This window comes from Kitasatospora sp. GP82 (assembly GCF_029892105.1).
GTDB lineage: Bacteria > Actinomycetota > Actinomycetes > Streptomycetales > Streptomycetaceae > Kitasatospora.
The window spans coordinates 225,212-282,882 of sequence record NZ_JARZAJ010000002.1; the positions used below are offsets into that span (position 1 = coordinate 225,212).

44 protein-coding genes, 1 tRNA gene and 4 pseudogenes (1 of these 49 cut by a window edge) are annotated in these 57,671 nt (G+C 67.5%); 21 read left to right on the plus strand and 28 right to left on the minus strand.

Features of this window, described 5'->3' with window-relative positions; genetic code table 11:
* The first annotated feature begins 145 nt into the window (after positions 1-145).
* The 5 genes from P3T39_RS02735 (at position 146) to P3T39_RS02755 (ending at position 5,156) form a co-directional block, all read left to right on the plus strand.
* A complete protein-coding gene (locus P3T39_RS02735; RefSeq protein ID WP_280695633.1) occupies positions 146-988 on the plus strand; it encodes a PP2C family protein-serine/threonine phosphatase in 843 nt (280 codons plus the stop codon).
* Between the two features lie 147 nt (positions 989-1,135).
* Entirely contained in the window at positions 1,136-2,146 is a 1,011-nt protein-coding gene (locus tag P3T39_RS02740) for an MASE1 domain-containing protein (RefSeq protein WP_280695634.1), read from the plus strand.
* Positions 2,147-2,331: 185 nt separating this feature from the next.
* Entirely contained in the window at positions 2,332-3,075 is a 744-nt protein-coding gene (locus P3T39_RS02745) for a hypothetical protein (protein ID WP_280695635.1), read from the plus strand.
* Positions 3,076-3,450: 375 nt separating this feature from the next.
* Positions 3,451-4,329, plus strand: a complete 879-nt coding sequence (locus tag P3T39_RS02750; protein ID WP_280695739.1) for an ABC transporter ATP-binding protein — start codon at positions 3,451-3,453, stop codon at positions 4,327-4,329.
* Complete coding sequence (locus P3T39_RS02755; RefSeq protein ID WP_280695636.1) at positions 4,326-5,156, plus strand: ABC transporter permease; 831 nt, start codon at positions 4,326-4,328, stop codon at positions 5,154-5,156. The genes P3T39_RS02750 and P3T39_RS02755 overlap by 4 nt, the downstream gene beginning before the upstream one ends.
* 333 nt (positions 5,157-5,489) lie before the next feature.
* Here P3T39_RS02755 and P3T39_RS02760 read toward each other — a convergent pair.
* Positions 5,490-6,386: pseudogene (locus P3T39_RS02760) on the minus strand (LysR substrate-binding domain-containing protein); the annotation flags it as partial.
* A 101-nt stretch (positions 6,387-6,487) separates the two neighbouring features.
* On the opposite strand from P3T39_RS02760, the gene P3T39_RS02765 reads away from it, so the two are divergent.
* Positions 6,488-7,105 (plus strand): maleylpyruvate isomerase family mycothiol-dependent enzyme, encoded by a 618-nt coding sequence (locus P3T39_RS02765; protein WP_280695637.1) that lies wholly within the window; start codon positions 6,488-6,490, stop codon positions 7,103-7,105.
* A 324-nt stretch (positions 7,106-7,429) separates the two neighbouring features.
* Here P3T39_RS02765 and P3T39_RS02770 read toward each other — a convergent pair whose 3' ends face one another.
* From P3T39_RS02770 to P3T39_RS02780, 3 genes are all read right to left on the minus strand, one after another.
* A complete protein-coding gene (locus P3T39_RS02770) occupies positions 7,430-7,621 on the minus strand; it encodes a hypothetical protein (RefSeq protein ID WP_280695638.1) in 192 nt (63 codons plus the stop codon).
* A gap of 416 nt (positions 7,622-8,037) precedes the next feature.
* Entirely contained in the window at positions 8,038-9,708 is a 1,671-nt protein-coding gene (locus P3T39_RS02775) for an alpha/beta hydrolase (RefSeq protein ID WP_280695741.1), read from the minus strand.
* 14 nt (positions 9,709-9,722) lie between these two features.
* Positions 9,723-10,070 carry a type VII secretion target gene (locus P3T39_RS02780; RefSeq protein WP_280695639.1) on the minus strand — a complete coding sequence of 116 codons (348 nt, stop codon included), beginning with the start codon at positions 10,068-10,070 and terminating at the stop codon, positions 9,723-9,725.
* A gap of 81 nt (positions 10,071-10,151) precedes the next feature.
* On the opposite strand from P3T39_RS02780, the gene P3T39_RS02785 reads away from it, so the two are divergent.
* Positions 10,152-10,427, plus strand: a complete 276-nt coding sequence (locus tag P3T39_RS02785; protein ID WP_280695640.1) for a hypothetical protein — start codon at positions 10,152-10,154, stop codon at positions 10,425-10,427.
* A 240-nt stretch (positions 10,428-10,667) separates the two neighbouring features.
* Here the strand turns inward: P3T39_RS02785 and P3T39_RS02790 are convergent, their stop codons facing one another.
* Positions 10,668-11,549, minus strand: coding sequence for an alpha/beta hydrolase (locus P3T39_RS02790; RefSeq protein ID WP_280695742.1), 882 nt, complete (start codon positions 11,547-11,549; stop codon positions 10,668-10,670).
* Between the two features lie 323 nt (positions 11,550-11,872).
* On the opposite strand from P3T39_RS02790, the gene istA reads away from it, so the two are divergent.
* Both istA and istB read left to right on the plus strand, forming a co-directional pair.
* On the plus strand, positions 11,873-13,141 hold the full coding sequence (gene istA / locus P3T39_RS02795; RefSeq protein ID WP_280695641.1) for an IS21 family transposase: 1,269 nt from the start codon (positions 11,873-11,875) through the stop codon (positions 13,139-13,141).
* Entirely contained in the window at positions 13,141-13,983 is an 843-nt protein-coding gene (gene istB / locus P3T39_RS02800; protein WP_280695642.1) for an IS21-like element helper ATPase IstB, read from the plus strand. The genes istA and istB overlap by 1 nt, the downstream gene beginning before the upstream one ends.
* 631 nt (positions 13,984-14,614) lie before the next feature.
* On the opposite strand, the gene P3T39_RS02805 is transcribed toward istB, so the two are convergent.
* The 6 genes from P3T39_RS02805 to P3T39_RS02830 form a co-directional block, all read right to left on the minus strand.
* Positions 14,615-16,624, minus strand: a complete 2,010-nt coding sequence (locus P3T39_RS02805; protein ID WP_280695643.1) for an AIPR family protein — start codon at positions 16,622-16,624, stop codon at positions 14,615-14,617.
* A 2-nt stretch (positions 16,625-16,626) separates the two neighbouring features.
* Positions 16,627-17,628: a PD-(D/E)XK motif protein gene (locus tag P3T39_RS02810; protein ID WP_280695644.1), complete on the minus strand. Its 1,002-nt coding sequence runs from the start codon at positions 17,626-17,628 to the stop codon at positions 16,627-16,629.
* Entirely contained in the window at positions 17,625-20,390 is a 2,766-nt protein-coding gene (locus tag P3T39_RS02815; protein WP_280695645.1) for a Z1 domain-containing protein, read from the minus strand. The genes P3T39_RS02810 and P3T39_RS02815 overlap by 4 nt, the downstream gene beginning before the upstream one ends.
* Before the next feature lie 64 nt (positions 20,391-20,454).
* A complete protein-coding gene (locus P3T39_RS02820; protein ID WP_280695646.1) occupies positions 20,455-21,933 on the minus strand; it encodes an ATP-binding protein in 1,479 nt (492 codons plus the stop codon).
* Positions 21,934-22,149: 216 nt separating this feature from the next.
* Positions 22,150-23,313 carry a hypothetical protein gene (locus P3T39_RS02825; RefSeq protein ID WP_280695647.1) on the minus strand — a complete coding sequence of 388 codons (1,164 nt, stop codon included), beginning with the start codon at positions 23,311-23,313 and terminating at the stop codon, positions 22,150-22,152.
* On the minus strand, positions 23,310-25,523 hold the full coding sequence (locus P3T39_RS02830; protein WP_280695648.1) for an ATP-binding protein: 2,214 nt from the start codon (positions 25,521-25,523) through the stop codon (positions 23,310-23,312). The genes P3T39_RS02825 and P3T39_RS02830 overlap by 4 nt, the downstream gene beginning before the upstream one ends.
* A gap of 1,027 nt (positions 25,524-26,550) precedes the next feature.
* Here P3T39_RS02830 and P3T39_RS02835 point away from each other — a divergent pair.
* The gene (locus P3T39_RS02835; RefSeq protein WP_280695649.1) at positions 26,551-27,183 is read left to right on the plus strand and encodes a hypothetical protein; all 633 of its coding nucleotides are present in this window, start codon (positions 26,551-26,553) and stop codon (positions 27,181-27,183) included.
* A gap of 230 nt (positions 27,184-27,413) precedes the next feature.
* Here P3T39_RS02835 and P3T39_RS02840 read toward each other — a convergent pair whose 3' ends face one another.
* The 3 genes from P3T39_RS02840 to P3T39_RS02850 form a co-directional block, all read right to left on the minus strand.
* The gene (locus P3T39_RS02840) at positions 27,414-29,312 is read right to left on the minus strand and encodes a DNA cytosine methyltransferase (protein WP_280695650.1); all 1,899 of its coding nucleotides are present in this window, start codon (positions 29,310-29,312) and stop codon (positions 27,414-27,416) included.
* A 590-nt stretch (positions 29,313-29,902) separates the two neighbouring features.
* The gene (locus P3T39_RS02845) at positions 29,903-30,331 is read right to left on the minus strand and encodes a very short patch repair endonuclease (RefSeq protein ID WP_280695651.1); all 429 of its coding nucleotides are present in this window, start codon (positions 30,329-30,331) and stop codon (positions 29,903-29,905) included.
* A 111-nt stretch (positions 30,332-30,442) separates the two neighbouring features.
* Positions 30,443-31,132: a GIY-YIG nuclease family protein gene (locus tag P3T39_RS02850; protein WP_280695652.1), complete on the minus strand. Its 690-nt coding sequence runs from the start codon at positions 31,130-31,132 to the stop codon at positions 30,443-30,445.
* 172 nt (positions 31,133-31,304) lie between these two features.
* Between P3T39_RS02850 and P3T39_RS02855 the strand changes: the two genes are divergently transcribed.
* On the plus strand, positions 31,305-31,961 hold the full coding sequence (locus P3T39_RS02855) for a GNAT family N-acetyltransferase (protein WP_280695653.1): 657 nt from the start codon (positions 31,305-31,307) through the stop codon (positions 31,959-31,961).
* 81 nt (positions 31,962-32,042) lie between these two features.
* Here P3T39_RS02855 and alaS read toward each other — a convergent pair whose 3' ends face one another.
* The 3 genes and pseudogenes from alaS to P3T39_RS37500 form a co-directional block, all read right to left on the minus strand.
* Positions 32,043-34,682 carry an alanine--tRNA ligase gene (gene alaS, locus P3T39_RS02860; RefSeq protein ID WP_280695654.1) on the minus strand — a complete coding sequence of 880 codons (2,640 nt, stop codon included), beginning with the start codon at positions 34,680-34,682 and terminating at the stop codon, positions 32,043-32,045.
* A 486-nt stretch (positions 34,683-35,168) separates the two neighbouring features.
* On the minus strand, positions 35,169-36,101 hold the full coding sequence (locus tag P3T39_RS02865; protein ID WP_280695655.1) for a phosphorothioated DNA-binding restriction endonuclease: 933 nt from the start codon (positions 36,099-36,101) through the stop codon (positions 35,169-35,171).
* Between the two features lie 55 nt (positions 36,102-36,156).
* Positions 36,157-36,541: pseudogene (locus tag P3T39_RS37500) on the minus strand (NUDIX domain-containing protein).
* Positions 36,542-36,597: 56 nt separating this feature from the next.
* Between P3T39_RS37500 and P3T39_RS02880 the strand changes: the two are divergent.
* The gene (locus tag P3T39_RS02880; protein WP_348534300.1) at positions 36,598-37,152 is read left to right on the plus strand and encodes an NUDIX hydrolase; all 555 of its coding nucleotides are present in this window, start codon (positions 36,598-36,600) and stop codon (positions 37,150-37,152) included.
* 30 nt (positions 37,153-37,182) lie between these two features.
* On the opposite strand, the pseudogene P3T39_RS37505 reads toward P3T39_RS02880, so the two are convergent.
* Positions 37,183-37,405, minus strand: a pseudogene (locus tag P3T39_RS37505) (NUDIX hydrolase); the annotation flags it as partial.
* A 236-nt stretch (positions 37,406-37,641) separates the two neighbouring features.
* Here P3T39_RS37505 and P3T39_RS02890 point away from each other — a divergent pair.
* Complete coding sequence (locus tag P3T39_RS02890) at positions 37,642-38,175, plus strand: NUDIX hydrolase (protein ID WP_280695657.1); 534 nt, start codon at positions 37,642-37,644, stop codon at positions 38,173-38,175.
* Here the strand turns inward: P3T39_RS02890 and P3T39_RS02895 are convergent, their stop codons facing one another.
* Complete coding sequence (locus tag P3T39_RS02895) at positions 38,176-39,486, minus strand: hypothetical protein (protein WP_280695658.1); 1,311 nt, start codon at positions 39,484-39,486, stop codon at positions 38,176-38,178.
* Between the two features lie 178 nt (positions 39,487-39,664).
* Between P3T39_RS02895 and P3T39_RS02900 the strand changes: the two genes are divergently transcribed.
* The 5 genes from P3T39_RS02900 (at position 39,665) to P3T39_RS02920 (ending at position 43,372) form a co-directional block, all read left to right on the plus strand.
* Entirely contained in the window at positions 39,665-40,153 is a 489-nt protein-coding gene (locus P3T39_RS02900; protein WP_280695659.1) for an ATP-binding protein, read from the plus strand.
* Positions 40,154-40,298: 145 nt separating this feature from the next.
* Positions 40,299-40,433 carry a hypothetical protein gene (locus P3T39_RS02905; protein WP_280695660.1) on the plus strand — a complete coding sequence of 45 codons (135 nt, stop codon included), beginning with the start codon at positions 40,299-40,301 and terminating at the stop codon, positions 40,431-40,433.
* A 14-nt stretch (positions 40,434-40,447) separates the two neighbouring features.
* Positions 40,448-41,638: a cupin domain-containing protein gene (locus tag P3T39_RS02910; RefSeq protein WP_280695661.1), complete on the plus strand. Its 1,191-nt coding sequence runs from the start codon at positions 40,448-40,450 to the stop codon at positions 41,636-41,638.
* Positions 41,635-42,540 carry an aldo/keto reductase gene (locus P3T39_RS02915; protein ID WP_280695663.1) on the plus strand — a complete coding sequence of 302 codons (906 nt, stop codon included), beginning with the start codon at positions 41,635-41,637 and terminating at the stop codon, positions 42,538-42,540. Before P3T39_RS02910 ends, P3T39_RS02915 begins: the two co-directional genes overlap by 4 nt.
* On the plus strand, positions 42,521-43,372 hold the full coding sequence (locus tag P3T39_RS02920) for a hypothetical protein (RefSeq protein ID WP_280695665.1): 852 nt from the start codon (positions 42,521-42,523) through the stop codon (positions 43,370-43,372). The genes P3T39_RS02915 and P3T39_RS02920 overlap by 20 nt, the downstream gene beginning before the upstream one ends.
* A 1,082-nt stretch (positions 43,373-44,454) precedes the next feature.
* Here the strand turns inward: P3T39_RS02920 and P3T39_RS02925 are convergent.
* On the minus strand, positions 44,455-44,982 hold the full coding sequence (locus tag P3T39_RS02925) for a relaxase (RefSeq protein WP_280695666.1): 528 nt from the start codon (positions 44,980-44,982) through the stop codon (positions 44,455-44,457).
* 13 nt (positions 44,983-44,995) lie between these two features.
* Between P3T39_RS02925 and P3T39_RS02930 the strand changes: the two genes are divergently transcribed.
* Complete coding sequence (locus P3T39_RS02930) at positions 44,996-45,481, plus strand: tyrosine-type recombinase/integrase (protein ID WP_280695667.1); 486 nt, start codon at positions 44,996-44,998, stop codon at positions 45,479-45,481.
* Between the two features lie 168 nt (positions 45,482-45,649).
* Here P3T39_RS02930 and P3T39_RS02935 read toward each other — a convergent pair whose 3' ends face one another.
* From P3T39_RS02935 to P3T39_RS02950, 4 genes are all read right to left on the minus strand, one after another.
* Positions 45,650-46,129: a hypothetical protein gene (locus P3T39_RS02935; protein WP_280695668.1), complete on the minus strand. Its 480-nt coding sequence runs from the start codon at positions 46,127-46,129 to the stop codon at positions 45,650-45,652.
* Positions 46,119-49,955: a DUF6531 domain-containing protein gene (locus tag P3T39_RS02940; RefSeq protein ID WP_280695669.1), complete on the minus strand. Its 3,837-nt coding sequence runs from the start codon at positions 49,953-49,955 to the stop codon at positions 46,119-46,121. The genes P3T39_RS02935 and P3T39_RS02940 overlap by 11 nt, the downstream gene beginning before the upstream one ends.
* Positions 49,952-50,650 (minus strand): WXG100 family type VII secretion target, encoded by a 699-nt coding sequence (locus tag P3T39_RS02945; protein WP_280695670.1) that lies wholly within the window; start codon positions 50,648-50,650, stop codon positions 49,952-49,954. Before P3T39_RS02945 ends, P3T39_RS02940 begins: the two co-directional genes overlap by 4 nt.
* Positions 50,651-51,185: 535 nt before the next feature.
* Positions 51,186-51,259: transfer RNA gene (locus P3T39_RS02950), tRNA-Gly, on the minus strand.
* Positions 51,260-51,561: 302 nt separating this feature from the next.
* On the opposite strand from P3T39_RS02950, the gene P3T39_RS02955 reads away from it, so the two are divergent.
* The gene (locus P3T39_RS02955) at positions 51,562-51,783 is read left to right on the plus strand and encodes a hypothetical protein (protein WP_280695671.1); all 222 of its coding nucleotides are present in this window, start codon (positions 51,562-51,564) and stop codon (positions 51,781-51,783) included.
* A gap of 126 nt (positions 51,784-51,909) precedes the next feature.
* A complete protein-coding gene (dcd, locus tag P3T39_RS02960) occupies positions 51,910-52,485 on the plus strand; it encodes a dCTP deaminase (RefSeq protein WP_280695672.1) in 576 nt (191 codons plus the stop codon).
* Between the two features lie 100 nt (positions 52,486-52,585).
* On the opposite strand, the gene P3T39_RS02965 is transcribed toward dcd, so the two are convergent.
* The 4 genes and pseudogenes from P3T39_RS02965 to P3T39_RS02980 all read right to left on the minus strand — a co-directional run.
* On the minus strand, positions 52,586-53,482 hold the full coding sequence (locus tag P3T39_RS02965) for a metal-dependent hydrolase (RefSeq protein ID WP_280695673.1): 897 nt from the start codon (positions 53,480-53,482) through the stop codon (positions 52,586-52,588).
* Positions 53,483-53,675: 193 nt separating this feature from the next.
* The gene (locus tag P3T39_RS02970; protein WP_280695674.1) at positions 53,676-54,662 is read right to left on the minus strand and encodes a Yip1 family protein; all 987 of its coding nucleotides are present in this window, start codon (positions 54,660-54,662) and stop codon (positions 53,676-53,678) included.
* 224 nt (positions 54,663-54,886) lie between these two features.
* Positions 54,887-55,960: pseudogene (locus P3T39_RS02975) on the minus strand (NDP-sugar synthase); the annotation flags it as partial.
* A gap of 354 nt (positions 55,961-56,314) precedes the next feature.
* Positions 56,315-57,671 carry the 3' portion of a (Fe-S)-binding protein gene (locus P3T39_RS02980; protein WP_280695675.1) on the minus strand. It continues 854 nt past the right edge of the window, so the window shows 1,357 of its 2,211 coding nt (coding positions 855-2,211); the start codon falls outside the window, past its right edge; it ends in the stop codon at positions 56,315-56,317.

Below are 57,671 nucleotides of genomic sequence, written 5' to 3' on the forward strand. Positions count from 1 at the left end.
GCTACGCCTCCAGCTTCGATTGGGTCCGCCGGTGAGGCACAGACGATGAGGCACCGACGGTGGCCGGGTCACGAAGCCCCGAGGCATCGCCGTTACGAGGTGCCTTGCAACGGCCGCCCATGACCCGACGCACCTCGGAGGGTCAATGCCCCGACACCGCGCCCCCCGGCCGACCAGTGCCGACGACCTGCTGAACGAGCTCGGACGGCTGACCGCCCAGGCGCTGGAGCGCGCCGAACTCCAGAAGGCCCGGGTGGAGCTGGCCGAGGCCCTTCAGCGCGAGCTGCTCCCCGGCGCGCTGCCGGAGCTGCCCGGGCTGCGGACCGCCGCCCGGTACGCCCCCGCCCGCAACGGCCTGGCCATCGGCGGCGACTGGTACGACGGCTTCTGGCTGCCCGACGGGGCGCTCGGGTTCTCCATCGGCGACGTCCAGGGCCACGATGTCGAGGCCGCCGCGTACATGGGACAGGTCCGGGTCGGGCTCCGCGCCGTGGCCGCGGCCTCCGCCGACCCGGGCGAGGTCCTGAGCCGGGCCAACGACCTGCTGCTGTCGATGGACACCCGCCTCTTCGCGACCTGTAGCTTCCTCCGCTTCGACCCGGTCACCTGGGAGCTCACCGATGCCAGGGCCGGCCATGTGCCCGCGGTCTGGGCCACCGCCGACGGCCACAGCGGCATCGCCCACGACGCCGGTGGCCTGCCGCTCGGGATCCTGCCCGGCGAGACCTACCCGGTGACCAGGCGCCGCCTGTCGGCCGCCGGGGCCTTCGTCCTGCTCACCGACGGCGTGGTCGAAGGCCCCTCCTTCCCCATCGAGGCCGGCCTTGAGCAGGTGTGCCGGGTGGTCCGGGCCGGAGTGGACGCCGGGCCGGATCCGGATCCCGGCAGACTGGCGGCCGAGGTCATCAAGGTGGCCGACCTCACCGGCCACACGGACGACGCCGCCGTCCTGGTCCTGTGCCACGACGGGGCGGCGCACGCCCCCTGACCTGCAACGGCCGACTGCAACAGCCGACAGCGGCGACCGGCAGCAGCGGCGGGCATAGCGGTGGGCAGCAGCGGCGGGTGGAGCCGGCCCACGTGAAGAGCCCGGCTGCGCGTGTCACATCCGATGTCACGTACGGGACGTTGTCTGATGGCTGATGTGGTGCGAAACGAGGAACTCCGGCGGCTCACCGCAGCAGCCCTTCGGATCGTCGCCGTCGCCGCCGTCTACCTCACGGCCGCACGGCTCGGCCTGCTGCAACAGGTGGTTGTCGCGGGGGCGGTGGTCACCCCGCTCTGGCCACCCACGGGCATCGCCCTGACCTGCCTGCTGTTCCTGGGAATCCGGATCTGGCCGGGCATCGCGCTCGGCACCGCCCTGGTGATCCTCACCATCGGGCCGTGGAACGCCGCGTCCTTCGGGGTCGTCGCCGGGAACACCCTCGCCCCGGTGTGCGCCTGCCTGATGCTGCGCCGTGTGGGCTTCCGGGTAGAGCTGGACCGGCTACGGGACGGCGTGGCGCTGGTGTTCCTGGGCGCCCTCGCCGGAATGCTGATCAGCGCGACCGTGGGAAGCACCTCGCTGCTCCTCGACGGCGCACTCCCGCCCAGCGGATTCTGGTCGACCTGGTCGGCCTGGTGGACGGGCGACGCGATGGGCGTACTCGTGGTCACACCGCTCCTGCTCGTCCTCCGCACCGCCCGGCTGCCCCAGGACCTCAACCCCTACCGCTGGGCCGAACCGGTCGCCCTGCTGATCAGCACCGTCGTCGTGACACTCCTGGTCACCAGAACCATCCTCGACCTGCTGTTCCTCGTCTTCCCGCTGCTCATCTGGGCCGCTCTGCGCTTCCAACTGGCGGGCGCCGCACCGTGCGTCCTCGTGGTCTCCGTCCTCACGGTGGTGGCGGCAACCGACCACGCCGGCCCCTTCGCCCACCGCGGCCTCTTCGCCATCATGGTCACCCTCCAGGCCCTGAACGGATCCGCCGCACTGACCACCCTGCTGCTGGCTGCCGTCGTCGCCGAACGCAAGAGCACCTACCGCAAGATCGAAGAGGCCTGCACCGACCTCGCCGAAGTCGTCGCCCGCCTCGCCCCGGGCGAGAGCACCCACCGATGGCCGCCACCGGACGACGAAGGCCCCTGGGCCACCGGCTGAGCCCGGCACTCCGGCCGGGCACGGCCCAACCCGACCGGTCGCTCCGCCCGTCCCCTACGGTGCCGTCCGCAGCCGGTGCGTCCGCAGCCACCAGCGCGGCGACGGCCGGGTGCCAGGCCCGGCCGGCTCGGCTACGCGCCCGTGCCAACTACCGCCGTGTCAGTGCCGGATGGCAGCATGCTCCCGTGCTGATCCCTGGATACGAGGACAACCCCCTGACCACCGGCGAGGAGCTGCTCACCCTCCCCGGCTTCTGGGCCGCGTACCTGTTGTGGCTCGCCGAGGGCGAGGACTTCGATCCCGAACCGGCCCAGTTCGGCACCGACGGCGCGGACGCCGACGCGGCGTACGAGACCCTCAACGACCCCGGCGCCTGGCCCGTCCTCCGGCTGCCCCTGGAGCACGGGCACACCATCCAGATCGTCCACCGCAACCTCCCCGACGACGCCGGGATCGACTTCCTGCTCGCCCACCCCGACTGGGCCCGGCCGGGCTCCCTGGCCAGCATCGAGGGCCACTTCGCCGGGCCCGGCCTCGCCTGGCGCGAACTCACCCACCTCGCCCGGCATCCCGGCAACGGCCCCGGCATCACCGACCCGCGCGTCCGCCTGCTCCTCCTGCTGCCCGCCCTCGGCGACGCCGACCTGCCCTCGGACGCCGCCGTCACCGTCGCAAGCGCCCTCGCCGCGATCGGCACTCCCCCACAGGTTCGCGCCACCCTCGCCCAGGCGCTGCTCGACCACCCGTTCTGGGGCAGCCCGGCCTGGTACTTCGAAGGGGCCGGCTCCCCGCTCGGCGGCGGCAGCCCCGCCACCGGCGTCAGCCGCGTCCTGCGCTGCACCGGCGACCACAGCCCCCGCACGGTCCGCTTCGGCCTCTCCGCCGATCAGGACACCCGCCTCGCCGAAGCCCTCGGCACCGCCTGCTGACCTAGCCTTCGCAAGTCCGCCGTACGTCGGGCCGCTGGGCCGCTGGGCCGCCGAGCCGCCGAGCCGCCAGTGACATTTGGCCGATGAGATCTGGCCGATGACATTTGTAACTGCCCCTCCGTGAGACACGCACTGCCCGCCGGTGAGAACCCGCACTGCCCGCACCACCACGGCGGTGAAACGCTGAAGACGTAAGCGACGACCGGATTCCCTCCTGTGCTCAGCCCGTTGCCGGCCGGCGACGAGCCTTCGGCCGAGGGACGGTGGACGACCGAGCAAGGACGGGCGGGGGACGTCATGACGACGACCGTGCGGGAGAGCGCGGCAGCCGACGGGGGCGTGCACGACCTGGCGGTACGCACGACGGGTCTGCGGATGCGGTACGGACAGCGGGACGTACTCGACGGGTTGGACCTTGAGATCCGCCGCGGTGAACTGTTCGGGCTGCTCGGCCCCAACGGGGCGGGCAAGAGCACCACCATCGAGATCCTGGAGGGCTACCGTCGGCGTTCTGCGGGCGAGGTGGAGGTGCTCGGACAGGACCCCGAGCGGGACGACCCCTCCTGGCGGGCGAGGATCGGCATCGTCCTGCAGTCCAGTCGCGACCACGGCCGCTGGCGGGTGGGCGAGTTGCTCGACCACTTCGCCGGCTACTACGCCGAGCCCTTCGATCCGGCCGAGCTGCTGCGCACGGTGGGTCTGAGCGCGCAGGCGGACCAGCAGACGGCCAAGCTCTCCGGTGGTCAGCGACGGCGCCTCGATGTGGCCATGGGCATCATCGGCCGCCCCGAACTGCTGTTCCTGGACGAGCCCACCACCGGTTTCGACCCCGAGGCGCGCCGGGACTTCCACGAACTGATCCGCGGACTCCGCGACGTGGGCGGCATGACCATCGTGCTCACCACCCATGACATGACCGAGGCACAGCAACTGTCCGACCGGATCGGCATCCTGCAGGCCGGCCGCCTGACCGCCGTCGGCACACTCGACGAGCTCGCCGCCGCCGCCCGGGCCCGGTCCGAGGTCCGCTGGACCGACCACGACGGTTCGCCGCGACGGCAGCTCACGGCGGACCCGTCACACGCAGTCTGGGAGCTGCACCAGCAGTACGGCGGCCCGATCCCCGGGCTCGAAGTACGCCGCCCGACGCTTGAGGACACCTATCTCGGCATGGTGTCCGCCGACCTCGCCGAGTCCACCGCCAACGCCACCGCCACCGCCACCGCCACCGCCATCCGGACGGAGACGCCGTGAACCCCTTCCGCCTCGGCCTGCTGCGCGCCGCCATCGAACTCCGCCAAGTCCTGCGCAGCCGCAAGGACTTCTACTCGTACCTGTCGACGCCACTGATCTTCCTCGCCGTCGCCTACTGGCGCGCCGGAGGAGACAAGGGTCAGACGACCCAGCTGGTGCCGGCCGGCGGAGTGGGGTCCACGATCTTCATGTTCGGCCTGATGACCGTTCCGCAGTTCCTCTTCGGCGACCGGGAGGACGGAACACTGCTGAGGCTGCGCGGCGTCCCCGGCGCGATGACGGCCTATCTCACCGGAAAGACGCTGTTCGTTCTGGCCACCATGATCGCGTCCATCGCCGTGTTGCTGCTCGGCGGCACCGCACTGCTGGGAGTCGGTCTCCCGAGCAGCCCGACACAGTGGCTGACCCTGTGCTGGGTACTGCTCCTGGGAATCGCCGCGGTGGTCCCCATCGGCGCCGCCATCGGAGCACTGCTGCCTGCGCGGGAGGCCCTTGCCCTCTACCTGATGCCCGTCATGGGCCTGATATTCGTGTCCGGGACCTTCTCACCACTCCGGAACCTTCCCACCTGGCTACAGGATGTCGCCTCGGCCTTCCCCCTGCGCTGGATCGCCCAGGGAGTGCGCTCCGCCCTGCTTCCCGACGCCGCCAAATCCTACGAACCGAACGGCAGTTGGCAGCACCTGGCAACCCTCGGCGCCCTCACCGCCTGGGTACTCCTGGGCTTCCTCCTGGCCCCACGCCTGCTCCGCCGAATGGCCGCCCGCGAATCCGGCAGCCGCCTCTCCGAGCGGGAGCAGAAGCGTCTGACCAAGGCGGCCTACTAACCCTGTCCCACCGAACGCCGACACGGCAGCTCACTCATAGACCGTGGCCGCTCCCAGCGCACGGGCGAAGAAGCTCCAGTCGCCCTCGGCCGGCAGGTCGCGCCCGAAGTTGCGGTACCACCCGGGCGAGTCCTCGACCCATCCCGCGAGGGCATCGAGAAAGCGATCGAGCGTCGCGTTCTCCCAGTCATCGCCGCGCTCCAGGTACTCGGCGTGAAACTCACGGATGAACGCCGCGAAATCCTCCCGGCTGCGGACCTCGTCTTCCGGCATGGGCCGGGAGGCGAGATCGTCCGGATCAACTGATTTGCGGCCGGGCATCCCTGACGCGGAGAGAGCCGTCCGAAGTCGATGCAGGAGGGCCTTGGCCGCGGGGCTGCCGGGGCCGTCCGTCCGCCAGGCCAGCGCGACCCGGCCACGTGGCTGCGGCCCGGTTATCTCCAGCGTCCGCAGCCCGAAGGCTGACGCCGCGTCGGCCGGAAGCGCCGGAACGATGGCCACGCCGAGCCCACGGGCGGCGAGTTTCGCCAGGAGCCGCGGAGAAGCCGCCTCGAACACGACGCGGGGCTGGAAACCGGCCTGCGCGCACGCGCGGTCAAGCACCCCGCGCAGACCCGTGCCGCGCGGCAGGCTGATCAACGGACGGCCGCGGAGGGCTGCCAACGGAACGCCCGTGCAGCCCGGATGCGTGATGAGCGGGTCGGCCGGCGTCAGAGCGGCGACCAGGGGCTCGTCGATCACAATCTGGAGAGAGATGCCCGGCGGGGGTTCCTCATCCGCCAGTCCGATCACGGCGATGTCGAGTTCGCCGCGCCGCAGGGCTGCGAGCATCCGTTCCGAGGTGTCTTCGGCGAGTGCGATCTCGACCTGCGGGTGATCATCATGGAAGTCGGCCAGGACGGAAGCCACGTCGAATTCGTGGGCGGTGGCACCCGAGACGAGGCTGATCGCGACACGGCCGCGGAGCAGCCCGGTGAACTCGTCCACGGTCTGGCGTACCCCCTCGACGGCGGCGAGGGCGGCCCGCGCATACGGCAGTACGGCCTCGCCCACTTCCGTCAGGGTCACCGAGCCGCCGGAGCGGTCCAAGAGCGGCTGCCCGAGTTCCCGTTCGAGCCGCCGTACCTGGGCGCTCACCCCTGGCTGCGCCAGGTGCAAGCGGGCGGCGGCGCGGGTGAAGCCAGCCTCCTCCACCACAGCGACGAAGTACCGCAGCTCTCGAAGCTCCATAACTGGTGATGCTAGCCGCGAGACATACAAACTCTTGGACTTCTGGCTGCGCTGCCGACACTCTCGAGGTCATGGGGAACACGACGCACGGAAGCACAGCGATGGACATCAGAGCCGCGATCGCGGCCGAACGCCGGGAGCTGGCGGCCTTGTTGGACGGGCTGTCGGCCGGGCAGTGGGACGCGCCGACTCTGTGCGCGGGGTGGCGGGTAAGGGAGGTCGCCGCCCATATGACGATGGGGTTCCGGTACTCGCTTCCCACGATGGCTTGGGAACTCGTCAAAGCGCGCGGCAGCCTCAACCGGATGACCGACCGGTGCGCCCGCAAGGACGCGGCCACCTACTCGACTCGCGAGCTCGCCGCGTCACTCGGCGACAACGCGGGCCACCCCTGGAAGCCACCGGTCGGCGGGATCGCGGCGGCGTTGGGTCACGACGTGATCCACGGCCTGGACATCACAGTCGCGCTGGGCCTCGGCCGTCAGGTCCCCGAAGACCGCTTGCGCATCCTCATGGAGAGCGTCAACTCCAGAACCCTCAAGTTCTTCGGAGCCGACCTGGGCGGCATCGAACTGCGCGCCAGCGACCTCGACTGGTCACTCGGCACCGGTACACCCCTGTCCGGTACGGCACAGGACCTCCTGTTGCTCGCATACGGCCGCAAGCTCCCCCCTGGCCACCTCCACGGCGAGATGCGCGAGCGCTTCGTCGCTGCCTGAGCCCGGCCCACCGGCGGGCCGAGGAGAACAACTTCCGTGTGCCGGACCTGAGGTCTACACGACGAATCGCCCGCCGCGGAGTGCGGGAAGTCCGTAATCGTGGGTGTGGCACTGATAAGCCCCCGCTCCGGGGCCGTTGGGTGGTCGACGAGTACGCCGACGGCACCACCGGCCTGGTCGTAACCGAGGTCGAATGGGACAAGGGCCGACCACCGCCAACCACTTCGAGCCGGATCGGCCGGGACAACAGCACCGACCGCCGGTACTCCGACGCCGACGGATTCCCCCGGGGCGGAGCCCCGTTGCCGGAACGGCCGACCCACGTCAGTGCGACCAGTACGGATCGTCCACCGTCCCGCATGCCTGCTCGCCCTCAACGGGCCGCCCGAACGGATACCCCACGGTGTCGTCCGGCTTGGTGGCGTCCCCGACATTGCCCAGAGAGCTCTCCAGTCTGAAGCAGCCGACCTCACCACCGAGCCAGACCAGGCGCACCGCATGTTGGGAGTCACGCACGACAAGTTCTCCGGCAGCAGGCCTGGACTCGACCCTCAGTCCCTGCCCAGCCCAATGACGCGTGAGCTGATCACGGAACAGCCCGCTCTTCTCCTTCGCGACCCTGGTCTTCACCCAGTAAGTACCTCCCAGGCTGGCACGGCCGCTCTTGTCACAGCCCTGGGTGCCGCAGAAGCCCGTGCGATCGGCTTCGATCTCATATGCTCCGGCCGTCCACTGGACCTTGGGACTTACTGCGGCGGCGGTATCCGCGAAGAAAGCCTCCAGCCTCCGATGGGCGTCGTCGTCAGAGGTCGCGGGAGGAGGGGACGAGCAGCCGCTCAGAACGGCCAGCGCGAAGGCTCCGAGCAGAGCCGTCAGCCCACGGCGGACCCCACCGCTCCGCCTTGCCCTGGAGTTCGGACTCCGCCCCGTCATCATCGCCCCGCCTCGCGACTGATCCTCTCCGGATGACCGGCGACGATCTTGCCGATGTTCGAGAGAGACTCACCGCCCTTGCCGTTGAAGTAGTTGTCGTGGGAGTCCCACACCGCGCCGTCGTCGACCTGGAACCGCTGGGCCCCGAAGCCCGCACTGGCCGGGTCCTTGCCGTACCACAGGCCGTCCGGGTCAAGGAGCTGGCCTGTTCCCGGCAGCACGATGTTGGTGCCGGACGGCAGGTGGGTGACCGGGTCCCACATTGCGGAGCCGACGTAGACGTGGCCCTGGCCGACCCCCAGCTGCGACGCGTTGTCAGCACCCGTTCCCGGGCTGCCCACCAGGACGATGTCATCGGCCGGGAGCCCGCCCTGACGCTGTGCGGCCTGGCCGACGACCAGCGAGCCGTAGCTGTGTCCGATCGACGTCACGTGAGCGGGGGCACCCCCCTCGTGAGTTGCACGCAGACCCGCGAGGAACTGGTCGTACGAGGCGGCGCCCACGACCGCACGGTCCTTGGTGGCGACCGAGACGTCCTGCTGTGGCGCGTCATAACCGAGCCAGATCATCGAAGCGGTGGAACCGGGATCAGGATGAAGCTCTGTGCCCTGCGCAGCGTCGTAGATCCGCTTCGCGCTGGCCGTGTCGCCGCCTCCGGCGCCGACCAGGTTGCTGTTCAGCCCGGGGACGATCGAGGACACGTTCTTGGCCGTGTCGGGGTTGCCCCAGCACAGGATCGCGCGCCCCTGGCCTTCTTCGCCGATCCCGAGGAGGAGGAGCGGCGGGTTGGAGCCCGGGCGTCCCTCACCGCCGTCGACCTTCCCGTCGAGGCGGTCCTGGATCCGCTGGAAGCCGTCCAGCTTCTGCTGGTCATCGGGCGACAGCGGCTGGGGCTTGTTCCGGTAGGTGTCGACCAGCCTGGGCAACACGATCTGGTTGGCCTGGTCGCGAGCGAGGCTGGGGATGCCGTTGCAGTTGCCGATGAGCTCGGGATGGGTCTTGATCAGCCTCTGCTGCTCGTCCGGTGTCAGGCCCTTCCACCAGGAGTTGACGGCAGCCGGCGAGGCATCCGGCTTGGGCATGCCATTCAGGAGGGCGTCCAGCGGCGTGCGGGTGGTGCTCAGCCGGTCCATCGTCGCGGACTGGAGGTTGAGGCCGTTGCCGTTGCGCGCGTTGGCGGTGTAGTGGCGCAGCTGGTCGGCAGTGGCCCGGTCGGCCGCATCGGCCTCGGCGATTGCGGCGGTGATCCGGTCGGCAATCCCGTGGCTCTCGGCCTCCAGGCTCGTCCTGGCGTCGGGGTCGTGACGGTCCGCACCCGTCAGCGGAGGTGGGCTGACCACCCCGCACTCGTTCACGCTCATCCCGGCGGCCTGCGCGTCAAACAGGGCCTGGCGGAGTTTGGACTGCGCGAGGAACAAGGCGTCGGCGCCGCCGCGCAGCACCTCACCGATCATCTCCAGCTCGACCCGCGCGGCGCGCAGCTTGCTCGTGGTCAGACTCAGAGACTGCCCGGCCGTGTCCCCGGCGTTCCCGGTCCAGCCGGAGTCGCGCACACGCTGGTCCACGCCACTGTTCCAGCTGTCCGCGTGGCCGCCGAATGCCTTGTCCAGGCCGTCATAGGCATCGGCGGTGTCGTACATGCCGCCGAAGTCGGTGTCCCGGAGTGCCATGAGATCCACGGCTGTCAGCCCCTCGCCGCTGCGGTGACCTCGGCGGCCACGCTCGAGTCGGCGTCCTGGTACCCCTGCGCGCACGTGATGAGGCTCTGACCGCGGCGGTCCATCTCGGCCGACAGACCGGTCAGAAGCGCTCGCCATGATTCCGTGCACTCGTGCAGCGCCGCACCGGTCTGCCAAGGACCCAGCGCGCCGACCGTCCGGTCCGACGCCCCCAGAACGCCCGCCATCTCGCCGGGCACCTGCGCCGCTATGTCCTCCGCCGTCCTCCCGGCGGCCTGCACCTCCTCCGGATGCACCCGGAATCCCCCGCTACCGCCCTGACCCGGCACGCCCGCCCCCAGCTTGATCGACAACGTGTCGAACCATAGCGAAGGCCGCCGACAACACCACCAGGAGCAACCCGCACCGAGAACCGGTGGGTTCAACACCACGCGGTGCCACCGGACTTGGCCGAAGGGCGCCCGCCTTCGAACATCGGCAACGTCCTCGCCGCCGGCACCGGGGCCGGCCTCAAGGGCCACGTGGGCCACATGGGCCAGATCGGCCACTCCTACGTCCGCGCCGCACTGATCTACCGGCACGCCGCGGCCGAACAGCAGACCAAGATCTCCAACGGCATCAGCGCCGTCGTCTTCGATATCCGCAGCCGCCGCCGGCAACCGCCTGTTGCGGACACTACCTCGATTGCCGAGGTGTCCCGTCAGGGGTGAATTCCCCGCAGCCCGGCGAGCACTCCGCCGGCCGGGCTGCAGGTTCGGGTTGCTTTCGGTGTCCCGTCCCACTTGAACCAGACCCGCACGTCCTTGTGGCCCGAGCATGCTCCCGAACCGGTGTCGGCTGCGAACGAGACATGGCCGTCGTTACACGTGGCCGTCTCGCCCGTCTGCTCAGGCGCCTCACCCCGGTCCCATCCGCAGTGGGCGACCGCGTGGGCGCAGAGTGAGTAGCGCTCAGCTGGTGTGCGCCTCGACGGCGTCGATGATCTCGGGCCAGAGTTCGCGAGGGCGGTCGTGACCCATACCGGGGATCAACAAGAGCTTCGCTCCGGGGACGAGATCTGCGGTGCGTTCCCCACCACTGGGGTCGATCAGCGTGTCATCCAGGCCATGGATCACCAGAGTCGGCACCCGAAGCTTCCGGAGCGCATCTGCGCGTGAGCCACCGAGGATGATCGCTCCGAGTTGACGCCCGACTCCGGCCGGGTAGTACGCGCGGTCGTAACTGTTGGCAGCCAGCTCACGAAGGACTGCGGGGTCGCCGTATCGCTTGGAGGCCCACACCAGTTCCCTCTCCGCCGCTGCGATGTATCCCTCGCGGTCTGCCGGCTTCGGACTGGAGACCACCGCCTGGGCTTCGGGAGTGGACCGGCCGTATTCGGGTTCGCCGGTCGAGGACATCATCGACGTCAGGGTCAGCACCCGCGCCGGCTGGGCGATGGCCATCGTCTGGGCGATCATTCCGCCCATCGAGGATCCGACCACGTGAGCTCGTTCGATTCCGAGCGCGGTGAGCAGGTCGAGGCCGTCGTCGGCCATGTCCTGAAGCGTGTAGGGAACCATCGCGAGGGCGGACGGAATGTCTCCCGAGCTTACGGTGGTGATGAGCCGGCCCGTGTCGACGGAGTGATCGTCGAACTTGGTGGACAGCCCGCAGTCGCGGTTGTCGTACCGGATCACGTAGCGGCCACGATTGGCGAGTGCGCGGCAGAAATCCTCGTGCCAGGCGAGCATCTGAGCGCCGAGACCCATCACGAGCAGGACAGGTGCGCCAGAGGGGTCACCGAACGCCTCGTACGCGATGGACACTCCGGGCGAGACTTCGACAATCGGCATGCTTGGAGTTTCCCAGCATCGGCTGTCGGAGCGCACCCGGATTATCGGCAGCGCTTGACCTTCACGTCCTCCATGCAGGTCGTCGAGACCTGGAGTGGCTTGAGCGGTAGTCGAACTCGACGAACCGAAGTCCGCCACTCAGGCGCCGCGCCAGCGGCCTTCTGGCACGAATCTGGTACGACAGGCCAAGGTTGGTCCAGACGAAGAAACAAGCTGTCGGCAACGGGTGAAACGGCTACCACGGACGGCGGATCAAAAGCGGGCCGCTCTGCGATCTCTTGATCATCCTGGCTTCAATGCTCGGAGGTCAGGAGGAAGAGAGGGTGATCCGCGTGGAGGACTGGGCCGAGATTCGCCGGTTGCATCGGGCGGAGGGCCTGTCGGCCCGGGCTGTGGCCCGGCAGCTGGGGATCTCTCGTGGCACGGTGTCGCGTGCGCTGGCCTCGGACCGGCCGCCGAAGTACCAGCGTCCACTGAAGGGATCGGCGGTCGACGCGGTGGAGCCGGCGATCCGTGAGCTTCTGAAGGCGACTCCGACGATGCCGGTCACGGTGATCGCGGAGCGGATCGGCTGGGAACGCGGGCTGACGATCCTGCGCGAACGGGTCCGCGAGCTGCGGCCGGCCTACCTGCCGGTGGACCCGGTCTCGCGGACGGTCTACCAGCCCGGCGAGCTCGCCCAGTGCGACCTGTGGTTCCCGCCCGTGGACATCCCGCTGGGCTACGGCCAGTGCGGCCGCCCGCCGGTCCTGGTCATCGTGTCGGGCTACTCGCGGGTGATCACCGCCCGGATGCTGCCCTCGCGGCAGACCGGTGACCTGATCGACGGCCACTGGCGCCTGCTCGCCGACGGCTGGGGAGCCGTCCCGAAGATGCTGGTCTGGGACAACGAGCCGGGCGTCGGCAAGGGCAGGCTGACCAGCGAGTTCGCCGCGTTCGCCGGCCTGCTGGCGGTCAGGGTCCATCTCTGCCGGCCCCGCGATCCCGAGGCGAAGGGCCTGGTCGAGCGCGCGAACGGCTACCTGGAGACCAGCTTCCTGCCCGGCCGTGTCTTCACGGGCCCCGACGACTTCAACAACCAGCTGACCGCCTGGCTGCAGATCGCCAACCGACGGACCCACCGCTCCATCGACGCCCGGCCGGTCGATCGCTGGGCGACGGACCGCGCCGCGATGCTGACCGTCCCGCCCGTCACACCGCCGCACTGGTGGCGTTTCCACACCCGCATCGGCCGCGACCACTACGTCCGCGTCGACACCTGCGACTACTCCGTCCATCCCCGCGCCATCAGCCACCGCGTCATGGTCCGCGCCGACAACGAGGAGGTCACCGTCATCGCCGGCAACGATGTCGTCGCCCGACACACCCGCTGCTGGGCCAGACATCAGACCCTGACCGATCCCCAGCACGCCGCCGCGGCCGACATCCTGCGCGGCGAGGTCATCCACCACCAGGCCGCCCGCGCGGCCACCGCCCGGGCCTCACTCCTGGCTCCGGACGGCCTCGGCATCGAGGTCGAGCAAAGAGAACTCCACTCCTACGACCGGATGTTCACCCTCATCGAGGGCGGCGCCGGGAAGGAGGACACCTGATGACCCGCACCACCGCCACCAGCCGCACCACCACTATCGACACGGCCAAGCAGGACGGCCAGGCGAACCGAACGAGCCGGCAGACTGCCGCCGACCTGGCCTTCCTCGCCCGTGCGATGAAGGCGCCCGCGCTGCTGGACGCCGCTGAGCGCCTGGCGGAGCGAGCCCGCACCGAGTCCTGGACCCACACCGAGTACCTGGTCGCCTGTCTGCAGCGCGAGGTTGCCGCCCGCGACAGCCACGGCGGCGAGGGCCGCATCCGCGCCGCCCGTTTCCCCGCGATCAAGACCATCGAGGAGCTGGACCTCACACACTTGCGCGGCATGACGCGCCAACAACTCGCGCACCTGGGAACATTGGACTTCATAGCGGCCAAGGAGAACGCCGTTTTTCTGGGGCCGCCCGGCACCGGCAAGACGCACCTGGCCACTGGGCTCGCGGTCAGGGCCTGCCAGGCCGGCCACCGCGTTGCGTTCGCCACCGCCGCCCAATGGGTCGACCGCCTGGCCGCCGCCCACCAGGCCGGCCGGCTCCAGGACGAACTGATCAAGCTCGGACGCTACCCGCTGATCGTGATTGACGAGGTCGGCTACATCCCGTTCGAGGCAGAAGCCGCGAACCTGTTCTTCCAGCTGATCTCGAACAGATACGAGAGGGCCAGCGTGATCGTCACCTCGAACAAGCCCTTCGGACGCTGGGGAGAGACCTTCGGCGACGAGACCGTCGCCGCCGCCATGATCGACCGACTCGTCCACCACGCCGAGGTCCACTCCCTCAAAGGCGAGTCCTACCGCATGCGCGGCCGCGAACTCGGCCGAGCTCGCGGCACCAACAACGACTGAACAAGACTGCACGATGGCCCACGATTGAACCGATCAGACCGGCCCGATTTCAGCCGTTGCCGACACAAGCCGCAGGCCTCTGGCCTGCGGCTTAGCGCTGGAGCGGGCGACGAGAATCGAACTCGCGCTATAAGCTTGGGAATCTATGGCCCTCCGGGCCGAAACTGCCTCTGACCTGCGGCGATACAGAACGCCGCCATCGACATGAGATGACTCGCAGGCCCCTGTCGGCTGCTGTTCGCCGGTGCATCTGGCACGGATCTGGCACACGGCCGGTTCGTTGGCCCGCGAGAAGCGATCCGCTCCTCGCGCAGTACTGCGATTGGTGCCACACCTGCACCGTCCGCCGGGCCCGACACCGCACATCGGCCGCCGACCGGACTGTCCCCGGGTGGGCGGACTCGACAAGGTATCCCTGGAAGTGCCGCCGGCCCCCAGTCGGGCGTTACGTCGACCCTTCGTCTTCGCTGACTGAGGGCTACCCGCAATGACGACCACTCCGCCACTCTCGGCCCACTGCCTCCACTCCCGTACCCCTGGCCCACCCCCTATTCAGCAGCCAAACCACCGATGTCCCATGCACCCTTCACCCGACTTGGCCATCAAGGCCAGGGAGTTGCCAGGGGATGGCCTAAACATCGTAAGCCGGGTTGAATCCTTGGCGCAGTGCCTCGCTGCGGGCCTGCAGGGCCTGTTCCGCCTGGGCACGGCTGACCGACTCGCCCGCCGCTAGGCGCCGGCCGACGATTGCGGCGGCTTGGCGCTCCGGAGGCTCCAAGGTGCGGGTCTCCTTAGCCCAGCGCTCGATGGCAGTCCACTCCTCGGCTGTGACGGCCAGAACCTCCTCGATCCGAGGGTCGGTGGATCCGTCGGCAGCCTCGATCCGATCGGCCAGCGGTTCGGATAGCAGTTCGGCCTTCAGCGCATCAGGGACGGTCCACTGGACCTCAGATACGGCGTTCCAGCAGCCCACGGACTTGGCCCACTCGCCCACGTGGTTTCCCTTCGTGGGGTTCGTCGCCGTGGTCATCACCCGTTGGCACAGATCGTAGAGGGCGGCCTGCAGAACGGGGGAGATCTGCTGCATCTGCCAGATCTTGTCCAGGTCAAGGCAAAGTTCGACGGCCCTGGACAGGCGGGCGATGGTGTAGGTCGTGACGATGCTCTTGTGACTGCCTGCACCCAAGGTGAACGCGATCCGATCGACGGCCTTGAAGAGGATCGCCTTCGCAATGAGCCGTTGGCAGTAGATGGCGTCGACCACGGGCTCGTGCTCCTGCATGCGGATCATGAACTCGGCGAAGTTCTTCTGCGCGCCCCTGCTGACCAGGTGGGGAAGCTGTTCCCAGGAGTGGACGTACTTCGCCAGGTCGCTCTTGGTGAACTTCTGCTTGCTGGGGCACAACACCTTGAACTTGGTCTGCTGCGCCGGGGTGCGGCTGGCGAGCTCGTCCGCGTACTGGCCACGGGCGCGCTCGTAGAACCAGTGGGTTGCTTGGCCGCTTGCATCATACGCTTCTGCCCACAGCACGCGGGTGATGCGTTGAACGGCGACGTGGTAGGCGTGATTGGAGCTGAAGTCGACCAGGGTGACACGGTTCTGAGTGTTGGAGTATTCGGAGATCTTGGGGACGATCTCGGCGAGGCGCTCCGGCGCGACCACAGAGAGCTTCATCTGAACGAAGACATTGGACAGGTCGGCCCTGTCTCGCTTGAGGGCATAGTGCAGCGAGGCCGTGGTCTGGCCGCCGTTGACGATCTGTAGACCGTGAATGCGGCGGATGGCGATGGGGCGTCCGGCACTGTCTTGGACAAAGTCCACCCGGGAAGCTGTAGCGGTGATGCCATTGTTGTAGGCGAGGAAGCGTCCAGGGGCCTTGAGCAGCGTAGTTCGGATACCTCGGTTGACGGCGCCTCGGGTCTGGAGGAACGAGCGCACGTTCAACTCCAGGAGGCCGGGGCCGTGTTCGCCGTAAAGCTCGGCGAGGCGCTGGCCGGGCGCGACGGCCATGACTACGGAGTAGTCCGGTTCTGTGCTCTCGGCAGCCAGGCAGGGGAGCGGCTCCTCAAACTCCACGATGATCGGCTCGCCGAGGGCACCGGAGGTTGCCCGACGGTGCAGACGCGGCAAGTCCCAGATCTCATGGGTGACTTCGATGCCGTTGAACTCAGTGGCTACCGGCGTCGGGGAACTGCTGATGCAGTTCGTCAGGAGGAACAGCCGGATCTTGGCGAGACCGGGAAGGGCCCTCTCGACGGCGAGGCTCATTTCTCGTACATCGACGAAGTCGTCGAACTGCTCTGCCACCTTGCTGCATTGACTGAGGAACGCAAGCAACTGGCGGAACAGCGTCGCTGTCCGCGTCTTGGTGAGCTTGCCCTCCAGCGGCGCGGTCTGGAACTCGGTGACGAAGAGGTCCAGGCACTGGGCTGCGTCATCCAAGCCATAGCCGTGGATCATCAGGCGGCTCGGCACGGCATGGTAGGCCGTGAAGTAGTTGCTGACGACCCCTGCCTCTTCCAAGTCTTCGAGTACGGAACGGGTGAAGACCTCGGGTAGGTTGCTCCGCTCGGCTTCCCCGGTCGCCATGACCTCGTTCACGAGATCTTTGGCAAACGAGGACTGGTCGACGGCGGCCATGATCAACTCCCAAGCAGTTCTGCGACCCATTCCTGGGTCACAAGAAATTTGTCCAGCCCCGCCAGGTCGAGGTGGTAGCTGCAGTCGTGCACACCGGGCGGGAGGCTCGCTTCGATGATGCGTGGAAAGTCGACACCAATATCCCAGAAGCGCAGGTGGCGCTGGGTATAGCGGGGCTCCAAGTAGTGCTCTCGGTGCCCGGGAAGGTAGCCCGCCCGTATCAGTGCATCGTCAAGGTGGGCCTGTGCGGAGCCAGTGGAGAGGCGCTCGCGGGTGGAGTCGACGAGGGAATTGAGGCTCTCGCCGATGCCGCCGCGCCGTTCATCCAGCGTGGCCACGGCCAGGAGGAGGCGGGGGATCCCTGTTGGATCGAGCTGGCGTTCGCTGGAGATCTCGACCAGGTTGCCGGCCTTCGACGTGTTGGTCTTGACCTCGATGGCCAAGTCGGCCAACTGGAAGTCCTGGTGGGCCTCGATCGGACCGGTCCACGCCTCCACGGCTTCGTCGCCGGTCAGCGCGGGGAGCAGTATGTCGCGGAGGACGAACAGCTCGCCGACCAAGCCTCGACGGGCTCGGGTCCCCAGGCCCTCCTTGCTGATGCTGCGGAGCAAGTGCTGCCACCGGGCAAAGCGGTTGATCGCGGCGATCATTGCCTTCTGGTCGCTGCCTGCCTGGCGTGCCGCGTCTGCGATGTCGGCCACCAATGGGCTGAACACTTCACGGAGTTCATCGGCGACGAGCGAGACATGGAGCTCGTACACGGAGCGGGTGGCCGCGGAGATGCTCAGTTCCAGCCCGGCGGTCGGGGCGAGACGGCCAAGGGCACGTACGGCCCCTTCGCCAGCGTGCGCGTCCACGGACAGGACGAGTGCACGCTGCATGCCCGGGTGATTGACCGTCAGGAACAGATTGCGGCCCGACTCCGGGTACACGCGCCGTATAGATCGGCCAGGCGCTGCTTGCGGCTCCTCCAAGTCGTGCCACAGCTCCTCGGTGACGATCACAGCGCCGCCTCGTCAAAGAGTTCGATGTCCTCGCGACGCCAGATCGCATTGACCACGTACTCCGTCTTCGCCGAGTCCGGCGAGTGCGGAAAGCTCACCGCGAAGGCAATGATCGGCGGTAGGTCCTTCCCCAGCGGGTTCTCCAAGGGGTAGATCAACAGATGGGCCTGATCGGGGCTCCGGAGGAGTCGGAGCCGCGGACCGCTGAGTACCCTGGCGTTCAGTGCCTCTCCTGCGCCGCCGTCCTGGCTTGAAGCGGCAGCAAGTGCAGCCCGGACCTGCTCCCGGGGCACATCGCGTCCCTCGTCGCTTGGGCTGACCAGGCGTTGGATGGCAAGTCGACCCTCCTGGGCGGGATCGTTCTTGCTCCGCCGTTCGACCAGACCGACCTGATGCCCCGCAATGTTGAACTGGTTTACAGCACCGTTCTTGCTGACCAGACGGACAGTCCACCGACTCAACTCGCCCACTTCCATGCATTTGCGGATGTATTGGGCGATAAAGGCAGGCCGAACCCGCTGGGCTCCGCGGTCGGTCACATAACGGTCGAAGAAGGCAGAGACCACCAGCTCCGGCGGGACATCCTTCCAGACCACGCTCGGTCCAGGATCGTCAAGAGACCCAGGTGCAAGCTGGTCCAGCCGCCCGACGAAGCCCTCCAGAACTTCGAGGTTCCCCTCGACAACGCCCTTGTCAAGGTTGAAGATCACCGTCTCAGAGATCTCGCCGGAATAGCTGAGCAGTACCTTTGTTCCTTGGCGCATCTTGTTCGGTGCCGTGATGCTGAGGTTCATCGACGAGGACCGGACCTTGAGGCCGAAGTCCCTGGGAGTCAAGCCGAGAGCCGCCATCTCCTCTATCTCCCGGCGCAGCTCGTCTGTCGCAGCGGTGATCTCCACGTAGGCGCGCTCTAGAAGCGGAGTGGTGTAGAGCCGGCAAAGGTCCTCATAGCCGGGCCGGTACCCGAACCAGCGGCCCATCTGCAGCAGCGCATCGTAGGTCTTCGAGTGGCGCAGGTAGTAGCTGACGGTCAGGCCCTCCAGGGTCAGGCCACGAGACAGCTTCTCGCCGCCGATGGCGATGACCGAGATACCTTTGTCCCGGTTCTCGTAGTAGTCGAGCGCGTCCTTGGCGGTGCCGTTGATGGCTTTGACCTGGATTTTCAGCAAGGCGGGAAGGACGTGTTCCTGAACCTCGCTCCAGGTGAGCTGCTCGGTACGTTCGGCATCGAACTGCGCGCTGGTCCTGAGGAAGTCGTTCTCCCACAGCTGGCTTAGCTCGGCGAAACGTTGGCGGGAGGTCGCACTGTACTGGTCCCGAAGCGTGTCAGCGATGAACCGGAGGTGCTCGTCGACTTGGTCGCGGACGTGCCCTTGAACCGCAGTGAACCGGGTGACATGGACGAGCATCGAGTTGTGCTCGGCGCCTTGGCCACGTGCGCGCCGCGCTGCGCAGGCGAGGATGAAGGAGTCGACCGCCTCGCGGAGGGAATCCGGCAGGTCATCACTCGGCGCGTACCCTGATCCGTGCTTGCTGGGCAACCAGTCCGTGTAGTCCTCGGCATAGCGCACCAGCGGCAGCGCCTCGACGTCTTCCTCCTCATCGTCGGACGCCTGAAGCCCGAAGACCCGCTCAGGGCTGAGGTAGTTGGACGGGGCACGGAGGCTGCGGATGAAGCTCTCCGGGAAGAGGTCCGCGCCCACCTCGTCGTGGTCGGCCTTCGGATCGATGTAGATGTTGGCGAACGGTGTCGCGGTGTAGCCGACGTACGCGGACTTGCCGAAGCTGTTGAGGAGCCTGCGGATCGCTGCATTGATCTTGGACGGGTCGGTGTCCGGGTCCTTGGAGACGTTGATAGAGGCGTTGTCCGCTTCGTCGTCGATGATCAGCAGCGGTACGTCGTGCACGGTCTTGAGGCCGGACTCGGCACCGACGACGCCGTGCACCTCGGTGATCCAGGTGCGCAGGTATTCGATGATGCGCGCATGCTTCTTGATCACTAGGACGACGGGGAAGTTGCCGACCGGGATGTTCGTCTTCGCCGCGATCTGCCGACCGAAGTCGCCCTTCTCGGTGCTGTTGGTCAGCGACGCGATGTCCAAGCGCTTCGTCAGCGGCATCGCACCGGCCCCTATCCGGTACTGCGCGCCCTCTTGGTCGGTACGCAGCTGATACTGCGAGTCGAAGCCCAACAGGCCTTCATCAACACGCAGTTGGGTCTGGCTACGCAAGTCGTTGTGGATGCCGGCCAAGACGACCACCAGACGGTATCCAGCATCGACCGCCTTGCAACACAGGCCGATATAGTGACCGGTCTTGCCGGACTGCACTTGGCCCAGGGTCAGCCCGGTGCGCCGCCAACTTCCTGTCCGCAGCGGGTCCTCCAGTTGCTCCAGCACCTCTTCCGTGCTGCGGTCGAGCTGGCGCACCACACGGCTGGGAAGCATCCGGACATCTTCGAGATAGCGACGGTAGCGCTCCCAGAAGTCCCAGGTCCGCTCGCTCTTCACGGCGTGGAGCCAAGGCTCGTGATTGGCCCCGTCGACCAGCCCAGCGGAGTCCTCCTGAAACACCGACATCAGCGCCTGGATGCGCTTGGTGAGAGCCCCCCGATCGATCACGTCGCCACGAACGAGCAACATTCCCAGGATGGAGTTGACGACGTCGCCGATCTCCTCTGAGGTTGCCTGGCGGTCGGCGGGCAGCAGCGCTTGGACCAGCCGGACGGCCTGGTCGAGCGAGTCTTCAGCGGTGGTGCCCACAATGGCCTCCGGGAATTCGATTGGGCTGGGGTGAAGCTAGACCCAAGCAGTCACGGTCAGGCGTTCATGCTTCGCTCCAGAATCCGCGCAGCTCGGAGAAAGGGTGCATGGTCCGCAGCCGCTCCCGGGCCGCTGCAGGGCTGGAGCCATCGCCGATCAGGGCCTGAAGGATCCGTTCGGCCACCGCGACGGCTGTCACGTCAGCCTCGCCGGCTTCGTCGAATGGGGTCGGGTCATCGGCAGTATCGGTCTCATGCAGCACGCGGAGCGCCGTTACGGGAACTGTCTCTTCGAGGAGGTACAGCAGCGCACGAAGGTCCTTGCCCCGCTCACCGCTCTCCCGCAGGACCTCTTTGACCAGCGGGTGTCGGCGATTGATCTTGCACCGTACGATGCCGTTGACCCGGCGGACCTCCCAGGCGAAGGCGATCGGGTCTCCGTGCGTCCGGGCAGCGATACGACTGCGATGCCGAAGCCCTTCGGCGGCACGGGTGCGGGTGTTGTGGGCGAGGCGCAGCAGATGGCGTCGGAGGGCGACCGGAGGGATCACGCTCGCCTTGCGCACGTCGACCCCCCAGTCGACGTCGGTCTCCGCCGGGATGTCGACGGCGATACGGGCAAGATTGTACTTTTCCTCGCTACGCAGCCCGGGAAGCCCAAGCCAGTCGCCGGCAAGGATGAGCCGATTGCGTCGATAGACGTAGAAGCCCTGCTGCTTCAGCCAGCCACGGGGTCCTGCGGCCAAGTCGTACTGCTCCTGAGAGAGCTGACGGCTGCTCGGAAGTACGAAGCTCTCAACGCGGACCGTTCCCGAACCCAGCGGAAGGTCTTCGACAGGCAGTCGTTGGATCGACCCGTGGGAGAGCATGAAGGGATCCCAGGGCACAACAGCCGTTCCGGATACATGCATCGCTATCTTGCGAGCTCCGGAGAGGAAGCGCGCGAAGACCATTCCTAGGTGGTCCTGGGTCCGGGCGACCTCCGCGTAAAACTGCTTCTGGGTGGCCTCATCCTGTGCGGTCACGCTTGCGTCGACGTAGCCGTTGAGGCGGCGCCACAGCACGATTGTGCCCTTGCCGTGCTTTCCCTTGAGCTCCTCGAGGATCTTGGTGGTCGGCTCGTCAGCACCTCGGAGCAGGTGCCACTGGCCGTACATCTCGATCAGGTCCAAGTCCCATGTGCGCACTGACCAGTCGCCTTTGGAGAAGCTGGCGACGGTGAGCTGGCGTGCCTGTGAGAAGGAGGCGGACTTGAGGCCGACGCCGAAGCGCCCGAGATCCCGGGCGCTCCGCACTGTCGATGGACCGCGGGCGGCCACCGTCATGGCGATCCTGAGCTCTGCGGGAGTCATTCCGGAGCCGTCGTCGACGACGGCCATCCACGACTCCCGTCCTGCCCAAGTGAACTCCACGTCGACTGCTTTGGCGCCGGCGGAGACGCTGTTGTCGACCAAGTCTGCGATGGCGGCTTCGAGGGAGTAGCCGAGCGAACTCAGGGAGGCGACAAGGCCCGCGGGGTCGGGGGCGGCGATGTCGGAATCCAAGGTCACTCTCCATCGGAGCCGAAGCTGGCCGACTGTAGGGGCTATCAATCAAGTCCGCTGATGACAGAGCAGATTGGGCGCTGCCGGTTGGATTGGCAATACACTCTCGTCACACCCTAGCGAGCCGATGGGTGGATTGGGGAGGCGTTTTGCTTATTCGTGCACTTCAGAGCTTCCCGAAGCCACCAATCAGGTCAGTTCGCGAATGCCAGGCCATCATGGCGTCCGCGCGGCGGGGACGGCGGCCTGGGATGCTTCCTTCTGCCGTGCCATGAGCTCGGCGCGGATGTCGGTGGTCGGGATGTCCGGGGTGCCGATCCTTCCCACCGAGCGGCTGTGGGCTGCGAGGGCTGCCTCGACGAAGGGGCTGTCGAGTGTGGCCCGGGGCATCCAAGTATCGAGCTCGACCCACTTGACGGACTGGATGTGCTCGAAATCCACGACGAGGTCCGGGATCACCAGGTACTTCGGCAGCGGCAGGAACCGGTTGTGGTTGGGACGGTAGACCGCCATCGCAGAGTCCTTGTTACCGCCCGCATTGATCCACTTGGCGATGACGGGAGACTCATGTGCTACGTCCGCCCGAGCGAGTTTGACGTACTCAGCCTTCGGTATGGCGCGGTTGGTGCCGGGGACTTGGACCATGTCACAAACGGGTGTCAGTACCAGCCACCACCGCTCCTGGGGATCCTGGATGAGGTCTCCCGTGGTGATATGGCTGGCCACTCGCGGGTAGAGGTACACGCAGGCGGCCGAAGTGCTGTCGGCGGAGGTCTCCACAGGCGCCTCGGTGCGGAGAGCCGCCACGCCGTGCTCCTTGAGCCAGGCAGCAAGCCGGTTCACCAGGAGGGGACCGATTTCCTGGTGGTCGGCATCGGCCATCTCTGACCACTTCGGTGCGACGACATCACGCAGGAAGGAGCGGATCTCCTGGCTGAGCATGCCCTCCAGCCTGCGGGTCAGTGCAGGGACGCCGGACTCCAAGCCTGTGCGCACCGCGTCGACGATCTCCGGCAAGGCGTTCTTGCGGACCACCTGGATCAGCGGTGGCTGCGCCAGGTGCTGGACCTGTTTCGGCACTCCGGTCCAGAACACTACCGGAACCCACCGTTGAATCATGATCCTCTTGTACACCTCACGCCCTCGCTCGGCTGCCGCTACTGCGGGTCCTCCGGCCGAGTTGTCCTTCACATCGAGCACCACGAGGTCGAACGACTTGGTCATCAAGAGCTGCTCGCCACGGTCGAAGCTCGTCTCGATGTCGCATTTCACCGGCGGAAGGCCGGAGACCGGGGCTTCAAGCCGGATCGCGAGCTTGGCGGCAAACTCCTCCTCATCGTCGATGATGAGGATCCGGAAGGCGGGTGCCTCCGTGGTCATCCGAGTCTCCTTCGAAGGCGGATCCTGAAACAGGCGCCGGATAGTGGGCCAGATGACATCAGCGCGAGGTCACCGTTGTAGAAGTCCTCGACAATGGTCCCGGCGATGCTCAGCCCGAGACCGACTCCGTCAGGTTTATCGCTAAAATAGGTGTCGAAGATCAGTTCGCGGATCTCTTCCCGGACTCCTGGGCCGCTGTCGCTGACCAGGATGGTCACAGCGTCCTCGCCATCGCGGCTTGTATGAATCGCGATATTGCGATCCGCGTCTTCCGGCAGCGTCGACATCCAGTAGATCGAGTTGCCAACCAGGTTGACGATCACGGTGATGATGTCGCTGGGCTCGGCAGTGATGACCTCGTCCTGGCCGATGACCTTGACTGTGATGCCAGCCTTCTTGAGCACCTCCTCGTGCACCGACACACCGTCACGGATCGCTGACTGCAACGAAATTTTCCTCGGAGTCTCTCGTCGCCTGCCGCTCAGCGGTTCTATGCGGCTGAACAGCTTGTCCAACGCATCCGACTGCGCGGTAAAGCCAGCCTGCATCTTCGAAAGAGCCTGTGAGAGAAGGGGATCGGAGACCGCCACACTGTCGACCGCTTCTTCAAGCTCTCCGAGCAGGAAGGCGATCTTGGTCAGAGCAGTGCGCCCGTCGTGGAGGATGACATCGACCAACGCGCCGAGCGAGGCGAGGCGCGAGAAGCGGGAGAGAACCTCCTGTACCTTTTCGACGTTCTCCCGGAGGCTCTCGGTGGCCGCGTCCAGCGCACGCCCCAACTCCAAGTCGTCAGGGTATTTCTGGCTGACGATGCCACGGAGCGGGTCAAGCGTGAACGCGTCGAAGATGCCGTGACCGCGCTCCCGCTCCGCAGGGCTGCCGGGGGCATCATCCGAGACCCGCTCGGCGCGTCGGAGCTTGTAACGCCGGGTTTCCAGCTCGTTGGCACAGTCGAGCATCAGTGCCTTGAGGTCCTCAAAGGCCGGCGAGTCGATCAGACCCTCACGGTGTGAGCGGTCCTGCAGACCTGGATTGTGATCAGCGCTGATGTAGACGAAGCCCATCAGCTGATTGTTGGACAGACGCATCGTCGGGTTGTTGACGCGGCGCTGATCCAGGATCAGCCAGTCGAACTCCGGCTCACCGAAGGGCTGTACCCGGAACCCGTCCCGGTAAAGGGCCACGCCGGAGTTCGCACGGATCAGAGCCCGCAGCTCGGTGACGTTCTTGGCCCCGAGGTCCACCTGCGTCAGCTTCCGAAGAGACGGAGCATCGAGGTCCCAGGCGCGAAGGTCGATCTTGAGGGGACCGCAGGACGGAGCATGCCCCTTCACCCGAAGATCCCGGACGATCTGAACATCCTCCGAGCCTCGGGAAGCCCGGTAGACGAGTTCGGCGTGTCCCTCCGCGTCGATGGAACCGACCAAGCGGTAGTCAGGCCGGGCGAGGGCCTCTCTGGCGCGGACGAATCCCGTCCGATGTTCGAAAGGGGCGGGGACGTCCAAGTAGATTGAAAACTCCGGGCGGTCCGGGACATCCAGTTCAGCCGAGGGAGCAGGCGGCACCAACCGGGAGAGCGCGTACCAGAGTTGATCAATGGATGTCTCGGTCCACTGCTGGCGCAGCTCGCGAAGCCTGACGACGGTCCCGTGTGGTGTGCGGCCCTGTGTCTGCACCGCCTCAATGGCGGCAGCGCGCTCCTTGCCGAGCGCTCCACGAGTCGCGGCTTCGCTCACGGCGCGGAACAGACGCTGGGCCTCCCCATCGATGTCGAAGACCGTGGCCTCGCGGCTCGTCCAATGGATGGCTACATCATCGAGGTACACGTCCTCCTTGGTGAACGCGTCCCAGTCGACCAGTACCTCCGTCTCGACGCCATCCTCGCGCCGGGTCACGACAGACACCTCGCGTGCCAGGCGTGCTGACGCGAAGCGGCCGATGCCCTTAGCTCCCAGCACCCGGCGCGTTCCGCTCTCGCTGCGGGGAGCGCGCTGCCGGTGGGACGTCGCGACCTCCATCCACGAACCCTGGACTGTCTCCGGACGCATGCCGTGGCCGTCGTCCCACACCTCGACGGCACCCTTGCCCTTCTCGAGGGGGCCGACGAAGCGGATCACCACGAGGCCGGCGTCCGCGTCGTAGGAGTTCTTGACAAGTTCGACGAGGGCGACGCGTTCGTTGCTGATCAGCTCTTCGCCAAGCGTTTGCATCAACCGGGCTCGTGGCCTGAGCTGGGCACTCGTGTATTCAGAGGGCAACGAGACTCCAGCATGCCTATCGTTTGGCCGATTTGAGTAGCGAGGCAGGACAGTTGCCCGCAGGGTGACTCGAAGGAGCGGTTGGACGCCCGAACGAGCGGTACGAGCTCAAGAGTCTCCTCGGCACTCAATGGGACTTTACATCGATTCGGGCAACTCGGGGCAGTGGTTGGACACTTACAAATCAGTCAGATGTCACAAGTTGGGGCATCTGAACCAGAGAACTCGATCGTTCACGTGCATGCCGTGGTCTGCAGGTCTGCTGCTTCTCGTCAGCGACGATCTCCCTTCAAAGCTAGGCGGGGTGGTGATTGACCGCGCTGTGCAGCGCTGGGACGGCCTCTGCGCCCAGCCTGGTGGCCACCGCCGTCGGGAGTATCGCCGAGCTTCTTGGTGTCTACTTGCACCAACTCGCCCGGGTCGGTGTGTTCGTAGCGTCGGATGACCCCGCTGGCGGTGCGGTCGAGGTGAGCCAGGGGCGAGTCGGTAGCGGGTCAGGACCCGATGACCGGTCCCATCCCAGCAGGAATGTAATCCGGGCTGGGCCCTAGCGACGCGGCACGCGGACCTTGTTGATTCTGCGCTCGGTGCGGACAGAGGCCCGACGTGTGCTGTGGCGCGGGCGCGAGGAAGGTCGCCTATGCCCGCCTCGCCCAGTTAGCGATGGCGGTCGGCCCAGCGCTAGCCGTGGCCGGGGAAACCTCGAAGCACTCGCAGCGCGACGCAGTGGCCGGCCTTCGTCGACCGCAGTGGGCCCGGCGCAGACGTCCGACTCTCGATCAGGGGCGCGTTACGGCGTGCCACGAGGGCCTTGCTGCGCGCCGGTGCAAATGTCGCAATCCATACCGAGCCAGATGGCCCTCGCCCACTTCAAGATCACTCAGCGGTGACCCCGTCACCGACCACTGCAGTCACTGCCGATAGCGCGCCAATGCGCTGAACTCGCGTACCTGTCGGCAGAGTTCGGCATGATGGACTCATGATTCCTGAGTTCGATGTGCAGATCCAAAGCAACTACGACTTGAGTACGCTGCGTGTCGGCCTGACAGCCGAAGATGTGTCCGAGGGGTTCACTGAACATCATCAGTACGAGTGCATTGGGCTTCCGAGCTGGGACGATGCCGAAGAGTGCCTGAGAGCTGAGGCCGAAGTCATGGATCAAGCCCAGAAGTCCGCAGCTCCGGACGGCGTCGAAGCAATTCTCGATGACCTGATGGAGACCGACGATGTTGGATACGCCGAGATGACGACGTATTCCTTCTTCGGAAATGACGTTGGCGTGGCCGGTCTCAGCGTGGCGCTCGGAGCAGCACGGGTTGCCACCTTCTACTCCTGCTCGAGCGGCTTGGGGAAGCAGCATCATTCCGAGTACCCCATGGTTGGCGCGGTTCCTGACCATCCCCGCGCTGTCCTGCTCGCTGAGCTGATCGAGCAGAACGGCTGCGGTGTCGGCCAGGAGTTGGGGCGCTGGTACATATACGGCCGCTCAATCTGGGATATGCACGCCCTGGCCAAGGCGATTCTCACTGAAAGGGACATGTTCGATAGCCTGCCCCGACCATCTTGGGTGAAGGGGCTTGCCGAGCTCCTTGAAGAGATGGAGATGGAATAGGACAAAGGCTGAACCCGTCATTTCTGCCGTCTTCCATGCCCCCGCTGGGCACTGTCATGCACTGCGCCCGGCCCGCAGGAAGGAAAGTATCCGTGGATGGATATCAGCCGAGGCAGGACGAGGAAGGGAGCAGTAAGGGGAATGCGGTGAACGCGATTGGACAACACCTATTGGCTATGACAGGGAGCGAGCCCTCGATTTTTGGAATCGTGGCGCGCATGGAGAAGCAACTACTCAGTAACAACGGCCTTCATGTCATCGTCAAGCAGCGTGGTTTCTCGCTGTGGGCAGTAGGTCCGCAGCGGACAGCTTCCACAAACGGGCTCACTGTCGTGGCACATATTCGCCCCGATCAGGCGCAGCGCAGCCATGCGCAGCGGGGCATCATCGCCTGCACCAACCAGCTTTACCATGTTTACCCGGCCATCGCTGAGCCGGTTGGTCTGGTGGGCAGTGCTGTCATTGACGCGAGCGGCGACTCGGAGTGATCCCTGGCCGATCAGCAATAGATCCTGTCCGCTCAACAGCCGGAATAGTGCAAGCTCGGCTGGCTTCAGCTGAAGCAGCTCAGGTACATCGTCCAGCTTGCGCCACGCTGCAACGTTGTCGACGAGCGGCGTGAGCCGCTCCAGGCGCTTGACCGCGGCAGAGCTGGGGGCCAACGCGATCATCTTCGCGAGCATCGTGCTGGTAAGGGTGCTGGAGGTCCGCACGATACCGAAGACCTCCGCCAGCACGCCGCTTTTGACTTTCGCCCCTGAGAGCACAGCCGCTACAGCGGCATGGACAGGACGGGCCTTGGCAGCTGGCAGGTGGTACCAGTCGCCACCGTTGCGCTGTCGTTGCGCCCAGTCCGTCAAGGTGGCACGGACTTCGCGCCAGTAGGGTGTGAGGCCGCCAGCGGGGGCTTCAACACCGTCCACTGGTAGCAGGACCTCGGCGGCGGCCTGTCCAAGCATGGGAGGTACGGCGTTGCCGATCTGTCGGAACGCATCGCTTCGGACGCCGGCGAAGCGGAAGTCGTCCGGGAAGGTCTGGATCCGTGCCGCCTCACGCACGGTGAGAGTCCGATGCTGCTCGGGGTGGATGTACCAGTACCCGTCCTTGGCGATGTGGGCAGTGATGGTCCTACTGAGCTCTTCCCAGTCAAGGCGCTTGTACTTGTCAGTGAAGTTGTCGGCCTTGTACCGGCGCAGTTCCTCAGGCACCTGGGTATACAGGGTCTTGGAGGTCATCCCCTCGTAGATCTGCATGTCGTCCTCGCGGACGCCCCGAGTCATGTGGTCCCAGATCTTTCCGCGAGGGGCGTCTTTGCGCATCTGGCTGACGAACTCGGATGCCTTGCGCGGCTTGCTGTACGGGAGAACGCGTGCGCCCTTATTGAAGGGGGGCAGAGAGGGGAGGTCTCCGATGGCGTCACGCACGGTGGTCCAGGATTTCTGGGCCTCGGGCCATTCAAAGCGGTCCAGGTCGTTGCGGGCGTGCAGGATCAAGCGCTTGCGGTGCTGGGGAACGCCGTAGTTCCATGCGTCGGCGAGGCGGACCTGGGTCGCGTAGCCGCAGTCCTCCAGCCTCTCCTCGATGATGCGGATGACCCGGAAATCATCGCTGAGGCCCATGTCAGGGACATTCTCCATCAGCACAGCGCGCGGCTTGAGCTGCATGACGATGTCCAGGTAGGCGTTCCAGAGCTCCTTGCGGAGATCCTGTGGGTCTCGGCCGTGCTTCTCTACAAGACTGCGGATCTTGCTTCGACCCGCGCGGCTGAACGGCTGGCAGGGCGGTCCTCCGGCAACAAGGTCGATCTTGGCCGGTTTCAGTATTTCGACGAGTCGTGCACGCTCGTCCGGGTCGCCGAGATCCATGTGCAGGCTGAGGCCCGGGAAGTTAGCGGCGTGCGTCTCAAGGGCACGCTCGTTGAAATCTACGGCGGCAGCCACAGTCCAGCCGGCCCGCTTGAGGCCCAAGCTCAGCCCACCTGCGCCTGAGAAGAGGTCTACGGCCAAGAGCTCGTCGCCCTTGAGGCTCTCGACCCAAGCGGCGAAAGTCTCCGGGGTGCAGCTTTGCTCGTGCGGGCCCAGCGCGAGGTAGTCGCTCCGCTCGAGGGGCACACCGTAGAAGTCCCCCACCACCGACCTCCGACCGAACGACATGAATGGCTATCAGGACAGCGTGGAACAGGGCAACCTACCACTACGACCGCCCCTACGCCCACCGAGTTTGATCGGTGCGAGCGTCTCGTGGATCATACGATCCACCCTCTAGGCGGTCCTTCGTGGGTGTTTCCACAAGTCCGCAGTGCCTCTGCCGAGCCAAACCGGTCATCATCGCACGTAGTCCCAGGCGCCCCAATCGTAGGGCATGACAGCGGTTCACGCCGCCATCGAGCCAGCGAACTTTGCTCGAGACCGCGACAAATCGGATGGCAGGTGGCACTGTCCCCGGGGCGATGGAGAACGGCTCCCCGAGCTCCATGATGCGGATCGTCTGGTGCTCGTACCGTTCGCAGATCCGCTGGATCATCTGCTTCACCGCCTCCGTCGGAGGAGGAAGGGCCTCTGCGCACACCTTCTTGACAGATGTCGTGAGAGCCAACGCTTGCCCGAGCAGGCATGCAGATCAGTGGTGCGGGCTTCAAGGTCACCACGGTCGTTGGACCCGACTGACGGCCCGCCCATCAGCCGGGCTCATGCGAATCCGGCACTCCAAACGCCCCAGGTCAGCGACTACTCGCTGAGCGCTTCGCACGGACCTGGTCTGTAATCCGTCGGGCGACATCCGGGGGCGTCTCATGCTCCCAGAACCGCAGTACCGTCCACCCGGCCGCAGCGAGGTGCTCCGTCGTCTCCCGATCACGAACCTGGTTGCGGTCGAGCTTGGTACGCCACCACTGCGCATTGGCGCGGGGACTCGTTGCGTGCTGGGGGCAGCCATGCCAGAAGCACCCGTCGAGGAACACCGCGATTCGAACGTCACCGAAAGCGATGTCCATCGTGCGCCGCGGCATCCCCGGAACGGGGACGTGCACCCGGTAGCGCAAGCCGCTGCCGTGCAGCAGCCGGCGTACTGCCAGCTCCTGAGCGGTGTCACGAGAAGCCTGGCGGCTCATGCGTGCGGCGACGGCAGGCGTCGATGCGGTGGGCGACATACATCCAGTCTCCAGCACCAGGGCTCGCCTCAGCCATCGCCTCCGAGGAGCAATGCTCGGGAAGCCCCGGCCACATCAGGTCGGCGGGTACGCCGCGGTACAGATCGCCAACTACCCGACCGCTGACAGTGAGACGGCGGGAAACACCACCCGGCCGTACTCCGAGAGAACTACCGGCTCGATAATGGCGTCGCCGGTCGGCACGTCGGCGGTCGCGAGCGTGGACCAGCAGTCCCGGACGCGTTCATAGAGGGCGAACAGGCACCCCGCCTGTTGCGCGCCCTTGGACCTGCTCGACTCTAGCTTTCGCGGCCGCCAGTGCCCGTCGCGGTGCCGGCGGCGACTGTTGAGGGGCGGACAGAGTTCCACTTGTAGGAGATGTTCGAGCGCGAGGCCACAAACCTCGCCGCCGAGGCCCTCGATGCGCTCCCGCTCCTCAATAGGCAACGCGTCGAGCAGGCTGGGCCAGCTGACCACGACAACACGCTGCCAAATCTCCGGAGGGATGGTGTTCGCCAAGTGGTGGCTCTCGCCGATCGGAAGATCACGCAGGCGGCGCTCGCCCTCCTTACTCTGCCCCACGTAGGCAGGACCGTCGCCGTTGAGGTAGATGCCGTACAGCACCGGACCGGAAACTCGATCGTGCGAGTTATAGGGATTGGTGAGAAGATCTCCGACACGTGCGGCGAAAGCGAATCGGCGATCCTGCCACTGCTGCAGCGCATCGGCATCCACCGTCAGCGTGCGCAGGGATCCCCACCACGCGCGGTACGCCTCTTCGTGCTCCGGTCGTTGAGTCATCCGGCCCATTCTCGCTGACAACCCGACTGACATCACCCTCGACAGCAACAGAGCAGGAGTCCCTGCTCGTGGAGCCCATCCGAAGAGTTCGGGACTGTCCGAAAAAATTTGTGGGCGGTTGGTCATCCGGTGAAGCTGGGACGAGGGGTGTCCTGGCCGGAGAGGATCAGCGATGCCGAGTTCGGAGCTGGTGGGTCCGCAGGACCCTGAGGGTCGCGGGCGGCCCGCGCAGGCGGGGCTGGATGTTCAGCTGGGTCGTGAGTTGATGGAGCGGGCCCAGGCGGAGGGCGTGTCTCTGGTGGGCAACGGCGGCCTGCTGGCCGTGGGCCTCGGCACCGTGCGGCGCTTCGCGGAGGGGGACTCGGTGGAGGAGCTCACCCATTTGCTGCATCTCGCATACGCCGATCACGCCGCCGCTGGGCGGGTGTTCTTTGCCTCGTACCAGTCCGCGCAGGACACGGCCTACCGCTTGGGCAAGGGTGAGTGCTGGGTGGCGTTCCAAGGGAACGCGATGGTGGCGACGGTGACGGTGGCGGCTCCTTTCGCAGCCCCGGAGGAGTACCCGGCTCCGGCGGGCGCGGGGTCGTTCTGGCAGCTGGCGGTGGAGCCGTCGCAGCAGGGCACCGGGCTGGGGCAACGGCTGCTGACACTCGCGGAGGAACGGATTGCCGCGTTGGGTTCTGGACAGGTGGTGATCGACACGTCGTCCCAGGCGAGCGAGCTGGTCGGCTGGTATCGCCGGCGTGGATACGTACCGGTGGGCACGTGGCGGTGGGACGTCACCAACTACGACAGCGTCGTCCTGGTGAAGGACCTGTCGGAGCGCTGATCGGGGCTGGCGGGAGGCATGCTGCGGGTGGCGGCCCCGCGTGGAAGCCGCCACCCGCAGCATGCTCATCCGCGTGGGCGTCTACTGGTTGAGGGCGCGGGTCGCTTCCTGGATAGCGATGCTGAGGGCCTCGTCGAGGGCGTCGACGCGGCGGCCTCCGGCGTTGGCGACTGGTCCTTTGCCGCCTGTTCCGCCGCCTACGGCGCGGGCAGCGGCGGCGAGGATCTGGCTGGCCTCGGCTCCTTCGCTGAGGAGACGGGGCGTGATGGCGGCGACGAGCAGGGCTTTGTCGTCGTGTTCGGTCCCAAGGATGACCACGGCGCGGTCGTTGCGGAGGCGGTCGGCTGTGGCGGCGGCGAGGACGCGGAGGTCATCCGCGCCCAGCCCCGTGACCCGCTGCGAGACGATCCGGCCCCCGGGTACCTGGCGGGAGCCCGCGGCGAGTTGCCCGGCCTGGGCCCGTAGATCGGCCTCGCGCAGGCGGACGAGTTCCCGCTGGGTGGTGACCAGGGCGTCGAGGCGCTTGTGCAGGGCCTCGGGGGCATCCTTCGGGCGTGTGCCGAGGAGTGTGGAGACTTCTTCGAGCAGCCGGCGCTCGGAGTCGTGGTGGCGGAGGGTGCCGTGGCCGGTGAGGGCTTCGATGCGGCGGTGGTTGTTGCCGACCGAGGACTCGCTGAGCAGGCGGAAGGCTCCGACCTGGGAGCCGTGGCCGACGTGGGTTCCGCCGCACAGTTCGCGGGAGAAGTCGCCGATGTCGACGATGCGCACGGTGTCGCCGTACTTCTCGCCGAACAGGGCGATGGCTCCGGCGGCCTCGGCTTCGACACGGTCGGCGTGCCAGGCTCGGACCGCAGGGTCGTCGAGGACGTGGCCGTTGACGGCGGCTTCGATCTCGGCGAGCTGGTCGGTGGTGACAGCGGAGAAGTGGGCGAAGTCGAAGCGGAGCCGGTCGGGTTCGACGAGGGAACCCTGCTGGCGGGCGTGATCGCCAAGGGTGGCGCGGACGACGGCGTGCAGGATGTGGGTAGCGGAGTGGGAGCGCATGAGGCCCTTGCGTCGATCGGCGTCGACAGTGGCTTCGCCGCTCGCTCCGGTGCGGATCTCACCAACGAGCACGCGGGCCCTGTGGGCGCGGAAGCCTTCCAGGCCGTATCGGGTGTCGGTGATCCGAAGCAAGGCGCCGTCGTTGGTGCGCAGGGTGCCGGTGTCGCCGATCTGGCCGCCGGCTTCGGCGTAGAACGGGGAGCGGTCGAGGACGAGTTCGACATCGGCGCCTTCGGGGGCGGTGGTGGTGACGCCGCCGTCGAAGATCAGGCCCAGGACGGTGACCTCTGCCGTGAGGTGGTCGTAGCCGAGGAAGTCGGTGCGGGGCAGGTGGGCGGACAGCTCGCGGTAGGTGTCCTGCTTGCGCAGGGCTTCGGTGGTCTTGGCCTTACCGCCGGCCTTGGCGCGCTTCTTCTGCTCGCCCAGCAGGGTGGCGAAGCGGTCTTCGTCGACTGTCAGCCCGGCGTCGTGGGCTGCCTCGACGGTCAGTTCCAAGGGGAAGCCGAAGGTGTCGGCCAGTTCGAAGGCGGTCTCGCCGGGCAGCGCGGTGGACCGGCTTTCACGGGTACGGGTGATCGCGGCGTTCAGCAGCCGGGTGCCCTGCGCGAGGGTACGGGTGAACGACTCCTCCTCGGCGGTGACGACCTGCTCGATGAGGGCGGCTTGGTCGGAGAGTTCGGTCCAGACGTCGCTGAGGTTGGCAATCACGCTGCTGGTGATCAGCGCCAGGACGTCCTGGTCGATGCCGAGCAGTCGGGCGTGGCGGACCGCACGGCGCATGAGGCGTCGCAGGATGTAGCCGCGTCCGTCCTTGGCGGGCAGGACGCCGTCGGCGATGAGGAAGGCGATGGAGCGGGCGTGCTCGGTGACGACCTGGAAGGAGACCTTCTCCTCGCCGCTGCCGGGGTAGTCGCGGCCCGCGAGTTCCTGGACCGTCTTGAGGGTCGGCAGGAGCAGGTCGGTCGTGCAGACGTTCTCGACGCCCTGGAGGATGGCGGCGAGGCGGTCGAGACCGAGGCCGGTGTCGATGCTCGGCTGGGCGAGGTCGCCGAGGATCGGGAAGTTGCCCTTCTTGTCGCCTTCGCCGCGCTGCGACTGCATGAAGACGAGGTTCCAGATCTCCATGAAGCGCTCGCCGTCGACGGCGGGGCCGCCTTCGGGGCCGAAGGCAGGGCCTCGGTCGTAGTGGAGCTCGGAGGAGGGTCCGCAGGGGCCGGGGACGCCCATGGACCAGAAGTTGTCGTCCATGCCCAGGCGTTGGATGCGCTCGACGGGGACACCGATCTTGCGCCAGAGCCGCTCCGCCTCGTCGTCATCCTCGTAGACGGTGACCCAGAGTCGGTCCTTCTCCAAGTTGTAGCCCTGGGCGTAGGCGATGGCGTCGGCCTTGAAGTAGTCGCCGAAGGAGAAGTTGCCGAGCATCTCGAAGAAGGTCGCGTGCCGGTTGGTGCGGCCGACGTTGTCGATGTCGGAGGTACGGGCGCACTTCTGGATACTGCTGGCGCGGGGGAACTCCGGGGTGACCTCGCCCAGGAAGTAGGGCTTGAACTGGTTCATACCGGCGTTGGTCAGCAGCAGGGTCGGATCGGAGGGGATCAGCGGACTGGACGGGACCTGGCGGTGCCCGCGGGAGGCGAAGTAGTCCAGGAAGGTGGAGCGGATCTGCGTCGAGCGCATGGCGGTATGGCCTCACGGAAGAGTCGTGGAGGGTAGGGGGAGATCACACGCCGAGCCGGGCCGAGAACAGGGACTGAGAGGTTCTCAGTTCTCCAGCTCGACGCAGATAGCTCGCGCCCCCACGGTGTAGACCATGACTCCAGATCCGTTGCTCACTGGGTGGTGCAGCCAGCACTGACAGAACGGTGTGCTGTGGCCGCACCACCAAGATAGCGGGTCCGACGTCAAGATCGCTGACTTCTTCCTGCTGCCACATGCCCACCAGAACGAACAGTGCGGCGGTCACGTCCATCGAGAATGGGAGGACGACGTCAGCGCCGGACTGGGCGCGCGGTAGGGCGGCGATGACAAGGAACGCGAGCCCCCGGATTCGGCTCGCGCGAGCTGGCCAGGAGTCCGTCCTACCGCCAGTCGAGGACGAGCAGGCTGCGGGCAAAGATGCATGATGTTGCCCTGGCAACCGCAGGCTGTACGGCCGACCACCTGTCACCCAGTCAGCACAAGCTGCCCTGCCGGCGTACGGGGTGCACCATGGAAGACCTGTCGGGCATGCCACTCGCGATGCCGCCCGGAAACGGATGGAAGGCCCACCTGCGGACCGAGGACCAGCCGCCCCGCCAGCCCAAGCACGTGCTGCCTGCTCGCCTCGCTGCGGCCGACGAACCGCTGCGAGACAAGAATGCGATGCCCCTCGCCCAGGCCCAGGACGCCCTTGTCGAAGAGTTTGTGGTGCAACGAGCACAGGCACAGGCCGTTGTCGACCTCGTCCGGACCGTCGTATGACCACCAGCGCACATGCGCGGCCTCCAGCCCGACGCTGCTCGCGCCGAGCATCCCGTCGTAGCCGCAGAAGGCGCACTGGAACTCATAGGCCGTCAGGACGAGTTCACGCATCCGCCGATCCCGCTGCCGTCGCGCAGCGGTCTCCGCACCACCCGGCAGGCCGGCCACGGGCCCGGTCTCGGCCAGCTCCAGGTCGAGGCCGACGGCCTCGCACAGATCGGTGTGCAGTGACGGCGGGAAATGGATGTCCAGCAGCAGTCTGGCCAGCCGCCCCAGTAGCGAAGGCTCCGCGGCGAGCGCTGTCCGCAACTCCGGCACGAGCCTGCCGGTAGCGCCGCTGGAACGGAGAGCCCGGACCCCACTCCCCGGGCTTCCCTGCCCACGATCGGTCCTGACCTCCCACACGCCGTCACTGACCAAATGATGGAAGGGGTACGCGGGGGTCGTCGGGTTCGGCGGCCCGTACTCGACCAGCAGCCGCTTTAGCTCCTCCTCGACCACGCTGTAGCGCAGTTCACCATCAGCATCCTGCTGGAAGCTGCCGAGCGCGTACAGCAGCAACAACGGCTTGTGCGGTGCGCGGACCTCGTTGTTCGTCCACTGTCGCAGCTTCGCCACCCGATCGAGCCAGTCCATGGCCGCCAGCGTAGTTCGTGGCACCGACGTCAACTCCGTTGCGGTGCTTGGCGTCTCAGCCTAGGTACGGGTACGTGCCAGCGAGGCAGTCGCCGACCTGCTGGCGCATGCTGGGGGTGGATGTCGTACTGGTCGAGGTCCGCAGGCTGGATCCAGCGGACGCCGTCGGCGTAGGCGACCATGTGGTGCGGGTTGGCGTAGACACTCAGAAAGCCGGTGACCTCGGCGATAACACCGATCTCCTCCAGGCAATCGCGCACCGCACACTGGGCGGCTGTCTCGCCGATGTCCCGAGCTCCACCAGGCAGGGCCCACTGCCCGGTGGAGCAGCGGCGCTGGAGCAGGATGGCGCCGTTATCGTCGACAACGAGCAGGTTGCTCGCAGGTATGAGTGGTCCGAACTTGGCCGGTTCAAACTCGCAGACACGTGTCCGGGCCAAGGAGCGTTGTGATCAACTAGGGCCGTTGCTGCTCTCACACCGGGATGTGGACGCTGATGAGCGATCAGGCGGGCGAGCTCGAGCCATGGCGGATCCACGGAGATCGAGTGGTGTACGACAACCCCTGGGTGAAGCTCGCCCTGGTGGATGTCGAGCCGCCAGGAGTTCCGCGGTTCGAGCATCATGTGGTCAGGCTGAAGCGGGTGGCCATTGCGGCGGTCATGGACTCCGAGGACCGTGTGCTGATGCTGTGGCGATACCGCTTCGTGCCGAACTCCTGGGGCTGGGAGCTTCCGGGCGGCATCGTCGATCCCGGGGAGGACGGCCGGCAGGCGGCGCTGCGTGAGGTGGAGGAGGAGACCGGCTGGCGTCCGGACGGCCTTGACCACGTGGTGACGTTCCAGCCGATGGTCGGGATGGTGGACTCCCCCCACGAGGTCTTCGTCGGCGAGGGAGCGACCTTGGTGGGCGAGCCCGAGGAGGGCGAGGAGGCCGGACTCATCTCGTGGGTGCCGCTGGCCGATGTTCCGGCGCTCATGGCGGAGGGGAAGCTGATGGGCTCCGGCACCCTGGTGGCGCTCCTTCACATCCTGGCTGCCCGAAAGCGGTAGGTCGCCTTCGGGCCAGACCCCCGGCGACAGCTGGCGCATGCTGGGGTGGATGACGTATCGGTCGAGATCGGCGCTGGATCCAGCGGACGCCGCCTGCCTCGTCGTTGATCGTAGGCTCACCGCCCAGGGGGCGGCCGATGTAGGCGTTCTCGTACTACTGGCGGATCTCGCCATCGGTGTAGGCGGTGATGCGGTTGGGGTTGGTGTAGACACCCAGGAAGCCGGTCACCTCGGCGATGACGCCGGCCTCGTCGAAGAACAGCACACCAGATGCGGTGCGGGGCTGGGCCACCGCCTCGTGACCTTGGGAGTCAGTCATGATCCGGGCCTCGCCGACGCCCCCAGCCGAATCTGCGGGCAGGCGCCTACGGCTGCGGGCGCAACAGACTTGAATCCGTATTCGTCACCTTGACGCAAATTCGCCGGAACAGGCTGGCCGCGCCGCTTGGGTCTGACATGCTGAAGGTCCATCGAGAGGGGCCTCAAACGATGCAGTGGAAGATCCATGGGGAACGTCCCATCTACGAGAACCCATGGGTGAACCTGTGGTTGGTCGACGTCGAGCAGCCCGACGGGCACCGCTGGGAACACCACGTGCTCAAGTTGCGGCACCTGGCCGTGGCTGCGGTGGTGAACGACCAGAAGCAGGTGCTGATGATGTGGCGGCACCGCTTCATCACCGACTCGTGGGCCTGGGAGCTTCCCATGGGCCTGATCGAAGCTGACGAGACCCCCGCGGAGGCTGCCGCCCGCGAGGTGTTGGAGGAGACAGGCTGGAAGACCGGTGAGGTCAAGCCGCTCATCTACGCGCAGCCTGCGAACGGGATCACCGACTCGGAACACTTCGTCTTCCGGGCCGACGCCGTCGAGTACGCCGGACCACCAACCGAACGGAACGAGTCGGACCGCGTTGAGTGGATCCCGCTCACCGAGCTGCGCGGCATGATCGACCGCCGCGAGATCGTCAGCAGTGGCTCCCTGGTCGGTGTGCTGTACCTGCTGCTCGATGAGGCCGGCCTGTAGTCAGATGCTCATGTCCCGGATGCGTACCGACAACTCGGCGGCCGGCCGGGTGGTGCGGTAGGGCACCAGCAGCTGACGGAACTCCTGGAGGTGCGCGAGCACTCTGGGGGACGCCACCTCGGCTGCCAGGTCGAGGGCCCTCCCGGCCGTGGCGCACGCCAACTCCATCTCTCGACGTTGGAGTTGGGTGCGCGCGAGCCAGAAGGAATGGAACGCGCGCCCCCGAAGGTTCGCCGCCGCCTCGCTGCGCAGGGCCTCTTCGATGAGCGGTTCGGCCGCAGACGCGTCGCCGAGCTGGCCCAGCGCGATGCCGGTGTCGACGGTGAGCTTCGTCCGATCGAAGTACTGGACCCACGCCGGGCTGTCATCGGCGGGGTCGATCCGTTCGAAGTACCGATGCGCGTCCGCGATGGCTCGGCGGGTGGACTCCTGGTCCTGCGCGCTGGCATGGCCGAAGGCTTCCCGCATGGACAGCATCGCCATCAGCCTCGGCGTGCCGGCGTCGAACCGAGCGCTGTCCTGCGCGGCCCGGGCCAAGGTGATCGCGTCGCGGGCCTTGTCCTCGTAGGTGGCCTGGAGGCTGAGGCAGGAGAGCACGTTGGCGACGAACGGCCGGTCGTCGATCTCGCGCGCCAGGCGCAGAGCATCGGTGAAGTAGGTCCGAGCCGTGCTGTACTCCCGGGCGTCGAAGTACGTCCACCCCGTGAGGCGTGCGAGTTCGGCCGCGATGCCGTGGAGACTGCGCTGGTGGTTCGGATCGGCCGTGTCGCGCAGAATGCCCATGACGTATCGCAGTTGGCCCATCACGGCCGGCCGAAGTGCTTCGCCGCCGTGCTCGTCGTCGCGTCGCCAGTAGTCCTCGATGGATGCCTGGAGGGACCTGAGAACCGTCGGCGTGGCCTTGGCGCCGGCCGCGATGGCGAGGATGTCGTCCAGCTCGCGATTCGGCAGCACCGAATCCCCGGTTGAGGTGACCTGGTGGCTCATCGGCCGCGTGGTGTCTCGGGAAGTGGCCGACAGACGCTCCCACGCTCGGGGAGCAAGGCCGACCATGTGGCCGGGGATGCGGAGGCCGTCCGCGATGCGCTCGATGACGGCCATGTTGGTGATCGTCCGACTGCCCGCGATGACTTCACCCACTCGACTGGGCGTCAGCTCGCAGACCCTGGCGATGCGGGACGGATGGAAGCCACCCTTGGCCTTCGCCAACCCGAAGATGACCGCGAAGTCCCGCACCTTGCAGGCGGCGACCATCTCGGGGTCCGCCAGCAGGCGACTCGGCAGCCCCGACGAAGGCGTGGATTCGGTCATGTCCGGCACCCCCAGCACCGGGAAGATCATCACTCGGTGTCACGTGGCATAACTGACCGCGAGTCTACCCATGGTGGGTACACACCTGGCCCTTATTCCGGAACCGCCCGCCCGGCAATCCTGGGGTTCCTCCGAGAGCAAGCCGGAGGAACCCCGACTGAGAGGGCGGTCCGTGCTGATGAGCCCGACGAACAACGCCGAGCTGCCGGCACCACAGACGTGGGAGGTTGAGCCGGAGCTGACGGCCGTCCCGTCAACCCGCCGCCTGATCAAGGGGATTGCCCAGCACTGGAGCGTCCCGTTGTCCGATGCCGCGCTGCGGGACGTCGAGCTCTGCGCCAGCGAGGTGCTCACCAACGCGGTCGAGCACACCCGCGCCCGGTTCCGGGTCACCGTGCGGTGGACCGGCGATCGTCTGCGCGTCGAGGTCGCGGACAACAGCCTCTGTACGCCCGACCCCGGCAGCGCTGAGGACACGATCACGGGCGGACGTGGTCTCGTCCTGGTCGACGGGCTCGCCCACTCCTGGGGCTGGTATCCCGAGGGCGCCGGCAAGGTCGTGTGGTTCGAGTGCGCCGCTGACCAACTGGTGACCGGAGACAGACGGCTCGCCGTCCTTGTCCACGCCACGCAGGCCCAGACAGCTTGCCTGCCGCAGTCAGCCTGACCCTCTCAGTCTCCACCCGGCCCCTGGGGGATCACGGGCCGGGTGGACGCGGCGCCGGTCGCCATACCCCTTTGGTCGGCTGGCGCCACTCCAGTCTTCCTGCCGGCACCCCGGCGGGAGTTCTCAAGAAGAAGGGAAGAAGCACATGGTGCAGGACACCCCGACGGCTCCGGTCGCTGAGGGCGGCCTCCTGGTCGCCGCGCGGAAGATCGCCGCTGCCCGGGCTCGTACCGAGCAGCCGTCCGACGTCAGCAGCGGCCGTTCCGACGGCAACGACTGATAAGGACGCCCACGATGCATGATGCCGCTTCGTGGGCGGCGCGTCTGGGCGGGGACTCGTTCCTCGCCCAGACGTTCAACCGCTCCTACGCCGTCATCCCAGGGCAGACCGCCGACGTCGCCGGCCTGCTGTCCTGGGACGACCTGAACTCCATCCTCGCCACCCAGCGCCTGGAGCCCCCTCGGCTTCGGCTGTCGATGGACGGCGAGATGCTGCCCCTGCACCGGTACGCGCTGCCGGTGACCACCCGCCGGGCGGTGACCTGGCACCGCATCCAACCGGCTGAACTGCAGGCGCGGTTGGCCGAGGGTGCCTCGCTGGTGCTGGACTCGGTCGAGAAGATCCACCCGCCGATCGGGGCCGCCGCCGAGGCCCTGGAACGGTTCCTCGGCACGCTGGTGCAGGTCAACGCCTACGCCTCGTGGACCGAACGGGAGGGCTTCGGCACGCACTGGGACGACCACGACGTGGTGGTGGTCCAGATGTACGGGGCCAAGCGCTGGCGGTTGTACGGCCCCACCCGGACCGCGCCGACCTTCCGGGACGTGGAGGCCCCGGACCAGCCGGAAGGCGACCCGGTAGCCGATCTCGTCCTGACGGCCGGGGACGTGCTCTACCTGCCGCGCGGCTGGTGGCACGCGGTCAGCGCGGACCAGGGAACGCCGTCCCTGCACCTGACCTTCGGCCTGGTCACCCACACCGGAGCCGACCTGCTGACCTGGGTGGTGGACCAGCTGCGCTCCCACCTCGCCTTGCGGCTGGACGTGCCGCGCTTCGCCTCACACGGCGAGCAGGCCGCGTACGTCGACGAACTGCGCAAGGAGATGCTGACCGAGCTGTCCGATCCCGAACTGGTCAGCCGCTGGGCCGAGTCGGTCGACACCACGCACTACGGCCGGGCGGTCACGTCCCTGCCCTACATCGACGGCCTTCCGGCTCGGCCGGAGATCACGGTCCGGCTCACCGCGCCTCGGGCCAGGATGACCGAGAGCGGGCCGGACGGCACCGTCACCCTCGCGGCGGCGGGGACCGCGTGGGACTTCGCCGGCCAGGCGGCCCCGCTGCTGCGGGTTCTGCTGGCCGGGCAGCCGGCCACCCTCGGATCGCTGGCCGCTACAGCCGACCTGGAGGTGAAGGACGTGGCGTCGCTGCTCTCCGTCCTGATCAAGGGCCAGGCTGCCTCCGTGGTCGGGACGGCGCTGTGACCGCCGCCCTCGCGCTGGGAACGTACCGGGTGCGCGCCGTCAGCCAGGCGGCGCGCACCGCCCTCGCTGCCGGGGCACGATGGGTGGACACCGCCCCCAACTACGCCCACGGGTTGGCGCATCAGGAGCTGGCGTCCGTGTTGGCTGCCCACCCGAGCGTCCGGGTGAGTACGAAGACGGGCTTCCTCACGACCGCCCAAGGGCGTGCCGCCGTCGAGGCCAACGTGCTCACCCCGGAGCAGGCGGGGGTAGGCCACAGCCTCGATCCCGCGTTCGTGCGGTGGCAGACCGAGCAGTCCCTGAGTGTGCTGTGCCGCGCCGACCTGGTCTTCGTCCACAACCCCGAGCAGGCCGCGTCCAGCCACGACCGCACCCGACTGCACGGTCTTCTACGGGGAGCGTTCGCCGTACTGGAGGACTTCGCCCAGGCCGGCCGAATCGGCGGCTACGGCGTCGCCACCTGGTCGGGCCTGAGCTCGGGCGCGTTGACGGTGGCAGAGCTTCTCGGCCTGGCCGAACAAGCCGCCGGCTCTGCGAGTCACCACTTCAGCGGACTGCAGCTCCCGGTGAGTCTGGTCATGGCCGAGCCCATCGCCAAGGCGCTCGACGGCGGCGGACCCCTCGTGGAGGCGGGGGACGCCGGGGTGATCACCTTCGCGTCCGCTCCGCTCCATGGCGGAGAGCTCCCAGGGTTGATGACACCCGAACTGGTGGACCTCATCCGGCCCGGGATGTCCGCCCCGGCCGCTGCGCTGCTGGCCGTGGCGTCGTGCCCTGGCCTGGATGTGGTGCTGCTGTCCGCGAGCACCGCGAATCACTGGCACGATGCGGAAAAGGCTGTGGCCATCCCGCTGGAACGCGACCGAATCAGGAGCGTGATCGATGCACTCGCCGCCGGATGAGGAGACCAGACTCCGCATGGAGGCCGCCCACGCCAATGCGGCTGCACTTCTCGGGCTCACCTGTACCAGCGCTCCTGTGTGGGGGTTCCTCGGCTGCACGATCAGCCGGCGGGCCAGTGACCTCTGGCTGCGCGTGGCCTCCACTGCCAAGGCGAACGCTGGCCGGAAGCAGGGGGAAGGCAGCGTCGGTGCATCGGTCCTGGTGTCGGACGACGTGCCGCGTCCCAGACTGCACGACGTGCTCGACTGGACCGACGACACCTACGCCTACAAGGCCGAGGTCGCCGACTACGTCCCTCATCCGGTCATCTCGCCCGACCGGCCGGACCTGGCCCACGATCCCGGCCTCCCGGACGAGTGGTGGGGGAGCCTACGGCGAGCCCTCCATCGGCTGGGCCAGGCGGAGGGCGTTCGGATCACCGTGCGGTCCGGTTGGATCGACAAGGCGTTCCCGCAGTTCCTCGGCATCCCCGCACCCGAGAAGATCGAGCGCGTGACCGGCCACGGTGACCTTCACTGGGGCAATCTCACCGCACCGCTCGCCCTCCTCGACTGGGAACGCTGGGGCCGGGTGCCCGTCGGCTATGACCCCGGCCTGCTCCACGCCAACAGCCTGTTGGTTCCCGGGCTCGCCGCTCGCATCCGAGACGAGTTCTCCTCGATCCTCGGCACGCCCGCCGGCCGGATCGGCGAACTGGCCGCGCTGGCCGAGATGCTGCAAGCAGTCGCACGGGGCTGGTATCCGGAGCTCGCCCCGCTTCTCGCCGAGCGCGCCACCGAACTCACCGACGTTCAACCCCCCGTCGCCGAGCACTCGGAGATCACTGCGTGACTGCCCTGGCAGTCCGGGCCGGCGGACGCCCCTCGTTCAACAGGACTGTGGGCAAGGGGCGTTCCGGTGCCAGGCTGCTCCTCGACGCTTGGATCAGGCATACCCAGTCCTGGGTACCGACGTTGTGATCCACCAAAAGCCGGCGTATTCCCGGCTGGCACGCTGGGTCCAGATCCAGCGGCTCTGTTCGGCCTGCCTCCTTCCTAGCGGGGCCAGTCGTCACAACCATCCAGTGCCATGAGCGTTGGTCATGCCGGGTGTCGAACTCGGCGAGGGTGGTCCAGCCCTTCCTCCACTGGCCTCGGCCGTGATACTTCGCTCGGCAAGAGCACGTACACAGTGCACCTCTCGCGTTCTTGCAGCTAGACGTGCACGCCTCATGTGGGTTGTATTCGCGGCCCACCATGACGTGCCGACTCCTGGCAAGCAACTCACCTGCCAGGTGTAGAAAATGCTGGTTGGGGACCGTCCAGCATCCTCGCCGCTCGTTCCAGACGGGCCTGTTTTTGGTCCGGAGATAGGAGCTGATCAGCTCTTCGTGGTCCCAGCTAGTGCGTTGGGGGAGCCAGATGCCGAGTGGCCCGCTGGCCGGGAGCGCGATAGAGGCATGGTGATCGTCGCGCCAGCCCGGGAGCCAGCCTGGGGGCTTGAGGAAGGTACGTAATGGGGCTGTAAAGCGCTCCGCGCGGCGCACTGGTGAGAGAACACCTTCACCACGTTTCCCGGTCGCTTCTTGGGCTGGCATGCCAGACGCGAAGCACTGAAACGGGCTGTGCTTGGTTCGACAGTGAGGAACGACATTTCCAGACTCGTCGACGTCGACGATCTGTCCGCAGGTCCGGCACATCGCGTCAGGTCTCAAGTGGCTCCGTCCATTGTGGCGCGCCTGGTAGGTGCCTTCGGGACTGTGGGGAGTTAAGCACTCCGAGTGAGCGTACTGGTGCATTGCTGTGAGCGCTGGGCTAATCCGTACATCAGACGAGACCGCTAGGGACGGCCTCTGTCCACCGCGCAACTGGCCCGGTTGGGGCGCGCACGGCGCCCCAACCGGGTTCGCTAGCAAGATGGGTGGTCGATAGTGGTCAGCGGCTTGGTCGCGTCGTCCGCGGGATAGGCGGTGTCGGCGGAGGTGTGGTGAGGCGGGTGATCGCTTCGGTGGCCGCCCGGGAAGCGCCAGCAGTCCTGGAGAGGGCAGCTGCGGTACGACGCTCCTCCGGCGTGGCCGTCGGCACGGGGGCGGGGAGGCCGGCGTCACGGCGGATGCGCCAGGTGAGGACGGCTGCGGGCGAGGCGGCCGTGGCGAGTTCGCGTCGTCCTGCGGCCTGGGCGAGCAGGACCGCGGGGTCATGGCCGACCGCTTCAACCTCGGCAAGGGTGACGGCCAGGGCGCCCCAGCTGCCGCTGCCCAGGACCCGGGTGCTTTGGTCGGCGGGCAGTGCCTGCCGGACGGCCTGCGCCTGCCGGTCCCGAACGGGCTGGGGCAGGCTGCGGCCCCGGGTGTCGAGGTGGGCGATCGGCTTGCCAGCGTGGCGCGCATACGCGGTGCGCAGGTGGGCGGCGGCATCGCGGGCGTGGCCGGCCTGGCGGTGGTGGCCCTGGGCGGCGTGCAAGAAGGTCGTCTGAGTGCGCCGCGCGACGCCCGAACTGACCACCGGCGAGCGGGTCGTGGGCGATCCAAAGTCGAAGGCCGGCAAGCGCCCTGTCGGCATCCCGCCGGAGATCGTCCCGGAGTTCGAGCATCATCTGGCCTGCTACGCGCAGGAGGGGGACGACGGCCTACTGTTCGTCGGCGAACGCGGAGCTCCGTTCCGCCGCTCGACCTTCGGCCGCAAGTGGCGCAAGGCCCGCGCGAAGATCGGCATGGACGACCTCCACTTCTACGACCTGCGCCACACCGGCAACGTCCTCGCCGCCAGCACCGGCGCCAGCCTCAAGGACCTCATGGCCCACATGGGCCACGCCTCCGTCCGCGCCGCGCTGATCTACCAGCACGCCACGGCCGAGCAGCAGACCAAGATCTCCAACGGGATCTGCGCGGCCGTCGTCGATATCCGCACCCGTCGTCGGCGCGCTCCCTCCGAGAGCACAAAGGAAGCCCGCGAGGCGTAGAAGCCCCAATCGCCAAGAAGCCCGGCCGGCCTCACCGGCTGGCCGGGCTCCCCAACACCGACACGTCCTCTACCACCGTCCCGCGTCGACGCACATGTATGTCTGCCTGCAGGATGCGACCGGGAGGGACCCGACACATCCGTCAACTCGGCCAGTCTCCGGGCCTGATCAGCCACGCTTCGGGTCGACAGCCGGTTCGACTGGGGGCCTGTGTCCGACATGGGCCTCGTACCGGTACTCGGCTTCCAGCACCGCGACAACCACGTCCAGAGACCCAGACAGGAACATCCAGGGGTCCTCGACAGCGTCGCGGACCCGCGACACCCACCCACTGGCCGGTGCCTGACACTCCAGCCAGGGCAAGCCGCTCAGGTGGCTGTAGACGTAGACCTTGCCAGCGAGTCCATGGCGCGTCAGCAGTCCCTCGATCCAGCGGTCCACCGCTTCCGGCTCGACGTCGTCAGGCAAGGTCTCGATCGGTTCGACGGAGATGTCCCAGAAGCCCCAGGTGGTTTCCCTGACCCAGGCGGGCACCGCACTGGACTCGATCCCCTGTCCCGTGAACAGCCCGGACAGCTTTCGACTGATTCCCTCCAGCGCTGTCTTTTCCCGATGCTCTCTGAGTTTCTTCTGGAGCTTACTTTCCATCGCATCCGCTCTGGTTGTAGTAGATGTGATGTTTCGGCAGGATCTGCTTGTACGGCCTGCCTTGCATGTTCACATCGCGCGGCTCTCCTTCCGGAGCCTTTCCTGCGTGGAAGTGCGGGTAAGGCGCCCTGGCGTCGGACGTGTGCTCGGCGATGACCCTGGCACCCTGCGGAGTCTCGTACTGGTAGTAACGCCCCCATCCCGCTCGCGGGTCCTTGTTGGGGTCCCCCTTGGGATCGTACGGCCGGTAGACGTAGTTGGCCCTGTGCTGCTGCTTCGGGTCCCCGCCGATCGTCCATTGGCGGATCGGCTGGTTTCCGCGGGGTATACCGGCCATGTCCCTGGCGGCGTTGAAGGCTTCCCGCCGCGAGTTGAACACCGGATTGTGTTCAGCTGCGAGACCGAAGGGGTCGATCCAGGTATGGGGGTTGTCGACGTACGTGTGCGGATTGGGGGCAGGCGCGAGGCCGAGGGGATCGGGAGTGAGGTAGCGGGCCGTGGTGGGGTCGTAGTACCGGTGGTGGTTGTAGTGGAGGCGGGTTTCGGGGTCGTAGTACTGGCCAGGGAAGCGGAGCGGTGTGCTGGTGATGCTGGTCCTGGGCTGAGTGGTGGCGCCCCAGAGGGCGGTGCGGGCCTGCCACGCGGTGGTGCCGTCGGGATTGAGCAGATGTGTCGGAGTGCCAACGAGATCAGTGATGATGGCGAAGAAGCGGCGGTCGATCTCGTCCTGGGTGACTTCGGGAGTGACCAGGCGCTCGGTCTGAGCGACCGGGTGGTAGCCGTGGTGGTCCCACGTCAGGGTGTAGGGGCCGGGCAGGGCCGGGCTGTGCGCAGTCTGCTCGGCGAGGGTGGGGCCGTCCCACGTGAAGTCGGTCCACTCGGTCACGACCGCGCCGTCGCCGTCTCCGGTGACGTGCTGCTTGGCGATGCGCCGACCGAAGGGGTCGTAGAGGTACTGCCAGCGGGAACCATCGGGTGTGGTGACAGAGGCGAGACGGTCTTCCGCGTCCCACGTGTAGCACCAGGTGTCGATCCGGCCAGATATCGTCGCCTGTTTGCGGGTGATGACACGACCCTGCTCGTCGTGTTGGTAACTGGTGCGGCCGGCCGTCCGGATGAGGGTGCCGTGGTAGGTTCGCCCGCCCTGGGCGGCCTCGTCGCGACGGGTCGGCCAAGTGGCGTCGGTCAGGTTGCCGAGGTCGTCATAGGCATACGCCTCAGTCCAGTTGGCGGCCTGGACGGAAGTGACCCTGCCGACGCGGTCGAGCGTGAACTGGCTGGTGCCGGTGTGTTGGTCGGTGATGGCGGTCAGGGCACCGTTCGGACAGTAGGTGTAGGCGCGGTGCTGCAGGAGGCTCTTGCCCGAGCCATGGGTGAGAGCCTGCGCGGTGAGACGGTGGAGGCCGTCCCAGGTGGTGGCGAGCGTCAGATCCGGTCCGATACGGCGCGTCATCTCCCGACCGGCGAGGTCGCGCTCAAAGGTGACCGCGTGGCCGGAGGCTGAGATCGAGCAGACGCCGCCCGCCGGGTCGTAGGACCAGGCGGTCTCGGCCCCGGACGGGGTGCGGCGGCTGGTCCGGCGGCCGAGCACGTCATAGGCGAGGTCGAGCGTCCGTCCATTGATCGTCTCAGCTGTGAGACGGCCCATATTGTCATGGACACGGTTCAGCTCGACGCCGGGAATGGACGCCTGGATGAGACGACCGGCTCGGTCATAGCCGTACGTCGCGGTCCGGCCGTCGGCGTTTTTGGAGACCATGTTGCCCATGGCGTCGTAGCTGTACGTGACGGTCTGTCCGAGGGCGTTCGTACGGGAGATCAGCTGACCTGCCGCATCGAAGGTGCATGAAAGTGTGGAGCCGTTAAAGTCCGTCTCTGCGACCGCTTGGCCTGTCGGGGCGTAGGCGTAGGTCCAGGTCAGGCCCTGCGGGTTGGTGACTCCGGTGAGTTGGAGCTCCGTGTCGTAGGTGAAGGTGTAGCGGGCGCCGTCGGGCCCGGTCCGGGCAGCGAGCAGGTCGAAGTGGGTGTACTCCATCGCCGTCACGGCGCCGATCTGGTCGGTGTGGGAGAGGGTGTTGCCCTCGGCGTCGTAGGTCCAGACTTCGGCAGCACCATCGGCGGTGACCTGCGAGATGAGTCGTCCCTCGACCGTCCACGTGTAGTGCGTGGTGTGTTCGAGAGGGTCCGTCACGGCGATCGGGCGGCCGAAGGCGTCGCGGTGATAGGCGGTCCGGCCTCCGACCGGGTCGATGACCTCGATGACCAGGCCGGCGGCGTTGTCGCGCACTTGGGTGGTGTGGCCCAGCGCGTCCGTCACGGACGACAGGTGACCGGCTTCGTCATAGCCGAATCGGGTGGTCACACCGGCCGGGTCGGTCAGGGCGATGCGATTGCCCGCGTGGTCGTACGTCTGCCGCCAGATCGCGCCGTCCGGTGTCTCCACCTCGATGGGCAGGCGCAGGTTGTTGTACCGGACGGACATGTGCGTGCCGTCCGGGTGGTCGACGTGGACGATCTCACCGTCGATGTCCAGGGTGTAACGGGTGGTGCGGCCGAGTTGGTCGGTGTGGGAGAGCAGACGCCCATAGCGGTCGTGATCGGTGTACACGGTGTTGCCGGCCGGGTCTACGACCTTGGTGAGATGGTGGTACCGGTCGTAGTGGTAGCGCGTGCGGTGGCCCAGGCTGTTGGTGGCTGTGGTCACCCGGTTCTGCTCGTCGTAGTCGAAGGCAGCGGCGAGCGCCCCGTTCGAGCCGTGCCCGCGGATCACCCGGCCGTCGACGCCGTACTCATACGCGTACCAGAAGCCGTTTCGGTCCGTCCACGAGGTGATTCGGTCGTCAGCGTCGTAGCTGTACACCAGCGGAGTGCCGGTCGAGTTGATGATCTCGGCGAGGCGGCCTCGGGCGTCGTAGCCGTAGGTCATCACGGTGGTGCCCAGTCCGCGATTGGTGCCGTCGAGCAACCGGAGGGCCTCGATGCGGGGGCCGGCCGCCGTGTGGATGACATCGACTGCGACCCGGTATCCGCCGGAGTGGTGGATCTCGGTTGGGAGCCCACTGTCGTCATACAGATAGTCGATGCGGTGTCCGTTGCGGTCGGTCACGGCGCTCAGTGGGCGGGTTGCCCCTTCCCCGGGTATTGCTGCGAAATGGCGTATCCAGCCCGCTTCGGCGTCCTCGATCCTTATGACGTCGTCATCCTGCTCCCACGTCAGTGGCCAGCGAGCACCGTCGGTCGGCATGACCTTCTGGCCAGGCTGGACAGGGCGCGGGTAGTGGAGGATCTCGGCGTCTTCCCCCGCGCAATGGATGCCCTGGTCGTCGATCTGCACGCGCTGGTCCAAGGTGGAGGACCATCCAGGCCCGAAGTGGCGTCCGCTCAGGTATCCCGAGGCATACGACCGCCGGATGGCCAGGGGCAGGGCGCCGGGCAACTCGAGATCGGTCTTCGACATGATCATCTGGCCGGAGACCACATCCACCGGGTCACCAGCAGTCTGGCACTTCCGGTTGCCGTGTGATGCCTGGCCGGGCTTGCTAGGTCCGCCCAGCGACGGCTCTCCCTTGCCCGGTCGACCACCTGCCCTGACGCCGCCGCCAGACATACGAGGCTCGTGGGGCAGATCCTTCTTGCCGCCGTCGAGGATCCTTCTCAGCTCCGCCGCGTGCTTGGCGTCGGCTTCGGCGGTGTTCTCGGCGACCTTCTTCAGGTTGTTCCCGGCGGAGTGGTAGAAGTCCTTCACCGCCTTGCCGGCGTCCTTCGCCAGCGTGCCGCCGATCTTCTGCGCCGCATGCTCCAGCGCCTTGACGATCTGATTGCTCACTCGAAGCTCACCCCCGCAAGCTTGGACTGGAACGCCTCAGCGTGAGCGGCCACCGCCTCGGCGTGGTCGTGCATGGTCTGCGCATGCGCCTTCAGCGCTTCCGGGTCGATCCGGAAGCCGGAACCCGCCGACCCGCCGCCGGATACCCCGAGTGCGGACTCCGCAGCCTGGAACACCAGCCCGCTCACCGCCCGTCCGACGACCTCCACGAGCGGGTCGACAGCGGCCTCGATGACCTGGCCCATGATGTACTGCTCCAGTTGCTGCTCCAGGTAGTTGACGAGTTTCTTCGCCGCCTCCTCGATCAGCACCAGAGCAGCCTCTGCCGCACCGAACGTGGCGACGGCCGCCGCCTGGTCCGCCACGAAGGCCGCAGCCATGGCCACCAGCTCGGCGATCGCCTCCGCCTTCATGGCCACGATCACGTCTGCCGCCACGTCCAGAGCGGTGGCCACCACGTGGCATGCCTCAACCAACTCGTTCATGTGACTACTCGACAGCTGTGACCACTTGGCCAGCAGGGCCTCGTACGACGCGCCCTCGTACGCCTCTCCGATCTGTTGCACGGTAGAAGTGGACTCCTGGTGCGTCTGCTCCACATTGCTCGCGAACTCCCGCACATGCGACGCGAATTCGCGGACCTTGTCCTCGTTCACCTGAGGCCAGTTGATCCCGATGAACTGAAGGAACGACACCACCTCACCAGGCAACTCAATCGCCACAGCACCCCCACTCGGCAGATAATCCGATAGAGGCTACCCCGTTGGCGTGCACACGAGCATCCGACGCACGCACCCGACAGCGCCGAAAACAAGTAAGACGTCTCATGGTCGACCGGCACTCTCACCCGCCGCCGCGTGCGACCTCACCGCGCACGAACACACGGTCTCGGGACGGGCTGACCGACCCCGCAGCGACCGGTCTCGCCGGGTCCGCACCCTTCGTCGGGGTCCTACAAACTCGAGCGATCGTCGCACCGCCGGATCAGGGACCGAGCCTCGTTGCACCGAGGGCTGACCAGACGAGGCACGCCGTGATACAGATCACTAAAGGTCGATCTCGCAATTTGAGATGCCCGCGACCAGCAGTGAACCGAAAATCGCAAACATTCGCCAAAAGGATCTTGATCCGGCCTACACGCGATGCCCATCTGGCACGGATCTGGCACGGCAGGCCCCGATTGGTCCAGACAACAAGCAAGCCGCAGGCCTCTGGCCTGCGGCTTTGCGCTGGAGCGGGCGACGAGAATCGAACTCGCGCTATAAGCTTGGGAAGCTCATGTTCTACCATTAAACTACGCCCGCGTGACGAGCCGTCAGTGACTGCTCGATCATTGAACACTCTACCCCATTCGAGGGGGTGCTCGTGCCTGGCGTGAACGCGCCGCCGGGTCGATGCGCGAGGGTGGGGCGAGGCGTACCGTGTGGGCCGTTCCGCCGGGTTTGGTGAGGCGGCGAGCCGCTTCGTGAGATGTCCGGAACATCCCCTAATGTGTCGCTGTCCCGGGGCGTGGGCCCGCGCGGATATCGGCCACTGGTACGGCAGTTCCGCAGTACGGCGGTGCTGTCGTGCGGCAGGAGTACGGGGAAGAATGGGAAGGGGATCAATGGAGCAGCGGACCGTCGTTCGTTGTGCCGAGGGGCACCTGTTCAGTACCAGCACGTTCCCGATGCAGCAGCTCGGCGCCCGGCGGCTCGGGCCCGGCAGGCTCATCCGGTGTCCGCAGTGCGGACGGCTGCGCAGTTCGGTGCCGGCCGATGTGAGTGAACTGTCGGCGCCGCAGCTGGCGCGCGCACTGCGGCTGGAGGCCGCGCAGTTCCTGGCCTGAGGGTCGGGGACGGCGCCCGCCGAAGGCCCGGGGCGGCACCCGCCGCACAGCTGAGGCAGGGCAGAACGGACGACGTGGCCCCGGCCGGATTCGGCCGGGGCCCACGTGTGCACGTACTCTCGAAGCGTGCTGCTCTCTGACAAGGACATCCGTACCGAGATCGACAAGGGTCGGGTCGCTATCGACCCGTTCGACCCCGCGATGGTCCAGCCCTCCAGCATCGACGTTCGGCTGGACCGTTTCTTCCGGGTGTTCGAGAACCACCGCTACCCGCACATCGACCCCTCCGAGGAGCAGCCCGACCTCACTCGGCTGGTCGAGCCGGAGGAGGACGACCCGTTCATCCTGCACCCGGGCGAGTTCGTGCTGGCCTCGACGTACGAGGTGATCACGCTCCCGGACGATGTGGCGTCCCGGCTGGAGGGCAAGTCGAGTCTTGGGCGGCTCGGGCTGCTGACGCACTCCACGGCGGGCTTCATCGACCCGGGCTTCAGCGGGCACGTCACACTGGAGCTGTCGAATGTGGCCACGCTGCCGATCAAGCTCTACCCGGGGATGAAAATCGGCCAGCTCTGCCTGTTCCGGCTCTCCTCGCCGTCCGAGCACCCGTACGGCTCCGAGCGGTACGGCTCGCGTTACCAGGGTCAGCGCGGCCCGACGCCCTCGCGCTCGCACGTGAACTTCCACCGCACCAAGGTGTGACGACGCACCGGCACAAAGAGCCTTGACACGAAGTACCCCAAAGCAGGAACGAAATCCGGAGGGGGCGGACGGGGAGACCCGTCCGCCCCCTCCGGCGTGTTCAGGCTCGCTTCGGGCGGGTGACGGCGACGAGTTCGCTGCCGTCCTCGGAGAGGGTCAACTCGGTGCGCAGCTCGGCCAGTTCACCGAGGTGGTGCAGGTGGGTGCCGCCGCAGAAGATCTCGGCGGACCCGGCCGGGAGCTCGCAGTGCCAGCGGCGGCGGGCGGTCAGCTCGGGGCCGGGTACCTCGATGCGTACGGCGGCGTCGGCCGCGACCCAGGCGGCGAGCTGGGCGTTGACGGCCTCGGTGAGCGCCGGGACCGCCTCGGCGAGCGCGGGGTACTCCTCGGTCGCCTCCGCCGTGAAGCCCTTCTTGCGCAGGGACTTGCCGAGGCGGTAGGTGTCGGTGCTGGCCTCGGTGTCCATCACGGAGGAGGCCATCGCGAGGCTGTCGAAGTCGGGGTTGCCGAAGGCATCGGCGCGGCCCGGGTCCTTGCGCCAGCGCGGGGCCAGGGCGGCGTTCAGGGCGAGGGCGAGCAGGTGGCAGCCGCTGTGGGAGGCGGAGAGCAGGGCGCGGCGCTCGGCGTCCACGCGCAGCTCGGCCCGCAGGCCGACGGCGTCGGCCTGCGGCTGGGCCTCGACCACGTGCAGCACCAGCCAGGACCACTCCTCGTCGCCCCGCCGCACCGGGATGTCCGAACCGACCAGCAGCTCGCCGCCCTCGGGGCCGACGGCGCCGGTCAGGCAGTCCACCACCGGGTACGCGACGCCGCCGACTGCGAGTTCGCCGAGGTCGGCGGGCTGGTCGGGCCAGGTGTGGTCGAGCGGGTGGAACGGGGTCGCCTCGGTGACCACGGCGTACCGGCCGTCGGCCAGCGGGTGCACGGCGAGCACGGCCGACTCACCGGTCACCTCCCCGGCCGGGAAGCTGACGTGGGTGGTGGGGAGGAGGGTCATTCGGTGGCTCCGTGCACAGGGAGGATTCAAGGGAAGCGGGGCGGTCCCACCCTAGCCCCGGCCGGTCCCCTGTGGACCGGCCCGGACCCGTCCTCAGCCCCGCAGCACCGACGACGCCCCGGCGACCACGACCACCACGACCACCACGACCACCACGACCACAGCCTCAGCCGCGGCCGCAGCAGCCGGAGCCTCAGCCCAGCGTCGGCAGCTTGATCAGCACCAGCAGCGCAAGCAGTTGCAGCGCAGCCGCCCCGGCCGCCTTGCCCCAGGGCAGGTCGTGCAGGCGGCGGATCATCGTGGTCAGCAGGACCGCGCAGAACAGCCAGGTCGCCCAGCCGAGCACCTGCACCACGGGGTTGCCGGCCGGCAGGAAGAGGGCGAACAGCAGGCGTGGCGCGTCCGTGGTCCAGCCGATCAGTACGGCCAGACCGATCGTCGACTGCCAGGGGCCGTCCCCGCCGAGCTGCCTGGCCAGGGCGTACGTCACCGCGCCCAGCATGCCCCCGGCGAGGGCGAACCCGACGGCGGCCGCCGCGATCGCCCAAGCGGCCACGGAGAAGGTGGAGTTGACCACGTCGTTGTGGGTGGAGCCGATGCCGAGCACGGCGAGCACACCGTAGATCAGCGAGACGCTGAGCGCAGGCAGCCACACCTGGTGGTCGCGCATCCGGTCGAAGGTCCTGGTCGGCTCCCGGTAGATGCCCACCAGCAGCTGCTTCCACGGCAGTCGCGGCCCGCCGACGTGCGGGGTGGACTGGCCACCTGCCCGGTAGACGGCGACGTTGTCCTGCGCCGGGTAGTCCTGCTGGTCGTAGCCCTGGTACCCCTGCTGGTACGGCGGCTCGCCGTACGGGTACTGCTGCTCGCCGACGGCGAAGGCCCGGGTGTGCCCCGGCTCGTCCGCCCCGGAGGCGTACACCCCCGTCTGCCCGGCGCGCGCGTTCGCCTGGTACGCCCCCTGGCCGGGGTACGCCTCACCCTGGTACTCCTCGTGCGGCGCGGTGAAGTACTCGGGCTGCCCGGACTCGTACGGCGGGTCGTGCTGCGGCCCGCGCCCGTACTGCTGCGCCTGGGCGTCCGCGCGTGCGCGCGCGCCCGAGGGCCCACCGGGCGCCGCCGACCAGCCCTGTCGGGGGTCTGCGGCGCCCTGCCCGTTCTCGTATCCGTTGCCAGCCACGCATCGACGTTACCCGTTCACCACGACCGGTGACCGGTTGAGCGGGTACCGGTGAGAGATTGCAGCATCGCTGTGACACGCCGCGTCCGCCGTGACGAAGCACCGCCCGGACACGCCGAAACCGCGGGGCGCGTGGCCGCAGGAACCCGCTACCGCCGGGCGCTGACCGCCGGTGCGTGCACCACGGCCGCCGAGGTCTCCCCGGCCGGACACCCGCCGGGGCCCGCCGTCGTACGGACCGCACCGACCGGCAGCAGCGTGCCGCAGGCGATCCGGATGCCGTTCGGCAGTTCGTTGTCGGACTCGACGATCGCGCCGTCCCCGATCACGGCGCCGTCCAGGGCCGTGCGCGCCCCGATCGTCGCGTACGCGCCGACGATGGAGTCCTTGACGAAGGCGTCCGCTCCGATCGCCGCGCCGGGCAGGATCACGCTGCCCTCGACGATCGCACCGGGCTCGACCACGGCGCCCTCGGAGACGACCGTGCCGGAGCTGAGCACCGCGCCCGGGTGGACGTCGGCGTCGGGCAGCAGCAGTGCCTCGCCGATCGGGCCGGGCACGGCCGGGGAGTCGACCTTGCCGAGCACCAGGTCGGCCGAGCCGCGCACAAAGGCGGCGGGGGTGCCCAGGTCGAGCCAGTAGGACGTGTCGACCACGCCGCGCAGCAGGGCACCGGTGGAGAGCAGCTCGGGGAAGGTCTCGCGCTCGACGGAGACCTCGCGTCCGCTCGGGATGCGGTCGATCACCGATCGGGTGAAGACGTAGCACCCCGCGTTGATCTGGTCGGTGACGATCTGCTCGGGGGTCTCGGGCTTCTCCAGGAACTCCAGCACTCGCCCGTCGGCGTCGGTCGGTACGAGGCCGAAGGCGCGCGGGTCCTCGACCCGGGTGAGGTGGAGGGTGACATCGGCCCCGGCGGCCACGTGGCCGTCGCGCAGGGCGGCGATGTCCACGCCCGAGAGGATGTCGCCGTTGAAGACGAGGACGGGCTCGTCCGGGCCGCAGGTGAGGCCGGTGGCCGCGTTGCGGATCGCGCCGCCGGTGCCCAGCGGCTCCTTCTCGGTGAGGTAGACCAGCTCGATGCCGTAGGGGCTGCCGTCCTTGAAGTGGTCGACGAAGACCTCTGCGAGGTAGGAGGTCGCCAGGACGACCCGGGTGACACCGGCGGCGGCGGCGCGCGCGAGCTGGTGCGCGATGAAGGGGACGCCTGCGACGGGGAGCATCGGCTTGGGGGTGTGGGTGGTCAGCGGGCGCAGCCGTGTGCCCTTACCGCCGACCAGCATGATCGCCTCGGTCATGGTCCGCGATTCTCCCCTTGTTCCGGTGTGGTGGCCCGGCCGGTTCTGGTGGCCGGTGTCGCCATTCGGTGACATCTGACGTGTGAAATCCGACGTGTGCGTGATTGATCATCGGCCGCGCGCAGGGCCCGTCCAGCGCCTACTGTATTTGCTTCCAAAGCACGCACGTTCCCGCGGCCGCTTGATCCGTATCACTGAATCACCGAAGACCCCCACCGGCGATCGACAAAGTCCTTAAACGAGCATTAACGATCGCCGAAGATCGGATCCACCGGAATGCGTTCGGCCCCACCCCCGGGCTGGGATGGGGCCGAACAGCGACCACTACGACGGCGGCGGATCAGCCGCCGGGGCTCAGACCTCGGCCGGCTCCGGCTCGGTGGGCTGGGCCTTCACCGAGTCGAGCAGCAGCTGGGCCACGTCCACGACCTTCAGGTGCTCCTTCGCGGCGCCCTCGTTCTTCTTGCCGTTGACCGAGTCGGAGAGCATCACCAGGCAGAACGGGCAGGCGGTGGAGACGATGTCGGGGTTGAGCGACAGCGCCTCGTCCACCCGCTCGGTGTTGATGCGCTTGCCGATCCGCTCCTCCATCCACATCCGCGCGCCACCGGCGCCGCAGCAGAAGCCGCGCTCCTTGTGGCGGTGCATCTCCTGCTGGCGCAGGCCCGGGACCTTGTCCATGATCTCGCGCGGCGGGCTGTAGACCTTGTTGTGACGGCCCAGGTAGCAGGGGTCGTGGTAGGTGATCAGGCCCTCGACCGGGTTGACCGGGACGAGCTTGCCCTCGTCGATCAGGTGCTGCAGCAGCTGGGTGTGGTGGATGACCTCGAAGTGGCCGCCCAGCTGGGGGTACTCGTTGGCGATGGTGTTGAAGCAGTGCGGGCAGGTGGCGACGATCCGCTTGAGGGGAGCGTCCTCCAGCGCGGCGTTCAGGGTCTCGACGTTCTGCGCGCCGAGCATCTGGAAGAGGAACTCGTTGCCCAGACGGCGGGCCGAGTCACCGGTGCAGGACTCCTCCTTGCCGAGGATCGCGAACTTGACGCCCGCCGTGTGGAGCAGCTCCGCGAAGGCCTTGGTGGTCTTCTTGGCGCGGTCCTCCAGGGCACCGGCGCAGCCGACCCAGTACAGGTACTCGACCTCGGCGGGCTCGATGTCCTCGCCGATGACCGGCACCTCGATGCCGGTCTCCTTCTTGAGCTCCTTGACCCAGTCCAGGCGCGCCTTGGTGGCCATGCCCCACGGGTTGCCCTTGTTCTCCAGGTTCTTGAGCATCGTCCCGGCCTCGGTCGGGAACGAGGACTCGATCATCACCTGGTAGCGGCGCATGTCGACGATGTGGTCGATGTGCTCGATGTCCACCGGGCACTGCTCGACGCAGGCACCGCAGGTGGTGCAGGACCAGAGCACGTCCGGGTCGATCACGCCGCCCTCTTCGGCGGTGCCGACCAGCGGACGCTCGGCCTCGGCCAGCGCGGCGGCGGGCACGCCCGCCAGCTGCTCGGATGTTGCCCGCTCCTCGCCTTCCATGGACTTGCCGCCACCGGCCAGCAGGTACGGCGCCTTGGCGAAGGCGTGCTCCCGCAGGCTCATGATCAGCAGCTTCGGCGAAAGCGGCTTGCCGGTGTTCCAGGCGGGGCACTGCGACTGGCAGCGGCCGCACTCGGTGCAGGTGGAGAAGTCGAGGATGCCCTTCCAGGAGAAGTGCTCGACC

Excerpts from the sequence above, each read along its gene's own strand:
- P3T39_RS02865 (WP_280695655.1), bottom strand. The coding sequence starts at position 36,101 with ATGGACTGGCTCGATCGGGTGGCGAAGCTGCGACAGTGGACGAACAAC.
- P3T39_RS02880 (WP_348534300.1), top strand. The coding sequence starts at position 36,598 with ATGAGCGATCAGGCGGGCGAGCTCGAGCCATGGCGGATCCACGGAGAT.
- P3T39_RS02830 (WP_280695648.1), bottom strand. The coding sequence starts at position 25,523 with ATGCAAACGCTTGGCGAAGAGCTGATCAGCAACGAACGCGTCGCCCTC.
- P3T39_RS02750 (WP_280695739.1), top strand. The coding sequence starts at position 3,451 with ATGCGGTACGGACAGCGGGACGTACTCGACGGGTTGGACCTTGAGATC.
- istB (WP_280695642.1), top strand. The coding sequence starts at position 13,141 with ATGACCCGCACCACCGCCACCAGCCGCACCACCACTATCGACACGGCC.
- P3T39_RS02935 (WP_280695668.1), bottom strand. The coding sequence starts at position 46,129 with ATGGAAAGTAAGCTCCAGAAGAAACTCAGAGAGCATCGGGAAAAGACA.
- P3T39_RS02835 (WP_280695649.1), top strand. The coding sequence starts at position 26,551 with ATGATTCCTGAGTTCGATGTGCAGATCCAAAGCAACTACGACTTGAGT.
- P3T39_RS02740 (WP_280695634.1), top strand. The coding sequence starts at position 1,136 with ATGGCTGATGTGGTGCGAAACGAGGAACTCCGGCGGCTCACCGCAGCA.
- P3T39_RS02850 (WP_280695652.1), bottom strand. The coding sequence starts at position 31,132 with ATGACTCAACGACCGGAGCACGAAGAGGCGTACCGCGCGTGGTGGGGA.
- P3T39_RS02920 (WP_280695665.1), top strand. The coding sequence starts at position 42,521 with ATGCACTCGCCGCCGGATGAGGAGACCAGACTCCGCATGGAGGCCGCC.
- P3T39_RS02965 (WP_280695673.1), bottom strand. The coding sequence starts at position 53,482 with ATGACCCTCCTCCCCACCACCCACGTCAGCTTCCCGGCCGGGGAGGTG.
- P3T39_RS02955 (WP_280695671.1), top strand. The coding sequence starts at position 51,562 with ATGGAGCAGCGGACCGTCGTTCGTTGTGCCGAGGGGCACCTGTTCAGT.
- P3T39_RS02905 (WP_280695660.1), top strand. The coding sequence starts at position 40,299 with ATGGTGCAGGACACCCCGACGGCTCCGGTCGCTGAGGGCGGCCTCCTG.
- P3T39_RS02910 (WP_280695661.1), top strand. The coding sequence starts at position 40,448 with ATGCATGATGCCGCTTCGTGGGCGGCGCGTCTGGGCGGGGACTCGTTC.
- P3T39_RS02765 (WP_280695637.1), top strand. The coding sequence starts at position 6,488 with ATGGACATCAGAGCCGCGATCGCGGCCGAACGCCGGGAGCTGGCGGCC.
- P3T39_RS02825 (WP_280695647.1), bottom strand. The coding sequence starts at position 23,313 with ATGACCACGGAGGCACCCGCCTTCCGGATCCTCATCATCGACGATGAG.
- alaS (WP_280695654.1), bottom strand. The coding sequence starts at position 34,682 with ATGCGCTCGACGCAGATCCGCTCCACCTTCCTGGACTACTTCGCCTCC.
- P3T39_RS02895 (WP_280695658.1), bottom strand. The coding sequence starts at position 39,486 with ATGACCGAATCCACGCCTTCGTCGGGGCTGCCGAGTCGCCTGCTGGCG.
- P3T39_RS02855 (WP_280695653.1), top strand. The coding sequence starts at position 31,305 with ATGCCGAGTTCGGAGCTGGTGGGTCCGCAGGACCCTGAGGGTCGCGGG.
- P3T39_RS02790 (WP_280695742.1), bottom strand. The coding sequence starts at position 11,549 with ATGCCGATTGTCGAAGTCTCGCCCGGAGTGTCCATCGCGTACGAGGCG.
- P3T39_RS02805 (WP_280695643.1), bottom strand. The coding sequence starts at position 16,624 with ATGGCCGCCGTCGACCAGTCCTCGTTTGCCAAAGATCTCGTGAACGAG.
- P3T39_RS02900 (WP_280695659.1), top strand. The coding sequence starts at position 39,665 with ATGAGCCCGACGAACAACGCCGAGCTGCCGGCACCACAGACGTGGGAG.
- P3T39_RS02845 (WP_280695651.1), bottom strand. The coding sequence starts at position 30,331 with ATGTCGCCCACCGCATCGACGCCTGCCGTCGCCGCACGCATGAGCCGC.
- P3T39_RS02735 (WP_280695633.1), top strand. The coding sequence starts at position 146 with ATGCCCCGACACCGCGCCCCCCGGCCGACCAGTGCCGACGACCTGCTG.
- P3T39_RS02890 (WP_280695657.1), top strand. The coding sequence starts at position 37,642 with ATGCAGTGGAAGATCCATGGGGAACGTCCCATCTACGAGAACCCATGG.
- P3T39_RS02775 (WP_280695741.1), bottom strand. The coding sequence starts at position 9,708 with ATGGCACTCCGGGACACCGACTTCGGCGGCATGTACGACACCGCCGAT.